Raw genomic sequence first — 57,671 nt, 5'->3', positions numbered from 1 at the left:
CACCATCCTTCAGTTATTACAACCCATGTTTGCCCGCTCTTAATTGCACTAATGGCCTTTTGTAAATCAGGGATAATTTCTATTGTTTTATCCACTCTTTTCATTCTTGCAACATTGAGCCTGGCATATTCTGTAAGACTTGCAGATTGATTGCGCCCTGTGGTTTTTCCTTCTAGTAGTAGTGTGTCTATTAATTTTCGATACGTTAGGTAATCCATTGCTTTTTCTAAATGCTTTCGTTCTAGTTTCATCTGCTGTTTATAATTGTAAAACGAATAGAAAACTTAGGCTTTCAGCAATTTAAAAGCATGCATCCATCGGTTGTGCAGGAAACCGGGAATACACCATAAAATACACAGCGGCTCGATTGCTCTTGCGGCCTCAGCAAAACCCATGTCTTCAGTTTCCCATCCGAAACTATCTAAAATTTCAGTCACATTATGTTTTGCGTCAGCATTATTTCCGCAGATGAACATAGTTGGCGTTCCCCCTTTTAATGCAGGTTTATACATTAGAGCGTTTCCTACACTGTTAAATGCTTTTACAACGAACGCTTCTGGTAAAAGGTGTTGAATTTTTTCTAAAAGAGATTCATTTACATCAGTAAAATATTTTAGTACACCATTTACGGGAGGTTCTGGCGCTATGGGATTTGTTGTGTCGATAACTGTTTTTCCTGAAAAATGCTCTATTCCTGCAAGCCTTACTGCATCTTCAGCTACCGCTCCGGCTATAGCCAGTATTACAATTTCTCCAAATTTTGCTGTTTCATCAAAAGTTCCGATGTGTCCTGCGGGGTTTTCCTCTTTCCATTTTGCAACTTCAACTTTTTCAATGTTACGAGTACCAAGCATTACGTCGTAACCTTCTGTAAGAAATGCTTTTCCCAATACCTGGCCCACTAAGCCCGAGCCAATTACGCCGATTTTCATTAGTTTCGGTTTTAAGGTGTGAGAGAATAATTAGTTTTACACTCAAGTTAATACTTACAATGGCCAATTCAAACTTAAATACAGGAAAAGAAAATATTTCGGCCGCAGAGGTCGAATTTGAAAATAATATAAGACCAAAAGAAATTGAAGATTTTGCGGGCCAGCCACAATTGATAGAAAACCTGAGCATTTTTATAAAAGCGGCAAAATTGCGGGGCGAAGCCTTAGACCATGTTTTATTTCATGGCCCTCCGGGACTGGGGAAAACTACATTGAGCCGAATTGTGGCTAACGAACTTGGAGTAAACATAAAAGAAACCAGCGGACCGGTAATAGAAAAGCCGGGAGATTTAGCAGGCCTGCTTACTAACCTGGAAGCAAATGACGTTCTTTTTATAGATGAGATACATCGGCTGAGTAATGTGGTGGAAGAATATTTATATGCCGCAATGGAAGATTTCAGGCTGGATATAATGATCGACACTGGTCCCAATGCGCGAAGCATACAAATAAACTTAAACCCGTTTACGCTCGTTGGCGCCACTACGCGCAGTGGCTTATTGACTGCTCCTTTGCTATCTCGGTTTGGAATAAAATCTAGGCTTGAATATTATAATGCAGACGTTTTAAAGAAAATTGTAGAAAGAAGCGCAGGCATTTTACATACAGAAATTACCAGTGAAGCAGCTTATGAAATTGCTCGGCGTAGCCGTGGAACACCGCGTATAGCAAATGGTTTATTACGAAGGGTGCGTGATTTTGCACAAGTGTTAAGTAACGGGAAAATTGAAATAGCCATTGCTCAACATGCGCTAAAAGCCTTAAATGTGGATGAACATGGACTTGACGAAATGGATAATCGGATACTATTGGCAATAATCGAAAAGTTCAAGGGCGGACCTGTAGGACTTACAACCATTGCTACAGCAGTTGGCGAAGAACCCGGAACACTGGAAGAAGTATATGAACCTTTTTTAATTCAGGAAGGTTTTATGCAGCGTACGCCAAGAGGCCGCGAAGTAACTATAAAAGCTTATGAACACTTAGGAAAACGAACCCAGCAAAAGCCAGGCGAATTACTGTTCTAATAAACTAACCGATAAACCTCTTAGACTCACCCTTCACTTTGAGCAAGGTGAGTCTAAAAGTGCTGTTTTATATTCTTCTTAAAAAACTAAATCTTGCCAAAGTACCTGCCAACTTGTTATTAATAAATCTACGAGCTTTCTTAACAATAAGATACATGATATAATAGCCTGCGACTATTCCTAATAAAATACCGCCTATTATGCCATATAAAGAAACCTGGCTAAAAGAAAGATTAAAATGAAAAGCTGCATTTGAAAGGGCCAGTAAGATCATACCTACGCAAGCACCAAGAATAGAGGAGATCGTAACTATAATTCTTTTTATTAAAAACATGCTGAATTTTTAGAAGTAATCACAAATCCGATACCATATATTCAAATGGAAAAACCCATGCAATAATGTCATGGGTTTTATTTATTTATAATCTTACTAGCGTGTTTTTCGAGTCTTTAGATTAGCGCTTATGGAGCGACGAGCCTAAATCCATTTCCATGAATATTTACAATTTCTATATTAGAATCATCTTTCAGGTATTTGCGAAGCTTCGCAATATACACATCCATACTGCGGCCGTTAAAATAAGTGTCACTACCCCAGATCTTTTTTAATGCCTGCTCTCGGGGAAGCAAATCATTTTTATGCTCTGCAAGCATTTTAAGCAATTCATTTTCTTTTGGTGATAAAGTTTGCATTATTCCATTATGGCTCAATTCACGCAATTTTGGATTAAAATGATAGCTGCCGAGGTCAAACTCAATATTTTCATTCAACCGGTTTTCTTCTTCATTACGTTTTAAAATTGCTTTAATCTTCAGAAGCAGTACTTCGCTGTCAAAAGGCTTTGTAATGTAATCATCAGCACCTAATTTATAACCCGCAATTATATCTTCCTTCATGGTTTTCGCGCTTAAAAAGAACAAAGGCATGTCAGGGTCAACATCACGTATTTCTTCAGCCAATGTAAAGCCATCCATGTTTGGCATCATTACATCAAGGAGGCATATATCAAATTTTTCCCTTTGAAATGCAGCTAACCCCAGTCTTCCGTCTCTTTCCAAAATAACATCATAATCATTAAGCTCAAGGTAGTTTTTCAATACCATTCCTAAATTGGTATCATCCTCGCACAATAATATTTTATATTTTCTGCCTTCCATAGTATTCTTTTTTTTATTTAAAGATAAAACTAAAAGGAAAAGAAATACAACTTGCTGATATATATTTTTTTACAAAAAATATAATAGTGTTAAGTGAATGAATAATGTAAATACCCTTAACAAAACATTTTAAATAAAGAAAACTTCAAGTTGTTTTTACTTTTTGTGTAAAAATTATGCCATTAAAATTTATAAAATAATCATTCTTCACCACAAAATATTCATTTTGATATTTTTATAGAGAGTTGGTTAATTTTGCCGCTAATATCTTATTCTGACTATGATACTAACGCCCGATAATAAGTTGAAGAAGTTAATTGTGATTGGCGACAAAGTATTGATTCGTCTTTCTAAAACTGCAGATCGTACACAAACAGGACTGTTTCTTCCTCCCGGAGTGCAGGAAAAGGAAAAAGTGCAGCAGGGACAAGTTATTAAAACCGGTCCTGGTTATGCAATTCCTCTTCCGGTAGAAGGTGAATCGTGGAAGAGTGAGGAGGAACAGGTCAAGTATATTCCTTTACAAGTACGGGAAGGAGATCTTGCAATCTTTTTATTAAGTGGCGCCATCGAAATAATGTACGAAGGTGAGAAGTATTATATTGTTCCTCAAAGCGCCATTTTAATGCTGGAGCGTGATGATGAATTTTAAAAGGTTCTAATCCTAAAAAGTTTCAATTAAAGTTAATTCAGATTAATTCTACAACTAATTTGTGGCCAAACATTTACATCGGTGGAAGAATCCTCGGAGCGTTGCATAACTTTTGGCTGCAAACCGTACGACCGTGTTAAATGTAAATGTTAATTACAAAAAAATGCCTTTTAAAAAGTCGGTATTGTAACTTTCCAAAAAATTGATTGCATGGCAGATCAGCAAAAATTTATAGATGCGGTTAAATCAGGCTACACCTTTAAAGGAGAAAGCGTAAAAATTGGTACAGCCATGCTTGATGGTGAGGTTATGCCGGGAGCAGACGTTTTTCTTCCGTTAAAGACAATGAACAGGCATGGTTTGATCTCAGGGGCAACGGGTACAGGTAAGACCAAGACTTTGCAAATGATAAGCGAGGCCCTAAGTAATGCAAGTATCCCGGTTTTGCTGATGGATATAAAGGGTGATTTGAGTGGCATCGCCATGCCGGGAACAATCAATGACAACTTAACTGAGCGTTGTAAGAAGATCGGTATTACCTATAGCCCTGAAAAGTTTCCGGTAGAGTTACTTACAATCAGCAACGAAATAGGTGTAAGACTGCGGGCGACTGTAAGTGAATTTGGTCCTGTATTGCTTTCAAAGATTTTAGGTCTTAATGATACACAAGGTGGTTTGGTTTCTATCATTTTTAAGTATTGTGATGATAATAAACTTCCGTTGCTTGACTTAAAAGATTTCGTAAAAGTTCTGCAGTTTACAGGTAATGAAGGAAGAGCGGAGATTGAGAAAAGCTATGGAAAAATTCCTCCAACAACTACAGGAACTATTTTACGAAAAGTGGTAGAACTGCAGCAGCAGGGAGCAGATATTTTCTTTGGAGAGAAAAGTTTTGAAGTTGAAGATTTAATGCGAATTGGAGATGATGGCAAAGGGATGATAAATGTTTTGCGCGTCACTGATTTGCAAAACCGACCCAAGTTATTCTCAACTTTTATGTTACAGATGCTTGCAGAGTTATATGCAATATGCCCTGAAGAAGGTGATTTGGATAAGCCAAAGCTGGTCTTGTTTATAGATGAAGCACACCTTATATTTCAGGAAGCAAGCGATGCATTGATGCAACAGATTGAGACTGTTATAAAACTGATAAGGTCAAAAGGCATTGGAATATTTTTCGTTACACAAAACCCGATGGATGTACCGGCAAGCGTGCTAAGCCAGCTGGGTATGAAAGTGCAACATGCATTACGGGCTTTTACAGCAGCAGACAGAAAAGTTATAAAGCAAACAGCGGAAAATTATCCCGAAACATCTTTTTATAAAACAGATGAACTGATAACACAAATGGGCATTGGGGAAGCAATGGTAACCTTGTTGAATGAAAAGGGAATACCTACTCCGCTTGTACAGTTAATGGTTGCTCCTCCCCGCAGCCGTATGGATATACTAAGTGATGTGGAAATTGATTCTATTGTTGGTGCAAGTAAGCTTGCAACAAAATATAACAGAATTGTAGACAGTGAAAGTGCTTATGAAATATTAAACGCAAAACTGGAAGAAGCCGCAAAAAAAACAGAGGAGCAGGCTGAAGAAAAAAAGGCTGCAAAGGAAACCAAAACGTCTGCGAGAAAAGAAGAAAGTTTTTTAGATAGTCCGATAGTTAAAAGCGTTAGCCGCACAGCAGCAAATATGATAACAAGAAGCTTGCTGGGAGCGCTGGGGCTGGGTGGGAGAAGCAGAAGAACTAAGAGCTGGTTTTAGTGAAATTACAGCAATTTTTATTGGAGATTTTCATAATCCTAATTAACGTTTGACTATGGCCGTTCTATTTTTCCTTCTTTATTCACCGTAACCTTGCCTTCTGATTGAAGATAATCGAGCACTTTCCATATTTTGTCTTTTTTAAAACCATTTAGTTTTTCCAGAAGAATTTTTATGTCTATAGATTCGGCTTTTAGGACATGTAAAATACTTTCAGTTATTCTTGTAAATTCTTCAGATGATAAATCTATATTTTTTCTTTGAAGACAATTATCGCAAATGCCACAACGCTTCATCTCCGTATCGCCAAAATATTTTCCTATATATTGACTTCTGCAATCGGTAGCAAGAGAGATATACTTTTCCATTGCATCTACCCGTAACTGGTATTGCTGTTTTCGTTTCAGAAAATCTGTATGATTAAAAGCCAGGTGTTGGGCGGGAGCCCGGTTTTCAAGAAAAAATATTTGCGGGGTTTCTTTTTGCGGTTTATAATCAATAATTCCAAATGCCTGTAATTCTTTTAATTGATTGGTAAGTTCTTCCGGTGGCAATTTTGTTAACTTCGTTAAAAGCTTTTCGTTTATTGAAACTTCATTATCAAAAATTCCTTCATAACTGCGCAATAAATATTTAATAAGATTGTCAAGGTGAGGATGTGCATTTTCGAAAGCAAGCAGATCATCTTTATCACAGGTGAAACTAATTTTTGAAGGAAGAAAAACCTGTTCATTAAAAGTAAGATGCCCATCCTGCTCCAAAGCTTTAATAGCATTTATAACAAGAAAAATATCAAGCTTAAAATTTCTTACAAATTCATTCAAATTAAAATCATAATAAATGCCTTCGCCTGCACCTACGGGAATTTGAAGATGGTTTGCTAATGCCTGGTAAACCTTTTTGATCTCACTTACAACAGGATACTTTATATCAGGTAATTTTTTTAGTTCCTCCAACTCAATTTGGGTATATAGTAAAACAGCATAAGATTTTTTACCGTCTCTTCCTGCACGGCCTGCTTCCTGGTAATAATTCTCGAGATTGTCAGGTATGTCCACGTGAACAACTGCTCTTACATCGGGTTTGTCTATGCCCATACCAAAAGCGTTGGTACAAACTATTACCCTTGTTTTATTTTGTATCCAATTTTCCTGCTTCTGGCTGCGATCTTGTTGTAACAGCCCGGCGTGGTAAAAATCAGCAGAAATATTATTTAATTTTAGAAGATTTGAAATTTCTTTTGTTCGTTTCCTGTTACGACAATAAACGATTGCCGACCCGTTTACTTTCTGCAGTATTTCGAGAAGTTTATTAAACTTGCTATCAGCTTTAAAGACACTAAACGAAAGATTCGGTTTTTCGAATGATTGACGGAAAATGATGTTTTCCCTGAATAAAAGCTTATCGCAGATATCTTGCTGTACCAAAGGGGTTGCAGACGCAGTTAGCGCCAAAACAGGAACACCAGGAAATTCTTCCCTGATGGTTGCGATGCGGAGATAAGGAGGCCGGAAATCGTAGCCCCACTGCGATATGCAATGCGCTTCATCTACTGCAATAAGATTAAGCTTAAAAGCGGGCAGGTATTCTTTAAAAAGTGGTGTTTCAAGTCTTTCGGGTGATACATATAAAAACTTGTAGGGTCCAAAAGCTGCGTTTTGTAAGGTTTGCTTTACTTCAAAATAACTCATGCCACTGTGAATTGAAAGGGCCATGACATCCCGCTTTTTCAGATTTTCAACCTGGTCTTTCATAAGTGCAATTAGCGGACTTATTACAAGACATAAACCTTCATTTACCAAAGCCGGAATTTGAAAACAGACAGATTTTCCTCCGCCTGTTGGCAGTAATGCCAACACATCTTTACCTTCCATTACAGCAGTAATAATATCAAGCTGCAATGGGCGGAAGGAGTCATGCCCCCAATATTGCTTTAGTATTACTTGTGGTGAAGACAAAAGGTTGAAATGCGGTATGCTTTAAGTTACCTTATAAACAAATATAACTTTTGTCGGCGCTTGCGAGTAATCATTTTAAAACTTTGTCTACTGATGTTCTTAATTTAAACACATTGAAAGTTGATACTTCAGAAGCGAACAGTTGCTATGAAAAGATACTGTACAAGTGAGTGACACAACAAAAGTTCCACAAAGAACTTGTGTTGTGTCACTAAAGATATTTATAAGATTTTTTAATTGTTATAACTTTTTAGAAATGCCTTTTGCTACTTCTCCAAGCCCTGGGTCCTCTAGTTTCGGGGTATGTAAAGAAATCGGTTTTGAAATACTTTTGCGCATTTTCATATTCAGCAATTCTACAGTAAAAGAGAAAGCCATGGCGAAATAGACATAATTTTTAAGATGAAGGCTTTCTGCATCTTCTCCGGCCCACCCTTCTACTAACAGTACAAAACCTACCATTACCAAAAATGACAAAGCCAGCATTTTCAGGGTTGGATGCCTGCCGATAAAATCTGCAATCTTCTGGCTGAACCTAAACATAATTATCATTGCAATTATGACCGCAATAATCATCACTTCTATGTGTTTGGCAATACCAACAGCAGTTATAATACTATCAAAAGAGAAGACCATATCTACAAGAATGATTTGGCCGATAGCGCTGGCAAAAGATGCTGGCTTGGCAGCAGATCCTTGGGCAAGCTCATCTTCCCCTTCGAGTTTGTGATGTATTTCTTTAACTGTCTTATAAATAAGAAATAGCCCGCCTGCAAGCATGACTAAACTGGCAATGTCAAAGCCTTTTCCAAAAACTTCAAACAATGGTTTGCCTTTTTGCTTTATAAGCCATCCTAAAGCAAGTAATAATAATACACGGACAATTATTCCCGCAACCATCCAAACTCTCCGGGCGTTTAGTTGTTGGTTTTTGGGCATTCTTCCCATGATGATAGAAACAAATATTACATTGTCAATGCCTAATACAATCTCTAAGATTGCCAGGGTTATCAGGCTTATCAAGGCATCTACTGAAAACAAATATTCCATATATTAAAATAAATTTAAGTGGCTGATATATAAGAGAGCTACTTGTTGCTACTCTATGCGAGCGAAGATTTCAATAATCACGCCCGCTTTTTAATCTGCCAATTCTTTGCATATACTTTTAACTATGCCCGGGCCTTCATATATAAAACCTGTCCACAACTGTACAAGCGAGGCTCCTGCGGCCAGTTTTTCCCCGGCATCTTTTCCGTTAAAAACTCCTCCGCTTGCTATTAGTGGAATTGAGCCGTTTGTTTGCCGGTTGATATAATGAACCATTTGAGTGGATTTTTCCTTTAGCGGCATGCCGCTTAATCCTCCTGCTCCTATTTTTTCAAGCGTGTCTTTATCTGTAACCAGTCCTTTACGGCTTATGGTAGTGTTAGTGGCAACCAGGCCGCTAAGTTTTATTTCCTGTGCCAATTCTATAATATCGTCTAACTGACCAACGGTAAGATCTGGGGCGATTTTTAGCAACAAAGGTTTTGTATTTATTCTGCCCTGGTTAATATTTTGCAAGTGACTGAGTATTCTGCGTAAAGAAGCTTTTTCCTGCAATTCCCTCAAGCCAGGCGTATTTGGTGAACTTACATTTACCACAAAATAATCAACACAGTCAAATAATTCGTTCAGGCAAATTTCATAATCTTTCCATGCATCTTCGTTGGCCGTCACTTTATTTTTACCAATATTGCCGCCAACAATAATATTTCTTTTTGATGCCCTTAACCTTGCTGCCACCACTTTTACCCCATCGTTGTTAAAACCCATCCTATTTATAATGGCCTTATCCTTTGGGAGACGAAATAATCTTGGTTTTTCATTACCGGGTTGAGGTAATGGAGTAACAGTTCCAATTTCGACAAACCCAAATCCTATTGTTTCAAGCTCTTTTAAATACAGAGCATTTTTGTCAAATCCGGCTCCCAGGCCCACCGGGTTTTTAAAAGGCAGACCAAACACCTGCTTCTCTAAAGAAGCATCTTGATATTGAAAACTTTTTTCAAGTAATTTTTTAAAAATGTTAACTTTTAATACAGTTTTCATTGCGTTCATAGAAAAATAGTGAACGTCTTCAGCATCAAAATTGAAAAGGATGTCTCGCAACACAGCATACATGTTGCGAAGGTAATGTTGGAAATGATTAAATTTGATGAAAGCAACGAATAATGAAAATTGTATTCACTTTTTCTTTTTTATCAAATTTTAATATGTAGATAAAGTGTTTTTTCATTAAAAAAGTGATGAATGTAAAAAGTCGCGTTTCGATAATTGTTGTTCTAAATTTTCAATCATGCAGGAAGCTTACATTGTTGCAGCTTACCGTACGGCGGTTACAAAAAGTAAAAAAGGTGGTTTTCGCTTTACCCGGCCCGATGATTTAGCCATTGAAGTTATCAAAGGTCTTGTGGCATCAGTGCCACAACTGGAAGCGAGAAGGGTAGATGACGTAATTGTAGGAAATGCAGTGCCTGAAGCGGAACAAGGTTTACAGGTAGGGCGCATTATTGCTGCAAGAGCCTTAGGATATGAGGTGCCGGGAATGACAGTTAACCGGTATTGTGCAAGCGGGCTTGAAACAATAGCGATAGCCACAGCAAAAATTCGTATGGGAATGGCTGATTGTATTATTGCAGGCGGTGTAGAAAGTATGAGCATGGTGCCCACAGCAGGATGGAAGACAGTTCCCGCATTTTCAATTGCATCAGATGAGCCGGATTATTATCTGAATATGGGTTTGACAGCAGAAGCTGTTGCAAAAGAATATTCAATTAGCCGTAAAGATCAGGATGAATACAGTTTTCATTCACATGAAAAAGCTATAATGGCTATTGAAAAAGGCTATTTTAAACCAGGTATTTTGCCAATAACGGTAGATCAGGTTTATCTTAATGAAAAAGGAAAAAAACAAAAGAAAAGCTTTATAGTAGATACAGATGAAGGTCCTCGCCAGGATACAAGCCTGGATGCTTTAGCAAAGCTAAAGCCGGTATTTGCTGCTAACGGAGTAGTAACAGCTGGTAACTCATCCCAAACCAGTGATGGAGCGGCGTTTGTAATAGTAATGAGTGAAAAAATGGTAAAAGAATTGGCGTTAAAGCCAATTGGTCGTTTAGTGGCTTGTGCAAGTGCAGGCGTTCATCCAAGAATTATGGGCATTGGACCGGTAGCTGCAGTGCCAAAAGCTTTGCAGGCAGCAAACATGACAACCGGAGAGATTGACTTAATAGAACTAAATGAAGCATTTGCATCGCAGACTTTGGCTGTAATAAGAAAATTAGATTTACCGGCTGAAAAAGTAAATATAAATGGTGGTGCTATTGCACTTGGACATCCACTAGGTTGTACTGGATGTAAATTAACAATTCAGATTCTACATGATTTAAAGCGTCTTAATAAAAAATATGGCTTGGTAACGGCGTGTGTCGGCGGCGGACAAGGAATTGCAGGAGTAATTGAAAATTTATAAATTTCTACCGAATTTCTTCCTTTTGCGCACGCTTTAAATGAATAAGGATGGGAAAAACTGCTATTAGTAGATTTAAAATGAAGAAATTAACTCATGTTTCTTTCTCATCTTAAAAAAACATTAAATAAAATTAATTTTAAATAAAAAATATGATTCTTAAATAATCTTATATATCTTCGTAACTGCCTTAATGATCTTTACAGTTTCACAATAGTTCTCTGGACGTTTCAAGTAAATGTTTCTCTGTATATTGTTCACTGTGTTCATTATGGATTTTTATTTATTTTCTTTAATTTTTTACAAATGAACATTTACGTTGGGAACCTCAGTTGGACTATGACTGAGCAGGATTTAGCCGATTTATTCACTCCATTCGGCGAAGTAGTATCTTCAAAAATTGTTACTGACAAATTTAACGGTAACCGTAGCAAAGGTTTTGGTTTCGTAGAAATGTCTGATGATGAGGCAGGTCGTACTGCTATCAGCCAATTAAACGAAAGCGACATTATGGGTCGTAAAATTGTTGTTAACGAGTCACAACCACGTCCCAAAGACGGATCTGGCGGTGGATTTAAAAAGAGAAGCTTCGGCGAAGGCGGCGGTGGATTTAATCGTGGCGGAAGCGGCGGCGGTGGCGGTTTCAATCGCAATCGTGGCGGCGGAAGCAGCAGCGGTAGCGGTGGTGGTTACAACCGTTATTAATCCTTTAGAGCAAAAAAACTGTAAAGTCTGGCAATTGCCGGACTTTTTGCTTTTTAATAACTGTCTTGAATTTTATACGATAACTTCAAAAGTTTCACAGGAGTAATAATTTCCATTTCAATATATTTTTCACCTTTTTCTTGTAGCACGTACTAAGTTATTAGTCCATCAAACTCTTATTATTCTACAAAACATCAATTCCTAAAAGCTACCATCAATTCACTTTATAAGCTATTTTTTCATTTTTCTAGTATTATTAACGAAATGAATATTAGCTTATAAAACCATTGTATATAATATACTCATATTACCTTTGCACAAAATTTTTAACCAAGCATGGTTTATTTGACAAGATTAGAACATTTTAACGCAGCCCACAAGCTCTATAACCCAGCTTGGAGCAAGGAAAGAAATGAGGAGGTTTTTGGGGTATGTGCAAATGAAAACTGGCATGGGCATAATTTTGAGTTGTATATAACAATCAAGGGAGAAATTAATCCTGAAACAGGATTTCTATACGATGTTAAAAATTTAAGCAAGCTGATCCAGGAAAAGGTAATTAAGAGACTTGACCATAAAAATCTGAATATGGACGTAGATTTTTTGCAGGGGAAAATGTGTAGCACAGAGGTACTTGCTATGGAAATATGGAAACAACTTGACGGAAATTTGCCGGCTCATGTACAGCTACATTGTGTTAAATTGTATGAGACGCCTCGCATTTATGTTGAATATTTTGGGGATTGATTTTTATAGTTAAATATTTCTCTACTTAAAGTATCTTTTTGAAACTTCGCTTTTATGAATAAAAAAGTAGCCGTATATAGGAAAGAACATTTTAATGCTGCTCACCGGCTTCACAACTCCCAATGGGATGAAAACAAAAATAATTCGGTTTTTGGCAAATGTAATAATCCAAATTTTCACGGCCATAATTATGAGTTGATAGTAAAAGTGGTTGGAGAGCCTGATGCAGAAACAGGGTTCGTTATAGATCTTAAAGTGCTTAGTGAGTTGATCGAAGAGAATGTGCTTAGCCGGTTTGATCATAAAAATCTTAACCTCGATATAGCTGAGTTCCGCAATCTAAATCCTACTGCAGAAAATATTGCTATCGTGATATATAACATATTGCGGGAGAAATTGAACTTGGATTTGGAACTGCAGGTAAAGCTGTATGAAACAGAAAGAAATTTTGTAGAATATCCTGTCTATTAAACAAAAGTTGATAAAAATAGTAAAATAAATATGGCATATATAAGAAGGGAAGAGTATGAAGAGGATGTAACACAAGGCCTCATGAATAATTATCGTGAAACTCTTTCTCTTATTGGCGAAAATCCTGACAGAGAGGGTTTACTAAAAACGCCTGAAAGAATAGCAAAGGCAATGCAGTTTATGACGCAGGGATATCAGCAGGATGCTTTTGCAATTTTAAATTCTGCTAAATTTCATGAAGAGGTAAGTGAGATGATTGTAGTAAAAGATATAGAATTATATAGTATGTGCGAGCACCATATGTTACCTTTTTTTGGAAAAGCCCATATTGCATATATACCCAACGGCTGGATAACCGGTCTTAGTAAAATTGCCCGTGTTGTAGATGTTTTTTCAAGACGTCTGCAGGTACAGGAAAGACTAACTACTCAAATTCTGGATGCGATAGTAGAAACGCTTAATCCACTCGGAGCTGCGGTGGTAATAGAGGCTTCACATTTATGCATGATGATGAGAGGAGTGTCAAAACAAAATTCAGTTACAACAACCTCTGCCTTCCATGGGGAATTTGAAAAAAATACGACAAGAAGTGAATTTTTAAAACTGATTTCTTCAAAACTTCATTAACTGGCGCCTGCTTGTTTTAAATCTTTTTATTATTTTCATCATTGTTAAATTAAAAAAAACTGCCTTTGAAACATACTTACATTTTTCCTGGCCAGGGAAGCCAGTATACTGGAATGGGTAAAAGCTTATACGAAAATAGCCCAACAGCTAAAGAACTTTTTGAGCAAGCAAATCAAATATTAGGTTTCAGAATTTCAGACTTGATGTTTAATGGCTCAGAAGAAGATTTAAAGCAAACAAACGTTACACAACCTGCTGTTTTTTTGCATTCTGTAATTTCTTATTCAACTATTGCCAATCCAAAACCAGATATGGTTGCAGGACATTCTTTAGGTGAATTTTCAGCACTGGTAGCAAACAAAACTTTATCGTTTGAGGATGCATTGAAATTAGTAAGTATTCGTGCAAAAGCAATGCAAAGGGCTTGTGAACTTAGTCCTTCTACAATGGCTGCTATCCTTGGTTTAGACGATGCAAAAGTCGTTACAATTTGCACAGAAATACAGGAAGATACGGGAGAAGTTGTTGTTCCGGCTAATTTTAATTGCCCTGGCCAGCTGGTTATTAGCGGTAGTAAAAAAGGAATTGAAATAGCCTGTGAAAAAATGAAAGCTGCAGGAGCAAAGCGTGCATTGGTGCTGCCGGTGGGAGGAGCTTTTCACAGTCCCCTGATGAAGCCGGCGAAAGAAGAACTCGCATCGGCTATTGAGGCAACAAGGTTTGACGAAGCTATTTGTCCTATTTATCAAAATGTGGTGGCAAAAGCTGTAACAAGTTCAATGGAAATTAAAAGCAACCTAATAAATCAATTAACCGGGCCTGTTCGGTGGACGCAATCTGTACAGGCAATGGTAAGTGATGGTGCCACCCACTTTACAGAAGTCGGTCCCGGAAAAGTTTTACAAGGTTTGATAAGTAAGATTTTTAAGGATGCAATAGTAAATGGAGTTAGCTAATTTTATTAACAGTCAGCTACATTTATAAAAAAGTATCATTAGTTTAAGACGTTTCTATAAACCAAAATACTCTGACGGTAATATGGATTGAATAAACGCAGATGCACAAAGTAATTCAATCCATATTAAACATCTACGCTGCAATTGACCCATTCAGCGTCGAAAGATGCTTTTATTTTTTTGTAAAATTTTATTGCAAGTTCATTCCACTCAAGCACTTGCCAGACTATTCCGTTTAGTTGTTTTTCTTTAGCTTCTTTAAATAATTCATTAAACAGCAGTTGGCCAATTCCTTTACCCCGCATTTTTTCTGTTACCAATAGATCTTCAAGGTACATTCTCTGGCCTTTCCAGGTGCTGTAGCGTATGTAATACAACGCAAATGCCTGTACTACTCCTTCAAATTCGGCTACAAAAGCCCACCATACCGGGTTTTCTCCAAATCCGCTTTTTTCAAAGTGCTCAAGTGTTACAGCGACTTCTTCAGGCGCTCTTTCAAATACTGCCAGTTCCCGTATAAGTTCTAATATTCTTGGGCAATCTTCTTTTAAAGCTCGTCTGATTACAACTTCTTCCATGTAAATTTCTTTAGATATTTGTGTTACCAACAGGTAGGGGCTGGCAGGGTTATGCTTATCTTATAAAGTTGTAAATTTCATATAAATAATTGAAATACATTTATCAATATTAAGAGAAAGTTGAAATAAAAAAGCTACTAATGAAACAGGTGTTTGAGCAGTACGCAGCATACAATGTTTGGGCAAATCAAAGAATGATTGATACTATTTTGTCATTGCCTGAAGAAACTGTGAAAAGAACAGTCGAAAGCAGTTTTAGCAGTCTTTATCTTACACTTTTGCATATGTGGAATGCAGAAAGTGTATGGTGGCAGCGATTAAAGTTAGTTGAAACGGTTCAATCGGCAGGCAATACCCACCTCTCAATACAAGAAATCTCGGCTGGGTTAATGGGGCAATCCTCTCAATGGCCAGCCTGGATAGAAAAAAGTCCTTCTGGTGCGTTGGAGCATGAATTCATTTACCGGGACTCAAAAAGGCGCCAGTTTAAACAACCCGTTTATCAGATGCTATTGCATTTATTTAACCACGGTACTTATCATCGTGGCCAGCTTGTAACAATGCTCAGGCAATTAAACATAACAACAATTCCTGCTACTGATTTTATTGTTTTTACCAGGGGCAAATAGTATTGATGCCAAATGGGTAGATCAAACAGGTGAAGGCAATAACTATGATAAAAAAGCCGCAGAGAAGTTGTCTATGCGGCAATCAACATTATCATTATTAAACTTTAAAAATCAATTTTTCAAAAAATGCTAGCTCTTTCCATCATATGCCCATTTAATTAAAGTGGCACCCCAGGTAAAGCCACCGCCAAATGCAGCAAAAACGAGATTATCTCCTTTTTTTAGTTTGCTTTCCCAGTCCCACAGACAAAGTGGGATAGTGCCCGATGTAGTATTTCCATACCTCATTATATTTAGCATAACCTTTTCTGATGGTATTCCCATTCGGTTAGCTGTAGCATCTATTATTCTCTTGTTAGCCTGGTGAGGAACCAGCCAGGAAATGTCATCACCAGAAAGTTTATTTCTCTCCATTAATTCATAAGCGGCGTCAGCCATTCTAACAACAGCAAATTTAAAAACTGCCTGGCCTTCCTGGAAAATGTAATGCTCTTTAGCCACCACAGTTTCAATAGAGGCAGGTCTTTGTGAACCACCAGCTTTCATGTGTAGATATTTTCCACCTATTCCATCTGTTTTCAGGTTGCTGTCGAGAACCCCAAATCCTTCTTCACCCGGTTCTAATAAAACTGCACCTGCTCCGTCCCCAAATAATATGCAAGTGGTTCGGTCGCTGTAATCAGTTATTGCACTCATTTTATCGGCGCCTACTATCACAACCTTTTTATACCTGCCGCACTCAATGAGAGAGGCGCCCATAGTTAAACCAAATAAAAAACCTGAACAGGCAGCCCCTAAGTCGAAACTGAAAGCATTTTTTGCACCTACTTTTTCACTTATAATGTTTGCCGTGGCCGGAAAAAACATATCAGGTGTAACTGTACAGCAAATGATACAATCAATTTCCAGAGGATCTATTCCTCTTTTTTCAAGAAGGTTTTTTACTGCAGGGGCTCCCAGGTCAGAGGTTGCCTTACCTGCTCCCTTTAGAATTCTTCTCTCCTCTACACCTGTTCTTGTTTTTATCCACTCGTCCGTGGTATCCACCATTCGCTCCAGTTCTTTATTTGTTAACCTGTATTCCGGAACGTAGCCTCCAACACCAGTAATTACTGCGCTTATTTTTTTTGCCATCGCTTGCTTTAGAGTTTATTTCGCGCAAATCAAAAAAAATCAATCCTTTATTCTTCAATAATTTGCGGTGCGAAGTTAAGCGTATCTATCGTTTTTGACTTGAGGGTGTTAAAATAATATTTGAAAATACCGATTGATCTTTTATTTTTGATTGACGGCTAAACCTATTTGATGTGATCGCTTTTGTAAAAGGAAAGTTTATTTTTAAAAACCCGGCCCAGGTAATTGTGGATGTAAATGGTGTAGGGTATGAATGCCAGGTTAGTTTGCATACATACTCTGCAATAAGTAATAAAGAAAATGGGCAATTGTTCACTTATCTTCATATAACTGAAAATAACCAGACGTTATATGGTTTTTTTGAATTGTCAGAAAAAGAATTATTCATACAACTTATAAGTGTTTCAGGAGTTGGTGCAGCAACAGCGCGAATGATGTTGTCTGGTATGAAGCCTGATGAAATCATTAAAGCTATTGTACAAAGCAATGCACGGCTACTTGAATCTATAAAAGGAATTGGCAGAAAGACAGGAGAAAGACTGGTTTTAGAGTTAAAAGATAAATTAAGTAAGAACTTACAAGAGACAGTATTAACTGCTTCAGTAACAAATAAAGTAGAAAATGATGCTTTAAATGCATTAATTTCTTTAGGAATCCCCCGGCAAAACGCAGAAAAAGCAATTAAAAACGTTATAGATGTAAATGAGAGTTCTCTTCAATTGGAGGATCTCGTAAAAAAAGCGCTTAAAAATATTTAGCCTATACAGTTAATTGTACATAAACAGCTATAAGTTTTGATCAGTCCTAATTACCATTTTACTGCTGCAATCACGTTTTTATTTGTTTCTGCATTGTGGGCAACACATACTTATGCTCAGGATACTTCCGCAAGAAAAGCAAATGATACTACACGTTATCCTATTACAGACCGAATAGGAGATCCGTTTACCTATAATTCAAATAATCCTTTCGATTTTTCTGATACCTCATACATAAAGCGGGATATACAATATGATCCTAAAACAAAACAATATTACATTATTGAAAAAATAGGCAATTCTTATTATCGAACGCCTACATATTTATCGCTGGATGAAATGATGCGTTTTAAGGCAAGGCAGGCAGAGTCAGATTATTTCAGAAAGAGAGCCAACACACTTAGTATTTTAAACAGAAAAGTTGAAAGACCTAAGTTGTTTACTTATGATAAATTATTTGACCGCATTTTTGGCGTAGGTCCTAATGGATTGAAGGTAGACATTCGCCCACAGGGAAACGTAGACATACTGGCAGGTTACCAGGGACAAAACATTAAAAATCCCACGCTTCCGGAAAGCGCGCGTAAAAATGGTGGTTTCGACTTTGATATGAACTCTAATATCAATGTTATTGCTAATATAGGAGATAAACTTAAACTACCTATCAACTATAATACCCTTGCAAACTTTGATTTTGAAAATCAATTGAAACTGGATTATAAGGGAATGGATGATGAAATAATAAAATCAGTTGAAGCAGGCAATATCTCTTACAATTCTAAAGGAACATTAATTCCAAGTGCTCAAAGTCTTTTTGGAATAAAAACACAATTACAATTTGGTAAATTGTTTCTAACAGGCGTGCTTGCCACCCAAAAAGCACAACGGCAGACACTTGCACTGCAGGGGGGAGCCGCAGCTTCACAGTTTAATAAAAAACTGGATGATTATGAAGAAAACCGACATTTTTTATTAGGTGACTACTTCAGGGCAAATTATAATAAATCAATGCAGAGTTTACCTGTCGTAAACAGCCAGGTACAGATTATGCGCTTAGAGGTATGGGTTACTAACCGCACTGGTGCAACTACCGATACAAGAGATGTAGTGGGATTTATGGACTTGGGTGAAGGTGCCCCCTACAATACTAGTATTCAGGGTAATGGTGCCGGAAGCTTGCCTTCTAATGATGCAAATAATTTATACAGATCGTTAATAAGCAACCCCAGCATTCGCAACCCTGTTCTAATTAATTCTATATTAAGAGCGCGAAACCTGAACCCTGTAGAAGATTATGAAAAAACCTTTGCACGTAAACTAAGCCCGAATGAGTATTTTTTTAATCCTCAAATAGGTTTTGTTTCACTTAACCAGCAACTGCAGCCTGATGAGGTTTTAGGAGTCGCATATCAATATAGTTATAACGGTAAGATCTACCAGGTGGGGGAGTTTTCGCAGGATGTGACGTTAGATTCGACCCAGGGGGTTCAGAAGGTTTTGCTATTGAAATTGTTAAAAGCAACTTCACAGCGACCGCTACTGCCAATATGGAAATGGATGATGAAAAACGTTTATTCTCTTGATGTTCCGGGCATTCAACAGCAGGATTTTAAACTGAATTTATTATACCAGGAACCCAGCGGAGGCCTTAAGCGCTTTTTGCCTGAATCTTCACCTGCCGTGGAAGGAAGAACACTTCTCAGAATTTTAAATCTCGACCGTTTAAATAATCAAAACGACCCCATGCCAGATGGTGTATTTGATTTTGTAGAAGGTTTTACAGTTTTATCGCAACAGGGAAAAATAATTTTTCCTGTGTTAGAACCGTTTGGCCGAGATCTCGATACACTTGCCTTTGCCGGCCAGCCCTTGGCAATTAAAGAAAAATACGTTTACAAGCAGTTATATGACTCTATTAAAGCTATTGCTCAAACCTATGCTAATTTAAATCGTTATGTTATGCAGGGTTCCGGGAAAGGAAGTTCTTCTTCTGAAATATCTTTGGGTGCTTTTAATGTTCCCCCAGGTTCGGTTACTGTAACCTCTGGCGGACAGATTTTAAAAGAAGGCTTCGACTACAGTATTGATTATAACCTGGGAACAGTTAAAATTTTAAATGGGGCTATTTTAAACAGCGGGGTTCCGGTAAGCGTACAATTTGAAAACAATGCGGGATTTGGGACTCAGCAAAGAAGTTTTACAGGTTTACGTGCAGATTACCTTGCAAATAAAAAATTATCATTAGGAGCGAGTATGGTACGTCTTTCTGAAAGGCCCTACTTTACAAAAATGAATTATGGTGAGGACCCTATCAGAAACACAATGTATGGAGTTGACTTTAATTACAGAACCGAATCACAAAGCCTAACTCGTCTTCTTAATAAGCTTCCCTTTTTTAACAGCACCGCTATTTCTACCGTTAATGCTTATGGTGAGGCCGCTCTATTAAAACCCGGTCATCCTTCCCAGATTGGTTCGGGTAACCAGGGGTTGATATATGTTGACGATTTTGAGGGAACACGCAATAGCATTGACCTTCGTTTTCCTTTTATCTCGTGGGCGTTGGCCAGTACGCCACAGGGCAATGATTTGTTTCCCGAAGCAGCTTTAACTGATAGTATTGATTATAATAGAAACAGGGCAAAGCTGGCCTGGTATAATATAGAACCAATATTACAGGATAGAAACAGTGTGAATAATCCTATCAGGAAAAATGTAGCGGAATTAAGCGATCCTCGTGTAAGGGCAGTATTTAACCAGGAACTTTTTCCACAACGGACAAATAATCTTGGCGAGAATCAACTGGTTACTTTTGATCTTTCGTATTACCCTACTGACATCGGACCATATAACTATGACAACAGCCCCGACCAGGTTGATGCAAATGGCAAGCTGAAGAATCCTGCCCAACGTTGGGGAGGTATTATGCGTTCTATTGATCAAACTGATTTTGAAACAAGTAATGTAGAATTTGTAGAATTCTGGGTACAGGATCCCTTCATAAAAAAACCTAACAGCACGGGCGGTAAATTATATTTAAACCTGGGTTCTATAAGTGAAGACATTTTAAAAGACGGAAGACGTTTTTATGAGAATGGATTAAATTCTCCAAATCAGCCATCTGCTGTTGATAATACCTCAACCTGGGGAAAAACTCCTGTTAATCCTATACAGGTTACCCAGGCGTTTAGCAATGACCCCGCCGACAGACCTTACCAGGATGTTGGTCTCGACGGACTTGACAATGCTGGAGAAGCGGTTAAGCGCAGTGACTACCTAAATAAGGTATTAAATAATTTTGGACCGACTTCACCACTTTACGTACGGGCAAAACAAGATCCATCAAACGATGATTACCGCTGGTATCGTGATAATTCTTACGATGCTACAAATACGGGCATCCTTGGGCGGTACAAGAATTACAATAATCCACAGGGGAATTCCCCTATCTCTACGGGCAATTCTCAATTTAGTCCTGCAGCTACTTTGTATCCTGATAATGAAGACTTAAACCGTGATAATACATTAAATGAAACGGAAGAATATTATCAATATGGCATCGACCTAAAACCCGGAATGGATGTTGGCAATACCAAATACATAACGGACAGGCAAAGAATACCCATAAGATATGCAGACGGAAGCTCTGGCTCAGAAAACTGGTACCTGTTTCGTGTCCCTATAAAAGATTATGAGAAGAAAGTAGGAAATATTCCTGATTTTAAATCCATACGCTTTGTTCGTATGTTTCTTACCGGTTTTGAGGATTCTGTCGTTTTAAGGTTCGCACGGTTAGACCTTGTACGCAACCAATGGAGAACATTTGCTTTTAACCTCGACACTACAGGCAATTACGTGCAGGTGCCACCAAGCGGTAACACTACATTCAATGTGCTTGCTGTAAACCTTGAGGAGAATAGTAAGCGCCAGCCTGTTAACTATTTGATTCCTCCGGGCATAGAAAGAGTGCAGCAGTTAAGTAATAACGGTATCAATCTGCTTCAGAATGAACAGGCAATGAGTTATCAAATCCGTAACCTCCAAACAAAGGATATAAGAGCCGCTTTTAAAACAATGAATCTTGATATGCGGCAGTATGGACGATTAAATATGTTTGTGCATGCAGAAAGCGTGGTAGGAAGTCAGCCGATCCGGGATAATCAATTAAATGCCGTAATTCGTATTGGAAATGATTTTTTGAATAATTATTATGAGATAAAAATTCCGTTAAAGGTCACTAAACCTGGTAACTACTCAAATACAGATGCAGATCAGCGAAAAGTGTGGCCGGATAGTAATAACCTTGATTTCGACATACAAGACCTTGTTCAGCTAAAGATGCGCAGAAATAGTAATAGGCCGGATATAAGCAGTTATTACCAGGAAACCATTGGTAACAGGAAGTACGCAATAAAGGGAAATCCCAATCTTGGGGAAGTACAGGCTTTTTTGATCGGGGTTGAAAATACAGAACTTTCTGACGGAGTTCCTGCAGATGCAGAAGTTTGGATTAATGAACTTCGGCTGTCAAAATTAAATGAGAAAGGCGGTTATGCTGCTACCGGAAGAGTAGACGTTGCCCTTGCAGACCTTGGTACAGTTGCATTATCAGCAAATACCTATACTACAGGTTTTGGAACGCTCGAGCAACGGGTAAATGAACGCGCACGCGAAAACTTTATGCAGTACGATGCGGCGGCAAATCTTGAACTAGGAAGATTATTGCCTAAAAAATTCAATATTTCTATTCCGCTTTATGCAAGTATTAACCAGACAATACGTACTCCTGAGTACGACCCATATGATCTTGATATCAGGCTACAAGATAAATTGAAAGGCTTTTCAGGAAAAGAAAGAAGTGCTATCAAAAAAGCTGCTCTTGACAAAACAACTATCAAAACTGTTAATTTCACCAATGTAAGAGTAGCACCTACCGGTAAAACAAGACTTTGGAGCATTAGTAATTTCGATATTAGCTATTCATTTATTAAGTATGAGCAGGTCAGTCCGCTTATTAATAAAAATGATGTAATAAAACATCGTGGAGGCTTTGGCTATACCTACAATAATCAACCTGTTTTTTGGGAACCGTTTAAAAAATTCATTAAATCAAAATCAGCCTGGTATGCTTTAGTCCGTGATTTTAATTTAAATCCACAGCCTTCTTTATTAAGTTTCCGTGCAGATATTAACCGGCAATTTGGTGAGTTTGTACCGCGAATTGTAAACACCTTTGATAATAAGGTGGAAAGAGTAGACACTACTTATGACAAGTTTTTTACTTTTGACAGGTATTATAATTTGCGATGGGATCTGTCCAGATCTTTCAATCTGGATTTCTCTGCGGTAAATAATGCACGTGTTGACGAGCCTGAGGGAAGAATAGATACTAAGGCAAAAAAAGACACAATTATTAGAAATTTCTTTAGTGGAGGAAGAAATACATTGTATCAGCAAAGGGCGATAGCTAGCTATACTCTTCCATTGGCTAAATTGCCACTAACAGATTGGGTAACTGCCCGTTTTAGTTATACCACAACTTACAACTGGATTGGTGCAAGCAGGCTTGCGCTTAATCTTGGCAATACCATAGAAAACAGCCAGGAAAATAATGTAAATGGAGAATTTGATTTTGTACGATTATACGCGAAAAGCCGTTTTTTAAGAGCATTAGACCAGGTTCCTGACAGCACAAACAGAAATGTAAAACCTTCAGCAGACAGTACGGCAAATGCAAAACCCACGTCTTCTCTTCCGTCTAAGGAAGATGTGATAAAAGGATTGTCGGGCAAAGCTAAAAGAGTTGCGCTTCGTAAATGGAGAAAACAGCGTCGGGAAGAACGGCGGGCTGCACGTTTGCTTAGAGCCAATGAGCCGGTGGAAATGTCAGGAATTGCAAGAGCAGGCGGCCGTGTGTTAACCATGGTTAAAAGGGCTTCTGTTAACTATGGCGAAAACTATCGCAGTCGCATTCCTGGTTATACAGACAGTCCCAGGGCTCTCGGGCAAAACTGGAACAGCATGGCCCCCGGTCTTGACTTTGTTTTTGGAAAACAACCCGATACAAACTGGCTAAATGCAAAAGCAGCAAAGGGTTTAATAACACGCGATACTACATTGAATTTCATGTTCCGGCAAAGCATTGATCAAAAACTTAGCTTAACTGCTCAACTTGAGCCCGTCCGGGAATTTACCGTCGACCTAAACCTGGATAAAACTTATACGAAGGATTATAGTGAATTGTTTAAAGTTGTGACTGACAACGGTGATTTTCAACACCTAAGCCCACTGGCTACCGGCGGCTTTAATGTTTCTTATATTTCTTTTAAGACATTATTTACTAAAAATAAACCGACTGAAATTTCTACAACTTTTAGAAAATTTGAAGCCTACCGTCTCATTCTATCCGAACGTTTGGCAAAAAGCAATCCGTATCAAAAGGGAGACAGAAGTCAGGACGGATACTTTGTGGGTTATAACCGATATGCGCAGGATGTTTTAATCCCCGCTTTTATTGCAGCTTATTCCGGTCAGGATCCCAAAACTGTTGGCTTAATTAAACAGTCTAATCCAACTATTAAATCAAATCCTTTTAGTAATATTAAGCCAAAACCCAACTGGAGAGTTACTTATACAGGCTTAACCAGGATTCCTGCTCTTGCAACTACTTTTAGTGCTATCAGCATTACACACGCATATAATGCCAGTCTGGGTATGAATAGTTTCAACAGCGCTTTACTGTATCAGGATCCTTACAGGTATAGTGCTCCCGGCTTTATAGATTCGGTGTCAGGAAACTTTATTCCATATTTCCTTGTTCCAAACATTACCATCCAGGAGGCGTTTAGTCCTTTGATTGGTGTAGATATAACTACAGTAAGTCAGTTGACGGCCAGCTTTCAATATAAAAAGAGCAGGCAATTAAGCTTAAGCCTTATAGACTACCAGCTAAGTGAAGTAAATAGCACAGAGTGGACTTTCGGAGGCGGCCTCAGGAAACGCGGGTTTAACCTACCGTTCAAAGTCCCTTTTACAAAAAAGAAAAAACTCGACAACGATGTGAACTTCCGTCTAGACTTAAGCGTGAGAGACGATGCCACCAGCAATAGCCGGTTAGACCAGGATAATGCGTTTAGCACAGGCGGCCAAAAAGTAGTAAGCATTCAACCTTCAATAGACTATGTCTTAAATAACCGTGTTAATATTAAATTTTATTTTGACCAGCGAAAAGTGGTGCCTTATATATCAACTTCTGCACCTATTACAAATACCAGGGCTGGTGTTCAAATAAGAATTTCTTTAGCGCAATAATCATTTTTCTTTCAACGTACAAGAGCCCGCTTTGCGGGCTCTTGCCTTATGTAAAAATTTGTAAATAAGTTTGTAGATGTTGAAAATGTGGTTCATTTATGTTGTCAGCTTTTAGCCTCTTCAGATATCAGGTTTAGCAAAAGATGCGGTTAAAATTCCTGTTCAGCTAATTTCATTCGGTATTTTTGTTGGCAATTGTTATTTTGTACAAGTGTGCGACGCAAGGATGTTTGGAGGCGCGATAAAGCGTACTTCAAAAAAATAAAAACAGCTGATTAAGAAAGTATGTGTGGGATCGCAGGAATATTATCACCGGATGCAAGAATTGTGAGCAGGGGCCGATTGCAACTAATGACCAATGCAATACAGCACAGGGGTCCTGATGGTGAGGGATTCTGGTTAAATAGTGAAGGAACTGTTGGCTTTGGGCACAGACGTTTATCAATAATTGATTTGAGTGAAGCGGGTGCGCAACCAATGCATTACCTCGATAGGTATACGATTACCTATAATGGCGAAATATACAATTACCTCGAAATAAAGGCCAATTTGATTAAGAAAGGGTTCAGTTTCATTTCTCATAGTGATACTGAAGTCATTCTTGCTGCCTATGCCTGTTATGGCAAAGATTGTTTGCAGTATTTCGACGGCATGTTTGCGTTTGCTATTTGGGATAAGCGGCAGCAGGCATTGTTTTGCGCTCGTGACCGTTTCGGGGAAAAGCCTTTTTATTATCACTATTCTCAAACGAATAATGATTTTGTTTTTGCCAGTGAAATGAAATCTTTGTGGGCGGCCGGAGTACATAAAAAAATGGATAATGAGATGCTGCTGAACTATTTGACGTTGGGCTGGGTTCAAAGTCCTGTCAACAAGCAGCAGACTTTTTTTGAAGACATTGTTTCCCTTCCTCCATCCCATTACCTGTTTTATAAATTAGAAGAAGGCGGAGAGCCATATATAGAATTGAAAAGTTATTGGGATATTGATAAAGAGACTACAATAGAAGATCGTTCTGTTGATTTTATAAAACAAAATTTTATTGATTTATTTACTAATTCAATAAAGTATCGACTAAGAAGTGACGTATCAATTGGTTCAAGTATAAGCGGCGGTCTGGATAGTTCTTCCATTGTTGCTACAGTAAACAAGCTTTTGGGCGTCTCTTCAAAACAGAAAACTTTTTCGGCTGTCTTTCCAGGATTCGAAAAAGATGAATCAAGGCAAATTGAGGAGATAGTTAAACTTTTAAAAATTGAAAACTATAAAGTAACTCCTGCGGCAGATGATTTCATTAAGGATTTCAACAAATTGGTATATCACCAGGAAGAGCCTTTTCAGTCGTCAAGTATCTACGCCCAATATAAAGTGTATGAACTGGCAAAGCAAAAAGGTGTAACGGTTATATTAGATGGGCAGGGAGCAGATGAAACAATGGGCGGTTATTCAAAATATTACCACTGGTACTGGCAGGAAGAAATAGCTGGCGGCAGATGGAAAGAGGCAAAGCAAGAAATTGAAGCAGCAAAACGAAACGGTCAACATGTTAAGTGGGGCTGGAAGAATTATATAGCCGCTTTTCTACCACAGCTTGCGGCCAACCAGTTACGGAATAACTATCGCAAAAAGCAGTCAAACCATCCTGATATTACTTATGATTTCTTTTCATATAATTATGATAAGACAATATTTTTTAGGTCTGCTGTAACCAGCTTGAATGATATTTTATATTTTAATACAATGCAGTTTGGATTGGAAGAGTTATTGCGGTATGCCGACCGAAACTCAATGGCTCACTCGAGGGAAGTAAGGCTTCCATTTCTGAGTCATCAACTGGTTCAGTTTATTTTTAGTGTGCCTTCATTGTTTAAGATCAAAGAGGGTTTTACAAAGCATTTATTAAGGATAAGCATGAATGATTTCTTGCCGGCAACAATAGTGTGGCGAAAAGATAAAATAGGCTTTGAGCCACCGCAAAAACAATGGATGCAACATAAAAAAGTTGAAGAGTTGATTTATGAAAGCCGGAAGAAGTTAGTAAATAAAGGAATTTTGAAGCAAGAGATTTTACAGAAAAAGATTCGCCCTCAATCTGCTCACGAGGCTGATAATTTTGATTGGCGTTATTTATGTGTAGCACAATGTATGTAATTTGTATTGCACTAAATGCTACATCTTTGCAGCCTCTTTATAAAAAAAGTGTAACAATAAATTTTTATGAAACTTGCTACAAAAATTATTCATGCAGGAGCTGAGCCGGACCCTTCTACCGGAGCTATCATGACGCCCATATATCAAACTTCTACTTATGTTCAGGCGGCACCGGGGCAAAATAAAGGATATGAATACGCACGTTCTCAAAACCCAACACGAACAGCATTGGAGACTGCGCTCGCTGTGCTTGAAAATGCAAAATTCGGGTTAAGCTTTAGCAGTGGAGTGGCAGCGACAGATGCAGTTATTAAACTGTTGGCACCGGGTGATGAAGTAATTGCAAGTAATGATTTGTATGGTGGTTCCTATCGGCTATTTTCAAAGATTTTTCAAAAATTTGGTATTAAGTTTCATTATATAAATATGCACGATGCCAATCACGTTAGCGATTATATAAATGAAAATACGAAGCTTATATGGCTCGAAACGCCAACCAACCCTTTGATGAATATAACAGATATTGGGGCAGTTACAGAAATTGCGAAATCTAAAAATATATTGGTTTGTGTTGATAATACTTTTGCCTCGCCATATCTTCAAAATCCATTAGACTTTGGCGCCGATATGGTCATGCATTCAGCCACAAAATATCTTGGCGGTCACAGCGACGTCATTCATGGTTGCCTGATGATGAACGACCAGGAGCTGCGGGATAAGTTATATTTCATTCAAAAAAGCTGTGGAGCAGTACCTGGTCCGCAGGATTGTTTTCTTGTTCTTAGAGGTATAAAAACGTTGCACGTACGCATGCAGCGCCATTGCGAAAATGGCGAAAAAGTTGCTTATTTTCTTCGAAATCATTCAAAGGTCGAAAGAGTATACTGGTGCGGATTTGAAGATTTTCCTAATTACGAAATTGCTAAAAGGCAAATGCGTGGTTTTGGAGGAATGATGAGTTTTACTTTAAAGGACGACAGCACCGAAGCTGCATTTAAGGTATTGACTACAACGAAAATTTTTGCTTTGGCAGAGAGCCTGGGAGGCATAGAATCTCTTATTAATCACCCCGCAAGTATGACTCATGCTTCTATACCTAGGGAAGAAAGAATAAAAAATGGTTTATCAGACTCATTAATCCGGTTAAGTGTTGGTATAGAAGACGCAGATGACCTGATAGAAGACTTAAACCAGGCGATTGGATAATTGCCGAAAAAGAATAATTTGTATTAAAGCCGGTAATATTGCTGGCTTTAATACAGACTTAAAAAGTCTTAAAATAACGATTCACTACTTTTGCCTTTGTGAATGACCAGCTTAAAGACTTCCTCGACAGTAAAGTTGAGCAATATAATACACTAGCTTTTATCAAAGACGATCCAATATGTATTCCTCATCTTTTTACAAAGAAGCAAGACATAGAAATTTCCGCCTTATTTGCATCGATATTTGCCTGGGGCAACCGCACTATCATTATAAAAAAGTGCAAAGAACTTTTGCAAAGAATGGATGATGCGCCTTACGATTTTATACTAAACCATCACGATTCTGATTTAAAAAGATTATTGGGATTTAAACATCGGACTTTTAATGATACTGATCTTTTATACTTTATTCACTTCCTGCATTATCATTATAACTCAAACACATCGTTAGAAACAGCTTTTATAAACGGAATGACACAGGAGGATGAAACAACAGAAAATGCGCTGAATTATTTTTTTAAGTACTTTTTTTCTTTAGAAGATGCGCCGGCAAGAACAAAAAAACACATTGCTACGCCGGCTAAAAAAAGCACTTGTAAAAGATTAAATATGTTTCTGAGATGGATGGTGAGAAGAGACAATAAAGGAGTAGATTTTGGTATTTGGAAAAATGTTTCTCCTTCGCAGCTTGTTTGTCCCATTGATGTACATGTTGCCCGTGTTGCTTACCGTTTTAATCTTCTGCATCGAAATCAGGTTGACTGGTATGCTGGCATCGAACTTACAAATTACCTTCGTAAATTAGATGCTACTGATCCCGTTAAGTATGATTATGCTCTATTTGGCTTAGGTGTTATAGAAAAGTTTTAGTTAGCAAAAGGCTGCAAATGCATAAAAAAGAAATGATGGCAGAAAATGAAATAATTAAAGAAGTGGTGAACGAACTTCAAAAATTTCAATTCGAAATTTCTGCTGAAGTCGTTTCAATGAATGCATTTAAAAAACTGCTTTCTGACCACATTAATTATTTAATTACAAATGATTTTTCACGTCTTATTTCTGTTTTATATCGGCTAGACATTTCAGAAAAAAAATTAAAGGAACTATTAAAAAATTCAATAAATACATCTGCTGGAGATATCATTGCAGAAATGATAATAGAAAGACAGGCAGAAAAAATTAGAGCAAGAAAACTTTTTTCTGGTGATGATGGTGATTGTGATGAGGAAAAGTGGTAAAAAAGTTTTCTATAGCTGAAATATCAAATACAAAACATTTTTTTCTTACCCATTTATGATAGAGTTACCAGGAAACATAAAAAACAGTAGTATACTAACATCGGATATGCTTGAATTGCTATCTGGTATCGAAGAGCTTCCTGTGGTAGATCCTTCTTTTGACGATAATACACTCAAAAATATTTTTCAATATTATTCTCTCACGCCGGAAGAAATGGAAATTGAATTACATAGATATGCGGCAGAATTGTTGAAACAAAGAAAAGTTTATGAAGCATGGCAAGTTCTGCTTTCTTTATAGTAATATTCTTTTGTACTGCTAATCGTTCAACATCTAAAGCTTCTTTACATTGTTAAATCCCTAATTTTGCGCTTCTTCAAAATATTTTAATTATTATGAATCAGCATTTAAGTGAGCAGGAGCTAGTGAGGCGAGAAAAATTAGCAGAATTACAAAAATTAGGAATTGATCCTTATCCTGCCCCTCTGTATCCCGTTAATACTACTTCCGTACATATAAAAGAAAATTATAAGGGAGAAGAAAATAAAGCAGATTTTGCTGATGTGTGTATTGCAGGCCGTTTAATGAGCATACGCGATATGGGTAAAGCTGCTTTTGCCGTTATACAAGATAGCGCAGGCAAAATACAGATATATCTAAAACGCGATGAGATTTGTCCAGATGAAGACAAAACGCTGTACGACCAGGTCTGGAAGAAATTGCTCGATATAGGTGATATTATTGGAGTAAAAGGATACGTATTTACGACAAAGACCGGAGAAACTTCGATACATGTTAAGGAGTTTACTTTGCTAACAAAATCTTTAAAACCACTTCCGGTAGTAAAAGAAGCGGAAGGCCACACTTTTGATGCTGTTACTGACCCTGAATTTCGTTACAGGCAGCGTTACGCTGATTTGATTGTCAATCCTCACGTAAAGGAAGTATTCGTTAAGCGTACAAAACTTATGAATGCCATACGTGCGTTTCTTAATGAAAGAGGCGCCCTTGAAGTTGATACGCCTGTTTTGCAAAGCATTCCTGGTGGTGCGGCTGCCAAGCCTTTTATTACGCATCACAATGCATTGGATGTTCCTTTTTATATGCGTATCGCAAACGAGCTTTATTTAAAGCGTTTAATAGTAGGTGGATTTGATTGGGTATATGAATTTAGCCGCAACTTCAGAAACGAAGGGATGGACAGAACACACAATCCAGAATTTACCGTTTTGGAGTTTTATACTGCTTATAAAGATTACGAGTGGATGATGAATATTACCGAGCAGCTAATGGAAAAGATAGCCGTTGCTGTAAATGGTACTACAAAAGCAATGGTAGGCGATATAGAAATTGACTTTAAGGCGCCCTATCCTCGTGTAAGTATTTACGATGCGATTAAAGAACATACGGGCATTGACGTGAGTGAAATGGATGAAAACGGCTTAAGAGATGTTTGCAGGCAACTGCATATTCACACCGAGCCAAGCATGGGAAAGGGCAAGCTGATTGATGAATTGTTTAGTGAAAAAGGCGAGGAGCATTATAATCAACCTACGTTTATTATAGATTATCCTGTTGAGATGAGCCCGCTTACAAAAAAGCATCGTAGCAAAGCTGGGCTTGTTGAGCGTTTTGAATTATTGGTAAATGGAAAAGAAATTGCCAATGCATATACAGAATTAAATGACCCTATAGACCAGCGAGAACGTTTTGAAGACCAGGTAAAACTGATGGAAAGAGGAGATGATGAAGCAATGTTTATAGATTATGATTTTTTGCGTGCATTAGAGTATGGAATGCCACCAACATCTGGTATTGGTATAGGAATAGACAGGTTATGTATGCTATTGACAAATCAGCCATCAATACAAGATGTCTTGTTGTTCCCTCAAATGCGGCCTGAAAAAATGGATGAAGCAAAAACTGAAGAATAAACTTAAACCAAGTTTTAAAAATTAAGCTAAATCTTTAAAGAAGATTGAAAAAGATAAAATTTTTTCAGTCTTCTTTTTTGAAGCTTAATTTTAAAAAAGGCGTTTTAATAAGGGCTTGAAAACTTGGAATAAATAAAATGTTATTACACAAATAAATCCTGGTAAAGTTTTCCTCCTTCTGTTACAGCATATTTACTTAAATCGGTTATTCCCTCCGAAGCTAAAACTTCTTCATCAATAAAAGTGTTTCCGGTACATTCGGTTGATGGTTTTCTCAAAATGTAATAAGCCGCATCAGCTATTATTTCCGGCTTGCGACTCATTTTTATAAGTGCGTCTCCACCTAAAAGATTTTTAACAGCCGCAGTTGCTATGGTTGTTTTAGGCCACAAAGAATTGGCGGCTATATTGTATTTTTTTAATTCTGCTGCCAGTCCCAACGCTATCATTGTCATGTTGTATTTGCTTATGGTATATGCAACATGAGAGGCAAACCATTTTGGGTTTAGATTAATTGGCGGAGATAAATTTAAGATATGAGAATTTGTTCCTTTTTTTAAATAAGGAATACAAGACTTGCTGACAAAAAAAGTTCCTCTTACATTTATATCGTGCATCAGGTCAAATCGTTTGGTATCTGTTTGCTCCGTTGGTGTTAATGATATAGCTGAGGCATTATTCACTAATATATCAATGCCGCCAAATTTTTCGACCGCCTCATTCACTGCATTTTGTATCTGTATTTCATCGCGTATATCGCATTGCACTGGTAAAGCTTTACCGCCTGCTGCTTCTACTTCAGCAGCGGCAGTATAAATAGTTCCGCCAAGTTTTGGATTTTCTTCTGTGCTTTTTGCCGCAATAACAATGTTAGCACCGTCAGCAGCAAGTCGCAATGCAATAGCTTTTCCAATGCCCCGGCTTGCGCCGGTTATAAAAGCAGTTCTGTTTTGAAAGGACATGGCAAACAATTTATACTGTAATTTAAAGTAACAATTAATGCCTTAAAAAGTTTTAAGTAAATTAGATGAATGAAAACATAAGTAAATCAGCAGGAAAAGGAATGCATGTTGAATAATTTGAACAAATAATCCGATTACTAACAATGGCCAGCAGATTTTTAACCAGGCTTTTAATAACTACTGTTGCTGCACTTTTAGCATCTTACTTACTTTCAGGAGTGCATATAAATAGTATTGGCACTGCTTTCATTCTTGCACTTGTATTAGCTTTTCTTAATAATGTCATTAAGCCTATTCTTATTTTTCTCACTCTTCCCATTACTATTATCACATTAGGTTTATTTCTTATTGTTATAAATGTCCTTATTATAAAATGGGCTTCCGATCTGGTACCCGGATTTCGCGTCGACGGATGGTGGCCGGCACTTTTATTTAGCTTATTAGTTTCAATTGTTACTTCTTTAATTGAAGGTTTGACAGGCGGTGATGGAAAATAATAAAGATTGCACTATGTTTTTTGACCGTAAAAATATTCCACCACAATTGCTGTGGCAATTGTACAAAAATCTATTACTATCAAGACTTATCGAAGAAAAAATGCTGGTGCTGTTACGCCAGGGTAAAATAAGTAAATGGTTTAGCGGCATAGGTCAGGAAGCTATTTCTGTTGGCGCAACCCTTGCGATGCAGAACGACGAATGGATTATGCCCTTGCATAGAAACCTGGGCGTTTTTACTTCGCGCAACATGCCTTTGCACAAATTGTTTATGCAATGGCAAGGCAACAAAAATGGCTATAGTAAAGGCCGGGAAAGAAGTTTTCATTTCGGTTCTAAAGAACATTTTATCTGCGGAATGATATCACATTTAGGTCCACAACTTGCCATTGCAGACGGAGTTGCTTTAGCGTATAAATTGAAAAAAGAAAAAAAGGTATCGCTTGCTTTTACAGGAGATGGCGGCACAAGTGAAGGTGATTTTCATGAGGCATTGAACGTTGCGGCAGTATGGGATCTTCCGGTAATTTTCGTAATAGAAAATAATGGTTATGCGTTAAGTACCCCTGTTCACGAGCAATACAGATGCGACGGTCTGGTAGACAAAGCAAGGAGTTATGGAATGGAAGGTGTAAGAATAGAGGGAAACAATGTTTTGGAGGTCTATGACACTATTCACGGAGTAAGGGAATATTGCATCAGAAAACAAAAGCCCTACCTGGTAGAATGTATGACCTTTAGAATGAGGGGCCACGAGGAAGCAAGTGGAATAAAGTATGTACCTGAAAAACTTTTTGAAGAATGGGCCGAAAAAGACCCGATAAAAAGATATGAAGAATATCTTTTGTCACAACAACTGTTTCTGCCCGATGAGATTGAGAATGTAAAAACGGAAATTAGAAAATATATAGAGAAAGAATTATCAATAGGTTTTCATGCAACAGCAATGGCTGTAGATACCAGCGAGGAGTTACATGATGTATTCTATTCATCTTTACCAAAAAAAACAAAATCTTCTGTTCATAAGCATATTCGCAAATCTGAAACTTCTTCCGGTTCCCATGTTGTACGTGATATTCGTTTTGTGGATGCCATACGCGAAGGTTTGCAGCAATCGATGCGGAACAATGATAACCTTGTCTTGATGGGACAAGATATTGCAGACTATGGAGGAGTTTTTAAAGTAACCGAAGATTTTGTAAATGAATTTGGAAAAGAAAGAGTGCGAAATACACCTTTATGCGAAAGTGCAATTGTTGGTGCAGCATTGGGTCTAAGCCTCGAAGGATTTAAGAGCGTCATGGAAATGCAGTTTGCAGATTTTGTTTCTGTTGGCTTTAACCAGGTAGTAAATAACCTTGCAAAAATTCATTACCGGTGGGGACAAAACGCTGACGTTGTCATTCGAATGCCTACAGGAGGAACTGTAAATGCAGGGCCGTTTCATAGCCAAAGTAATGAGGCGTGGTTTATACATACGCCGGGACTGAAAGTAGTTTATCCTTCAACTCCGGCTGATGCCAAAGGGTTAATAATTGCTGCTATCAATGACCCAAATCCTGTCATATTTTTTGAACATAAGGCGTTATACAGAAAAATAACCGGTGACGTAGATGAAGTATATTTTGAAACCGAAATAGGTAAAGCTCGGCAGGTGTGCGAAGGAAATGATATTTCTATAATCACTTACGGGCTTGGAGTTCATTGGGCTCTTGATTATGCTGCACAACATTCCGAAGTTTCCTTCGATGTTCTTGATCTCAGAACTTTATTACCTCTTGATTACGATGCCATAAAGGCTTCTGTCAACCATACTGGAAAAGTGCTTGTACTGCATGAAGATACATTAACAGGTGGCGTAGGCGGCGAAATAAGTGCATGGATTTGTGAACACTGTTTTGAGCTATTAGATGCTCCGGTAATGCGATGTGCTTCATTAGATACACCTGTTCCTTTTAATGCGGAGTTAGAAAAAAATTTTATGGCCGACAGCCGCTTGCATAGTTACATTCAAAAGCTGTTGAATTATTAAGGAAGATTATTTGCAAAAGTTTTTTTGAAATGAGAAAGGTGAATGTAAAGCCCTGAAATCTAATAGAAATTGAGTTGTTTTTTGAGTGAGCTGCATAAGCTTAAATTATAAATTCAATAAGATTTTACTAAGCTTTTTATTTTTTTACATTTATTCCGAATTTTTTTTTCTTAAAATAGTTTCAGTTTTTGATAAATATTAGTAGGATTCTTTATTGTTAAATTAATAACTTGCCGCATCAATATTTTTTTCTTTATTTAAAATGTAGATATGCCTGCCATTTCTTCACATTACGTTTGCATAACCGATAGTAGTATACATTCTGAAACGAAAAATGTCTTAATCAAAATTGAAATTTACAATAATACTAAGTGCTTTAGAAATATTGTAAAGCGATAATATAAGTTGAATAATTTCCTTTTGATATTTTTTGAAGATAAGTAATTAAAAAAAATCCATTTCTATAGAAATAAGCTATAATTCTTACTCTTCAGTATCCAATACGTTTGATCTTGAAACTGGCAAAAAACTCTCTATAATATTTTAATTATTATGACGCTGAAACAAATGAAGCATGTGGTTAATTTTTTTGAATGCAATTTCAAAACAGTATCTTTTGCAAGATTATCTATTTTGTGTATTATGTGTGCGGTAAGCTTTCAAAAGCTTTTTGCTCAAAATACCTTGCCTCTTGCAGATCTCTCTTTTTTTCAAAGCCCTGGTCCGTCCTGGAAACTTGCTGGCGATGTTACAGGTTCTATTACTCAAAAAGAAGTCTTAAACACTACACCAGGAACAGGTGTTTTGGTAAATCTTCCAAGTAAAAGTAGTCCCGGCAAAGATCTTATTTCAAATCTTCAACATGGAGATATGGATTTGGAATTGGATTATATGATGGCTTTGGGATCTAATTCCGGAATTTATATGCAGGGACGTTACGAAATTCAATTGCTTGATAGCTGGGGAGTTATTAATCCAAAAGCTGGTGATAACGGAGGCATTTACGAGCGGTGGAATGAAAGCAAGCCAGAAGGGCAGAAAGGTTATGAGGGGCATGCGCCCAGGCAAAATGCCAGCCGTGCGCCGGGATTATGGCAACACATAAAAATCTCTTTTCAGGCTCCGCAATTTAATGCACAGGGCAAGAAAACTGATAATGCTAAAATATTACGGGTGGAATTAAATGGAGTTCCCATCCAGGAAAATGTAGAAATGTCAGGACCTACCCGCGGAGCTATGGGTACTGATGAAGTAGCAAAAGGTCCGTTGCGCTTTCAGGGTGATCACGGTCCGGTTGCTTTCAGAAACGTGAAAATAACTACTTACGATAAGCCTCGCCCGGAGCTTTTGAATTTGAAGTATTCGATTTATAAAGGTAAATATGAAGCAGAGCCTGATTACAAAAACTTGCCACCTGAAGCTAAAGGAACATCAGTTATTCTTTCTTCAAATGTAAACAACATTCAGAATGAATTCCTGATACGGTATACAGGTACAATGAGGGTAAAGGAAGCAGGCGAATATAATTTTAACTTAAGTACCCCGGGTGGCAAGGGATTATTAAAAATAAAAGATCAAACGGTAATACCGGTAGGAGGGCAGGGGAGAGCAACCGGTAAGGTTACATTACCAGCCGGAGATTTTCCTTTTGAGTTGTTGTATTCTAAGTTTGTTGATTTTGCTAAACCTGCACTTGGCTTAGCCGTTGCCGGTCCTGGCATCCGCGAATACGTGATAAGTGATGCAAACGTTGCATCAGGAGAAGCAATTGATCCTATTTTAATTAATGCCCCTGTAAATACTATACTGAGAAGTTTTGTTGATATTGATACATTTAAGGTAACACATGCAGTAAATGTAGGCAGTACTCAGCAGGTTCATTATACATATGACATGGATAAAGGAATGATTGTACAGGTTTGGCGTGGAGGCTTTTTAGATGCGACTCCTATGTGGCATTCAAGAGGCGATGGATCAAGTCGCCCGGTAGGAATGGTACAGCGATTTGGTAAACCTTTGCTTGCATTAGAAAAACTTATTTCTTCTAATGCAGCCTGGTCTGCAGATACTTCAGGCACCGGTTACCGTCCAAAAGGCTATGTTTTAGATGATAGCGACAGACCGGCATTTCGTTACATCATTTACAATACAATGGTAAATGATGTAACCCGTGTTTTGCCGAATAGCCAGGGAATCCATCGGGAAATATCACTGCAAACTGCTACGCCTAATCTATACGTGCGTCTCGCAGAAGCAAATAATATTGAAACTGTTTCTGATGGATTGTATCTTTTAAATGACAAGACATATTACATTAGAATTGATGACGGGGGCAATGCAAAGCCGGTCATTCGCAATGCAAACGGGCACAAAGAAATAATTATTCCCATTCAAAATAAAGTAAGTTATTCTATCCTTTTTTAAATTAACAGCAGATATGATTTATTCATTGAAAAATAGTTTTTACAGAAATAGTCTTGCTTTTATGCTGATTACGGTTGCCATAACAGGCTTTACTGTAAAAGGATGGTCGCAGTCAGAGTCAGCAAAAGAAGAAGATTATTTTAAAATAATGAGAGTGCCGGCGCCTGAAGGTGTAATACTGGAAGTTGGCGGACTTTGTACATTACCCAATGGAGACCTGGCTGCAACTACCCGCCGGGGTGATGTGTTTATTGTTGAAAATCCTACCAGCCAGCATCCCTTCTTTAGAAAGTTTGCAACGGGTATGCACGAGGTGCTTGGCGTAGCTTATAAAGACGGAGCATTGTATTGTGCCCAACGCGGAGAACTTACCAAACTGGTAGATTCTAATATGGATGGCAAAGCCGATGTTTATGAAACGGTTTATGCATGGCCTATAACAGGCAACTATCATGAGTACAGCTATGGACCTAAAATAGCTGCTGATGGCTCTTTCTTTGTAACCCTAAATTGTACCTGTCCTCCGGCATGGTGGCATATGCGAAGCCTTGCACCTTGGAGAGGTTGGGCACTGCGTATACAGGAAGATGGAAGCATGGAGCCATGGGCAGCAGGCATGCGTTCACCTTGTGGTATTAGTATGATTGATGACCAATTATTTTACACTGATAACCAGGGAGACTGGGTGGGGTCAGGCAGTGTCATGCCTATAAGAAAAGGAGCCTTTATGGGTCATCCTGCAAGTTTAGTGTGGGCTAATATGCCTAACTCGCCAGTAAAAGTGAGGCAGGAGGACATATTTTCAAAAAATCCTCCTCCGCCAATAGAATTTGATAAGGATGGCCAGGAGATAAAACCGCAGAATAGTGAAACTAAAAAATTTGTAACAGAATTTGAAATGAAAAAAGATGTTCCTGATTTGCAGTTGCCAGCGGTTTGGTTGCCACATGGCATTTTAGGTATTTCTAACTCAGAAATTGTAAAAATACCTGAAGGAACATTCGGACCATTTGCAGGCCAGTTGCTCGTCGGAGATCAGGGACAAAGTATGATTGACCGCGTATTTATGGAAAAAGTGAATGGAGAATATCAAGGCGCTTCCTTTGCATTCAGAAGTGGTTTCCAATCCGGTATTGTCCGTTTAACCTGGGCAAAAGATGGTTCTTTGTTTGCAGGAGAAACTAACCGCGGTTGGGGATCGGCGGGAGAAGCGACAGAGGGTATTCAGAGGTTAGTATGGAACAACCGCATACCGTTTGAAATGAGAGCTGTAAGGGCAATGCCTGATGGTTTTGAAATTGAATTTACAAAGCCGGTTAATGAAAAATATGCCGAAGATTTATCATCCTATTCTGTTGAGAGCTACATATATAAATACCAGGGAGTTTATGGTAGTCCTCCTGTAAATACGCAAAAATGTATTGTAAAAGGAGTGAAGGTGTCAGACGATGGAATGAAAGCCAGGATAATTGTAGATAATCTTCGCAGGTATTACATTCATACCATTACTTTAAACGGAATACAGGATCAGGAAAATTCAAATTCACTTGTGCATCCTGTAGCCTATTATACTTTAAACAATATTCCTGAAGGTGCTAAACTTGCACTGGCACAAGTAAGTACTAAAAACTCAGGCAAGGGAAAAATTTCTGCTACGACATCAAAAAGGGAAGCATCTGCAAAAGGGAATGCAGCTTCGGCAGATGAAGATAAAGCTGACGCCGGTATAAAAAAATCGTCAGCCAAAGCAGCAACACAAGCGAAAGCGCCCACTTACGACGATGTTAAAAACCTGCTTCAAAAAAATACTTGCCTTGCCTGTCATAACGCCAATACAAGACAGGTAGGACCGGCTTATAAAGATGTGGCCAAAAGAAAGTATACAGTTGCACAAATTATTCAGCTAATTCACAATCCAAAACCTGAGCATTGGCCTGATTATTCAACTCCAATGCCTCCAATGCCGCAGGTTCCAAATGAAGAAGCACGTAAAATTGCGGAATGGATAAAATCATTGGAAAAATCAAAATAACTATTTTGCGTATCGTTAACTATCATACCGTTTAAAGGAATTGGAATATTAATAAAAGAGATTACCTAATATTGAATTTTTAAAAATAAAAAGTACATGAGAAAAATTGCGATTTTATCAGTTTCTTTAATCTGCGCTTCATTTATAACTAATGCACAGACACCTGAAAAGATGAGGCCTGAAGAAACTGAATTTTATTTGCCCATTCCTCCGGTAATCACACCGGGTGCCGCGTACGGTGATGCTCCTTCTGATGCGATTGTTTTATTTGATGGTACAAACCTCAATCAATGGATATCCTCTAAAGACTCTACTGCTGCTAAATGGACTGTTGCTGATCATGCAATGACTGTAAATAAAGCAACCGGAGATATTCAGACAAAAAGAACATTTACTGATTATCAACTGCATATCGAATATCGGATACCTGCTAATATAACCGGGTCAGGACAAGCGCGCGGTAACAGTGGGATCTTCCTCGCAGCTCTTCCATGGGGTGCAGGCGGATATGAGTTGCAAGTGCTGGATAATTATAAAAATCCTACTTACGTAAATGGGCAGGCGGGTAGTATTTATAAACAGTCTGTTCCTTTGGTTAACGCATGTCGTAAACCAGGTGAATGGCAGACCTATGATGTTATCTGGACTGCTCCTCAATTTAATTCTCATGGAGTTTTAAAATCCCTTGCACGGGTTACTGTTTTTCACAATGGAATTCTTGTACAAAACAATACTAACGTTTTAGGAGATACTCCATATATCGGGCAACCTTCCTATCGCAAGCATGGACCAGCCCCAATTAAATTACAAGCCCACGGCGATAAAAGCGAGCCTATAAGTTATCGTAACATTTGGGTAAGGCCTTTGTAAAGTAACAGCTGAATTTTTTCTTTTTATGAAGGACGAGCCATGATTGGTTCGTCCATTTTATTTATTATTATTTCGCAATTTCATTTGTGAAATGTATGTATGGAAAACATTGCGGCATGTGCGTGTCATAAACGCCGTGCTTGCTTAGTACCCAGGCCGGATGTGGTTGTACTTCCTGTCCCGAAGGAGTCATTTTTTGGAACCTCCCTAAAAAAATTCGCCATATGTCTCCTTCTTTCGGCGGCAGCGATTTTCCATTGGCCAGCCACTTCATGCTTTTCCACGGTATGGCAATTTCAAGTGTCCATCCTTTATCAACATGCCCCGGATCATTAATTTTTCCATCTACTTTAACTGCTGTTTTTAATCCCGGCATATCATAATCCAGAAAGGCCCATCTTAGTCCTCTTGGATTTCTGCCCCACCAGAAAGATTCACCAGATCGGTCATAATCTCCGCCAAATGTCATTGCCTTTTCTTTAAATACATCAAATTCAGCTACATCAAACCTGCAGCCTTTTTTATAAGCATCTTTCCATATAAAAAATACTTCATAAACGGTGTTTAATGCATTCACTTCAAGTTCGTAGTAACAGTCTCCGCCGTCGATAAAAACTTCAAGGTCATTTTCCAGAAATACAATAGAATCTCTTTCTTTTTGAGTAGCAGCCACAAACGGTTCTTCTGCCCAAAAAGCGATGTACAAGTTTTCATCGTCCCATAAAGCTGCCGACCGTGTATCAAATAAACCTGGTTCACCTGTTACCATATCTACAAATCTCCCAGACTTTTCACAGTTGCTCCATTCTGGTTTATTGAGGTCTCCATTAATTTCAATTCCCTTTTCAATTTTACGACACCAATAGTTCGTAATCCCGTTCTCGTTACCGCTGTTTGGGGTTTTTTCGTTCATCTTTTTATTTTTCTGGCTTGTTTCATTAAAAGTAGCATATCCTTACTAATATCTAAAGTGTTACGGAGACAAATGAAAACAGGATGCTGAAATAATTTAAGTTTCCCTACAGATGATCCGTCACAATTCGTGACACATAACAATATTAATAGCGAATAACTGCAGATTATGCTGATTATTCCATTCGTATTGTTCACGCCTCTTTAGCGGTTTGGGCTTTCCCTGCTATATTTGCATTTTGCAAAAAAGTAGTGTAAATGACAATTAGCTATAATTGGTTAAGCGAATACCTTCCTGAAAGAATTGAACCACAAGAGCTTTCAAAAATTTTAACTTCAATAGGGTTAGAAGTTGAAAGCCTTGAACAATTTGAAAGTATTAAAGGTGGTTTACAAGGCGTAGTTATTGGGCAGGTTGTTGACTGCCAACAACATCCCAATGCGGATAAACTGAAACTTACAAGGGTAAATATTGGTAATGGCGGACCGTTGAAAGTTGTTTGTGGAGCTCCAAATGTTGCTGTGGGACAAAAAGTTTTGGTAGCAACTATTGGTACAACAATTTATCCTGTTGATGGCCAACCGCTTACTATGAAAGCTGCAAAAATAAGAGGTGAAGAAAGCCAGGGGATGATTTGCGCTGAGGATGAAATTGGACTGGGTACAAGTCACGAGGGAATACTGGTTTTACCTGATAATGTTGTGGTCGGTATGAAGGCAGCCGAGTATTTTAAACCATATACAGACTGGATTTTTGAAATTGGATTAACGCCAAACAGAATGGATGCAATGAGTCATTTTGGGGTGGCGAAAGATGTGTGTGCTTACCTCTCCCATCACACATTAAAAGATGTAAAAGCCAAAAGTCCTTTTCCACATAGTTTTAAAGCAGACAATAATAATTACCCAATAAAAGTAATTATTGAAAATAGGGAAGATTGTAAGCGCTACTCAGGGTTAACAATAACGGGGCTGACGGTTAAAGAAAGCCCTAAGTGGTTAAGCGATAAATTAATTGCCATAGGTCAAAGGCCTATTAATAACATTGTAGATATTACCAATTATGTTTTGCATGAGACGGGACAGCCCTTGCATGCATTTGATGCAGACGCTATAAAAGGAGGCGTGGTTATAGTAAAAGACCTGCCGCAGGACGAAATATTTATAACGCTTGATGAAAAGGAAAGAAAGCTGGACAGTACAGATTTAATGATTTGCAATGCAGAAGAAGGCATGTGTATTGCCGGAGTTTTCGGTGGTGCAAAAAGCGGTGTAAAGCAGGAAACAAAAAGTATTTTTCTTGAAAGCGCCTGGTTCAATCCTACAAGCATTCGAAAAACATCTTTCCGGCATGGATTGAGAACCGAAGCGGCTGCAAGATTTGAAAAAGGTGTAGACATTTCAAATGTTGTCGATGTTTTAAAACGTGCGGCCTTACTAATTAAAGAAGTGGCAGGCGGAGAAATTTCGTCTGATGTTATTGATGTTTATCCTTCGCCAGAGGAGAAGACAAAAATTACTATAAGGTACAGTTACCTAAAAAAATTAAGTGGAAAAAATTACCAGGCCGATACTGTAAAAAGGATACTGACAAGTCTTGGTTTTGACATTATAAAGGAAACGCAAGATGAATTAACGGTTGCAGTCCCCTTTAGCAAACATGATATTAGTTTGCCTGCCGACATTGTTGAAGAAATTCTAAGAATAGATGGTCTTGATAATGTAGAGATATCTGGTATGATGACAATATCTCCATCTTCTGATGAAAACATTTTAAAAGAAAATCTGAAGGAGAAAGTCGCAGGCTACCTCACTGGTCTCGGTTTTAGCGAAATTGTTACCAATTCCATCACAAACAGTCAGTATTATAGTGCAGAAACTTTGTCCGGTACGGTAAAAATGATTAACAGCTTAAGTTCTGATTTAGATGTAATGCGTCCGTCAATGATTGAAACCGGATTGGAAACGGTAGCTTATAATTTAAACAGGAAAAACAAGGATCTCGCTTTTTTCGAATTCGGGAAAACTTATCATTCCACCGGAGTGGGCAATTATACTGAGAAGGAGCATCTTGCATTGTATCTTACCGGCGAAAGTAAACCTGCTTCATGGAAATCCAAATCTGCAAACGGTGATTTTTACCTTGCGAAGGGTATTGCTGATGGCTTAATAAAATTGTGTGGATTAGAGTCTCCTCCATTTATAGCAACACACGAAACGGGATTTTTAACTTCGATATCAGCAAAAATTGGAGATAAATCATTAGTAACTGTTGGCGAAATTTCTTCCGATAAACTAAAAATGTTCGATGTAAAGCAGCCTGTGCTTTATATTGATTTTGATTGGATTTTGCTGCTTCAGTCAGTGGCTTCTAAAAAAATTACTTATACAGAAGTATCAAAATTCCCTGCTGTACAGAGAGACCTTGCGATAGTTGTAAATAAAAATATCACTTTTAATGGTTTGGAACAGGTAGTTGAAAAGTTGAAAATATCTAAATTACAGAATGTCCAATTGTTTGACATTTTTGAAAGTGAAAAGTTAGGAACGAATAAAAAGTCGATGGCGCTGAGTTTCACTTTTATAGATGAGGAAAAAACGATGACAGATAAAGAGATTGATGCTATGATGAACCGGCTGATTAAAGGTTTTGAAACAGAGTTAGGTGCCGAGATAAGAAAATAATTCTCTAATTTGATTGCAATGAATGCTATAGATGAGCAAATACAACGAATTGAAGATAAGGTGCTGCTATTGCTGAAAGAATACACGTCTGCTCAAAAAGAGATTCAGCGTCTGCAGAAAGAAAACAACAGGGTAAATGAATTATTGCAATCATACAATAATGAGACTAAAAAGCTCAATCAGAAGGAAGATTTGTTGAAAGTGAGCGTAGAAAATCTTACAGATCAGTCAAAAAAAGACCTCGAAAAAAGAATAGACTCGTATTTAAAGGATATTGACAAATGTCTTGCACTTCTTCATTCTTAAAAAATATGTCACAGCAACTTATTCCCATAAATATAATAGTCGCAGACCGTAGTTACCGGTTAAGAATAGAACCTGAAGACGAGGAGATGGTAAGAAAAACTATTAAAAAGCTCAACGAAAAAATTGTAGATTATAAAACAAACTTTGCGGGAAAAGATATGCAGGATTACGTATCTATGGTTTTGCTATGGTACGCCACCGAACAACAAAAACCTACGCCAACAGAGATTTATAATACCAGCAGTCAGGAAAAGCTAAATAAAATAGAGGAGTTGTTAAATAAGACACTTTCTGCAAAATGAGCTGCTTTTACTAACGTAGTTGCATGTCGAACGAATATTATTCCTTTAGGTAAAACTAAATAAAGAATTTACCACCTTTTTAATTTTTTAATTCCCCGGGATATTTTCCTTGTTATTGAGAATAAATAGTTCATTTGAATTGATCCAAATACTGATCTATTTGGAAAAGCTTCATGCACGGAGAAAACTCCAAATTTTCTAAATTCAATTCACCATTGGGTTACCTACTATAGTCACTACTCTAAACCTGCGTTTATCGTTGATAAATAATTATCTTCGCACACTTATAACTTGTCCACCTATTAATTTGGAGGATTAAAGAATATGAATTAACTTTTAAAAACAAAATAAAGCATGGATTCGATAGTAATTACCATTATAATAGGCATGGTAGGAATAATTGCCGGAATTATAGCGGGAAAGTTCATTTTTGCAAAAGACACTAAAAAACAGATTGAAGACGCAGAGCAACAAGCCCGAAGAATTATTTCTGATGCACAAACGCAAGCTGAAACGCTTAAGAAAGAAAAAATAGTTGAAGCGAAAGAAAAATTCGTTCAATTAAAAGGCGAGCACGACAAAGAAGTATTTGAAAGAAACCGAAAAATAAGTGATGTAGAAAACCGAATAAAACAGAAAGAGGTTTCTTTAAATCAGAAAGAGGTAAATTTAGACAAACAATTAAAAGATAATGAGGCAATAAAAGAAAATTTAAACCGTCAACTGGATGTTGTAAGTCAAAAAAGAACAGAATTAGAAAAACACCAGGAAGAACATATTCGACGGCTTGAAAAAATTGCTGCTCTCACAGCTGATGAAGCAAGAAATCAATTAATCGAGAGCCTTAAGCAGGAAGCCCAAAGCCGCGCATTGAGCCTGCAGCAAGATATAATAGACGATGCTAGGCAAAAAGCTAATAAAGAGGCTCGCAAAATTATTATTCAAACAATTCAACGGACGGCTGCCGAACAGGCTATTGAAAATGCTGTAAGTGTATTCAATCTTGAAACAGATGAAATTAAAGGCCAGATTATCGGGCGTGAAGGAAGAAATATCAGGGCAATAGAGGCTGCCACAGGGGTAGATTTAATAGTAGATGATACTCCCGAAGCAATTGTTCTTTCATCGTTTGATCCGCTACGCAGAGAGATTGCCCGCCTGAGTTTGCAACGTCTTATTTCTGACGGTCGTATTCACCCTGCAAGAATAGAAGAGGTTGTTGAAAAAACCCGCAAACAACTGGAAGAGCAGATTATGGAAATCGGTGAACGTACTGTAATAGAACTGGGTATACATGGTCTGCATAAAGAACTGGTACGCATTGTAGGAAAAATGCGGTTTAGGTCATCTTACGGGCAAAACTTATTGATGCATAGCCGGGAAGTGGCAAATTTGTGCGGGCTAATGGCGAGTGAGTTAGGTTTAAACCCCAAACTTGCCAAGCGTGCAGGATTGTTGCATGACATAGGCAAAGTTCCTGATGAAGAAACTGAACTGAGTCACGCATTGTTGGGAGCTAAACTTGCAGAAAAGTATGGGGAAAATCCGGCGGTGGTAAATGCAATTGGCGCCCACCACGATGAAATGGAAATGCAATATGTTATTTCTCCTGTCATCCAGGCATGTGATGCTATAAGTGGTGCCCGTCCAGGAGCGCGTAGGGAAATAATGCAGCAATACCTTCAAAGAATAAAAGAACTCGAAACCCTAGCACTTACTTACCAGGGGGTTGAAAAAGCGTATGCCGTACAAGCAGGACGTGAGCTGAGAGTAATTGTAGAAGCCGATAAGGTTACAGATATTGATAGTGATAAGTTAAGTTTTGAGATTGCTCAAAAAATTCAAACAGATATGACTTACCCGGGGCAAATAAAAGTGACAGTAATAAGAGAAAAAAGAGCAGTTAACATAGCAAGATAATTATTTTAGAGTTCGTGATGAGACAGCCGCCCTTTTTTGGCGGCTGTTTTATTTAATATTACTGTCCATGCAACCAATTTGCCGGATAAAGGAGTCTTAGATTGTAAGGTTCTTTTTAAAACTATTCCAATTCCTGTAAAAAGCATGTCAATTACCTGATCAACCATTTGTATTTTTTCAAAATCAGAAGCAATTGTTTTATGAAATCATTTGTATCGTACCCGTTGCATTGCCAGAAAAGGTTATTGAATGAAATGGATAATAAGCACCAGAAAAACAGTTCAGGAGCTTCTAATATGCCAGGTAAAAAAGTAGGTACGGTAGAAGGAACAATAGTGAAATGTGGTACTGAGGCAGAAGGTTTTTCGAGGATAGCTATTTTTCGGAAATTAGTAGAAGCTCAATCTAATAAAAAGGTACTGGTTTTTGAAAAAGTTGCAAATGATTCCTGCTCCCACGACAGTAAAAGCAGCTTTATTTTGATGCAGAGGTCGGGAATAAATATCGATTATATTGTCAAGACCCTATTAAAAGGGGTGAATGAAAAAATCAGTTTTGTTGCCGGTAACCTCAATAATTCAATTCCAAAATATCTGATTGATAATCCTGAGCTAAAGATTTCTTTCCTTAATATTGATTTAAATGGTTATGAAGCAACTTTAACCACGCTCCAATTTTTTTATCCCCGTTTAGTTAATGGCGGTATTCTTATTTTTGACAATTATTATAAAAAAAGAGGAAATTATAACGCTTTCAATGATTATTTTGCATCTGCCGGCATCATAATTAATGATTGTTCTGGTAATAATGATTTTGTGATATCATGTGTAGAATAAAAGAAAAGCCTAAAAACTTTTTATATTAAAACTTTCCCCTTACCTTCGCAATCCGAAAAAATATTTGATATGAACGCTGTAGCTTTCGTGCATGAGCAGTTGACTGCTAAAAAAGAGGTCCCTAAATTTAAAGCAGGTGATAACATTACTGTTAATTATAAAATTATAGAAGGTAATAAAGAGAGAATTCAGTCTTTTAAAGGTGATGTAATTAAGAGGCAGGGGCAAGGCGCAACTGCTACTTTTACAGTACGTAAAATTTCTGACGGAGTAGGTGTAGAAAGGCTATTTCCTATAAATTCTCCAAATATTGATTCTATCATTCTCAATAAAGTAGGTAAGGTTCGCAGAGCTAAACTATTCTATCTTCGTGAGAGAAGTGGTAAGAGCGCAAGGATTAAAGAGAAGAGATATTAATTGAGAAATGTAAATAATATTATAATTTATACGGAAACTGGTGGTTTCCGTTTTTTATTTATAGCCTTTTCAAATCTTTACACGTATTTTACAGCTTCATTTTGAATTATACCAATAATATACACTTATTTTTGTAGTCTAAATTACACGCAATGTTTAATAACTTATTCATCGGAATGCCAGGCGGAAGTGAATGGATTTTAATTGTTCTTGCCGTATTAATTTTATTTGGTGGAAGAAAAATTCCAGAATTTATGCGCGGGCTTGGAAAAGGAATCCGTGAGTTTAATGATGCAAAGGATAATGTGAAGAAAGAAATTGAAGAAGGAATGAACGAGAAGGAAGTAAAAAAAGCTTCTGAGACTTCAACTATTCAGCAACCGTAATCTTCTTTTAATCATTAGTAGTTTTGCTTGATTTTCTTTCTGTCAAAGAATACCATACCTCATTAATAAACGGCCAGCACACTTGTGTGGAGGCCGTTTCGTTTTGTCTTGAAAAAATTTCTGCTACAGCTCATCTCAATGCCTGGCTTGAAGTTTTTGAAGCTGAAGCACTTGAAAGAGCAGATGAACTTGATAAAGCAAGACAAAATGGCCAACCTTTGGGCAAACTCCACGGAGTTATTGTAGGCCTTAAAGATGTTATCTGTTTCAAAGATCATAAAGTCTCTGCTTCTTCCCGAATTCTCGAAGGTTTTACTTCCGTGTATCATGCCACCGCAACTAAACGACTTCTTGACGAAGGCGCTATTATCTTGGGCCGACAAAATTGTGACGAGTTTGCAATGGGAAGCAGTAATGAAAATTCTGCTTTTGGTCCGGTAAAAAATGCAATAGACGAAGAAAGAGTACCAGGTGGGTCATCTGGGGGCTCGGCAGTGGCAGTACAGACCGGAAGTTGTATGATAAGCCTTGGCAGTGATACAGGTGGATCAGTGAGGCAGCCTGCTGATTTTTGTGGAATAATTGGTCTAAAACCTTCCTACGGTTGTATTTCGAGGTATGGGCTAATTGCTTATGCTTCGTCTTTTGATCAAATTGGAATTTTTGGAAAAAGTATTGAAGATGTTCGTTTAGTGCTCGATGTAATTGCAGGACCTGATGAATTTGACAGCACTGCATCTCAAAAACCTGCGATTACTGTCGTCGACACATCGAAGGAACAGAAATATAGGATATGTTATTTTAAAAATGCCTTAGAACATCCAAGCCTTGATCCGGTTATTGCAGCATCAATACAAGAACTTTTGCAAACAGCGGCTACGGTTGGGATAGAGATAGAAGGAATTGATTTTGAACTGCTTGATTATATTGTTCCCACTTATTATGTTCTTACTACTGCCGAAGCAAGCAGTAATCTTTCGCGTTATGACGGTATTAAATTTGGCTATAGAAATAAGCAAAAAAATATAGATCTCACAGATCTTTATAAACTTTCACGAAGTGAAGGCTTTGGCCCGGAAGTTAAAAGACGTATTCTTCTTGGAACTTTTGTCTTAAGTGAAGGTTACTATGATGCTTACTTTACTAAGGCCCAGCAAGTAAGAAGATTGCTTGTAGAAAAAACAAAATTAATATTTGAGCAATTTGATGCTATTATTTTACCGACGGTGCCCACTCCTGCTTATAGATTAGGGGAAAAGAAAGATCCGATCGAAATTTTTCTTGCGGACATCTACACGGTTTATGCAAATCTTGCCGGAATTCCTGCAATATCCCTTCCATTATTTAAAAATGAACAGGGCTTACCTTTTGGCGTACAAGTTATGTCTTCTCAACATAATGAAAAGCTCCTGCTCCGCCTATCAGAGTTGCTGATGAAAATAGAAACTCCCGCCGCTACTTCTGTTGATTAACTTTAAAATTCGCACTTTTTATAAAAGCCAGAACAATAGATTTTATCACTGTAAGGCTATAATAGAAATGTTGAACAGGACTCTGTTCAACATTTCTATTTCTTTTGGCCTTTTATGTACCTATGTAGGGATTGTTAAAACAATTACGTCTTAGACTATTCCAATTAATAATCGTCGTCATCTTCACTAAATTTCTTCGATGACGAACCGGAACCGAAAAGATCTCTAAACTCATCGTCCATTTTATAATCGTCGTCACTGTTTTTAGAGTTCTTGCCTAACGAAGATTTTTTAGAGGATTTCGGTAAATCGAATTCGTTAAAGTCCGGATCCCAGTCTTCGTCTTCTTCACCTTTGCTCAGGTTATCGTCATCCTCTTCAATCTCGTCAACAATATCATCGTCGTCAACAGAGCTTTTTGATGCCAATGACTTTCTAGGTGTTTCGTCCGCGTCTGTAAGGTCAAAATCATCTTCCTGAATAGCTTTTTTTGGTTTAGCTGAAGATTTTTTTATTCCCGTAGATTTTGACGAAACTTCTTTTTTAGGAGTATTTTCTTTATTTGATTTAGCGGGCATTTTGTACTAGGTTTTAGTATGTAAAATTTCGAACTGTTTTTTTATAAACCAAAAAATTTTTCATAAAAAAACTTCAACAAATGTTCTTTATAACCTTACAATTTGTTCGCGTCCTGGTCCGTTTGAGATGTACTTAACATCTGCTTTTACAAAGTCGTTGATAAAATGTACATACTCCCTCATCGTAGAAGGAAGATTGCTACTGTCTTTGGCGGAAGTAGTGTCCGTATTCCATCCTTTGAATGATTTCAATACAGGTTCAATCTTAATTTTAGAAATCTGGAAAGGAATTTCTTTCTTCTCTTCCCCGTTTACAAGATAGGAAGTACACATTTTCAATTCCTCAAATGAGTCTAATACATCTGCTTTGGTCATTACCATTTTTGTCACGCCATTTATCATGCAAGCATATTGCAACGCAACAAGGTCGATCCAGCCGCAGCGTCTGGGCCTGCCGGTAGTAGCACCAAATTCATTACCTATTTTACGCAATTCCTCTCCTGTTTCATCAAATAATTCTGTAGGAAAAGGCCCACTGCCAACTCTTGTACAGTATGCTTTGGTTACGCCAATTACTTCATTTATTTTCTGGGGAGCAACTCCTAAACCGGTACATACTCCTGCAGAAATAGTGTTGGATGACGTGACATACGGAAAGGTCCCAAAATCAATATCAAGCATGCTGCCCTGGGCACCTTCTGCAAGTATTTTTTTCCCTTCTGTAATTTTATTATTTAAAAAATATTCTCCATTTACGATATTTAACGAACGAAGAAACTCGATCGCATCAAAAAACTCGTCTTCCCATTCAGAAATATCTTCATTAAAATGAAAATTATCTAAAAGCCGCTGATGCTTTAATCGAAGTTTAATATAATTGGTGGTAAAAGTCTTGTCTAAAATATCGCCGACCCTAATTGCATTCCGGCCTGTTTTATCCATGTATGCCGGACCGATGCCCTTTAGTGTACTGCCTATTTTTTCTGTTCCTTTCGAAGTCTCAGAAGCTTTATCTAAAGCACGGTGGGTAGGAACAATAATGTTTGTTCTCTCAGATATATAAAGATTTTTTTTGACGTCAATACCAAAAGAAGCGACTAAATCACACTCTTTTTTAAGAATAACAGGATCAAGCACCACACCTCCTCCAATAAGGTTAATAGTGTTTTGATGAAAAATGCCAGAAGGAATTTGGTGCAAAACCACCTTTTTATCTTCTACATATAGAGTATGACCTGCATTTGGACCGCCCTGAAAGCGGGCAACAATGTCGTAATCAGGAGCAAAAAAATCAACTATTTTTCCTTTTCCTTCATCACCCCATTGCAAACCAAGAATTACATCAACCATTTTAAAGTTTATTTTTCGTGTTTTGCAAAAATAGTGGAAGTCGTTTATTATCGGGTACTAATTGCAATAATGGCAAAAGAATAATAAAATTGCCTAAAACTGTTTTACCATTGTTTTAGTCTGTGCTTGCCTGTCACACTAGAAGCCATCTATAATTTAATTATTTGCTACGGCATTGCTTGACCATTCCTTTACATTATCACAAGCCTGAAAATCTTTGTCAATCATAATGTAATAATTGGGAATGTGTGATTTGAACCATTTTTCAAGAACAGCATTCTTTTTTTCTTCTAATGCCCGCTGGGCAATTTTACTATAATCATCTTTAAGGCTTTCGCGGTGCGGTTCTGTTCGTGATTGAAGATAAATTAATCGAACTGCTTTTTTGCCTCTTTCATCAGTATATGCTATTGGCTGGGAGTATTCACCAACTTTCAGATTTTTAATAGCTAAAACCATGTCTTTATCCAGTTCATCAATTGTAACAAAGCTAGAACCGTCACGACCTTGTTTTGTTCCCCCGCTAAACTTACTTCCTTCATCTTCGCTGTACCTGTTAACTGCTTCGCCAAAACTGAGCGTACCTGCAAGTAATTTTGATCTTACTGAGTCTAGCTTTTCTAGTGATTCTTTTACCTCCGTATCTGTTACAGGAGGTATTCTGAGAATGTGACGTATTACTGCATCATCACCTGATCTGCTAACCATTTGAATAATGTGCAGACCAAACTTTGTCTTAATAACCTGGGATACCTGTCCTTCTTTTAACTTAAATGCCGCAGAAATAAAAGCAGGATCCCAAAATTTATCGTTACGGTTTATATTGTATTGTCCGCCCGACTCTTTACTCCCGGGATCTTCGGTATAAGATTTAGCTAGTTGTTCAAACTTTTTAGAACCGTCTTCTACCTGCTTTTTCCACTCATTCAATTCACGGGTTACGTAGCTCTCGACCTCACGGTTAGCCTTAGGATACACTACGATTTCACTAATCCCAAGTTCACTTTCGTAAAAAGGAAGACTATCTTTTGGTATCTTATCAAAATAAGCGCGAACCTCGGTAGGAGTCATTTTTACATTTTCTACTATCTTCTTTCTCATCTGGTCTGCTAAACTCCTTTCTCTGAATGGCTGCCTAAAATCTTCTTTTAACTGGTAAACTGATTTACCTGCCACTTCTTCCAAAACTTCTTTTGAACCATACTGCATAACAAAACCCCGTATCTGGTTGTCGAGCGAGGCTTCCAGGTCGTCTTCGTTTACAGGCAAGGAGTCTTTTTCGGCTTGCAAGACCAGCGCCTTTTCAATTAATGCTCTTTCTACCAATACACATTCAGGATTTGGAGGCAAAGGAGTACCTTGGCGCTGTGCATCTTGAATAGAATTATAAATATCTGAACGTAAAATAATTTTGTCACCTACTTGTGCTACAATTTTATCTGCTATTACTTTTTTCGGCTGAGCATAAATTGCGGCACTAAAACCGATTGTACAAGCAAAAAGAAATGATATAATTTTCATATTAATAGTAATGTATCAAAAATAGGTTTTTGTTGATACGGTTGGATTAAGAGACAAAAGTTTTTAACAAACTATTGGTGATAGTCTCAAAATAAAACCAGAGAAATCTCAATTTAAAGTGTAAGATTCTGAAGTTGTATTAAAATAATTCGGCGTAGCTGGGAAAGGAAATAAGGTATTGACAATTAATGGAAGAGAATTGCTTTTCTTTTAAATCTTTATTTTTGTCCGTTACTATTAATGGAAACTGCTGCTGGTATTGCTTACCAAATGTTTTTAGGGCAAGTGTCTCCATACTTATTATTAATAGGAAAGCCAATAATAAGTTCGTGAGTATTTTTTGTATATAATTTTAACCGGGAAGTAGTTGAAGCATCATACGAATAGGCAATATTAAAAGTATTTGACACAAATATTCCAGCCATTGCTGCAAATCCTCCCAGTTCGTCGCTAACTCTGCCACTTGCACCTATCCAAACTTTGTCCTGGAACTGTAGCTTTATATTAACATGTGTTTGCACAGGAAATGGTTTTATAAACTGTAGCATAACAGAAGGTAAAGCGGAGATATCATCACTTAAAAAAAAACGGTATCCTGCTGTTGCAAGAAATTGGGGTTCGTAATAACTTCCGTAATTACTGTTAGCTTTAAACTTGGCTTTACCTGGTATAATATTTAAAACTGAAACACCCGCAAAATAATCTGAAGAGTATAACCATAAGCCTGCACCAACTTCCGGCTTTATTTTTTTTAATTCTGTACTGGTATAACCTATAGCAGGATCATTTGGGTCTAGAGTTGCCCATTCAATTTTACTTCTGTCAAGACTAACCTGGGTCATTCCCGCAAGGAAGCCGGCAGATAAACTTGTTTTAGGTGTTAACCCTTTATGATAAGCTAAAGTTGCATAAGCAGAAAATCTACTGATATAACCTGTTTTGTCATTCATCAGAATTAAGCCCGCGCCATGATGAGCCTCAGGGGCAGTGTAACTTTCCCAATAAGCTTTGCCCCGTGGATTTTCTCCAGGTACCTGAAACGAAGTTGCAGTGGTGCGATAATCTTTTTTACCAATTGGTCCGTGAGCAGAAACATACATAGTAACAGGTGCTCCATTAATTCCTGTCCATTGATTGCGGTAACTCAGTTTTACATCTGTATAATTTTCTATTCCTGTAATGGCAGGATTTAAAATATAGTTATTGAGGATATATTGGGTAAAATATGGTTTTTGTTGTGCGAATGCATGCATCACTCCCGACATCATCAACATCACAAATATTAATTTCATAATATTTTTCTTTTATGCCTTCTACTTTACAACAGTTACGTAGCCTGTGAATGGTCTGCGTCCATTACCAGCCTCAATAACATAATAATATGTACCAAATGGTAATGATTTTCCATTCATAGTTCCATCCCATGGCTTAGCATATCCAAAGCTTTCGAATACTAACTGTCCATACCTGTTAAAAACCTGAACATGGTTTGCAGGATAATTACTCAGATTTGGTATTGACCATGTGTCATTGATTCCATCATTATTAGGGGTAAAAGTGTTTGGTATCTTAAAGGGCTTAAGCACTTTAACAAATACCTGGTCTTCATTTACACATCCGTTTATATCAGTAACTTTTAGTGTATATTGTATATCCTCCACACCTGTTACTAACGGATTTTTTATCATATTATTGTTCAGATATTTGTTAGGGGTCCATAAATATTTAAGATTTGTACCAGTTACATCAGGTTCTAAAGAAGTAGAGTTGGATTCAAGAATATATTGGTCGGGGCCCGCTTTTACAACAGGTGCAGGTGTGATAGTTATAATCATGTTATCAGATACACTTTGGCACTTTCCATTGCCGGTTGTTGTAAGCGCCAGTATTACTTTACCATTTCTTATATCCCTTTCTCCGGGAATATATGTTGTACTTAAATATCTATTAGAAGGACTAAATGTGCCGGTTCCGGAAGTGCTCCAAACTCCTCCGGTAGCAGTGGTTACTTGTCCGTTTAAAGTTACGTTTGCATTATTTGCACAAACACTTTGGTAACCACCAGCGTTGACAGTAGGTGCATTTGTAATTGTAACTACTAATGATGAAAGCGAAACGCGACAGCCATTATTGTTTGTTGAGGTTAAAGTCAGCGTTGCACTTCCGGTTGTAGTATCTAAAGTACCAGGGAGGTAGGTTGAAGATAAACTTGTATCGGACGGCAAGAATTTTCCCGTTCCACTTGTGCTCCAAATTCCTGTGCTACTTCCTCCTGATACTGTTCCTCCTATATGTATCAACGCATTATTCGCACAAACAGTTTGATTATTTCCTGCGCTCGCAGTTGCCAATTGTTTGATGACTGCTATTGTGTTTGCTGAATCACTTGTACAACCTTTTACAGTGGCTGTTACACTGTAAGTTCCTTCGTCAGATTTTGAAACATTACTGATTACCGGATTTTTGGAAGTTGATGTAAAACTGTTAGGACCAGTCCAAAAATATGTTGCCCCGGTAATCGTTGATACGAAAAAATTCAAGTCGGTTGCTTCGCAAACAGGGCCGCTATTAGTTACTGTTGGAGCAGCAGGTGTTTGATTTACAATAACACCAATTGATGAAGAAGTTGTACTTGGACAGCCGGCAGCAGTTATAGAAACCTTGTAAGTGCCACCGTTAGCTAATACAGCATTCGGTATGTTTGGATTTTGTGATGATGAAGTAAATCCATCAGGGCCAGTCCATGAATAATCTGCACCCGTAATTTCTGTTGCTGTTAATTGAATTGCTCCTCCTGAACAAACCGGTGAGTTGCTCGATAATTTAGGAGGTGTAGGATTAGCATTAATAATTACAGTAGCAGAATCAGCCAAACCTGTACAGCCGGCAATAGTTGCTGATACATAATACTTACCTGCGTTAGTAAACGTAGCATTTGCTATTGTTGGATTTTGTGTTGCTGATGTAAAACCATTTGGACCAATCCAGTTATAGGTCGCTTGCGCAATATCAGAAGCTGTTAAGTTTACTGTGCGTCCGTCACAAATCGGCGTGTTGTTTCCTGCAATTGGGGCTTCAGGAACATGTTTAATAGTGGCATTAGTGGATGCGGCAGCACTTGTACAACCGTTTACAGTTACTGTTACACTATATGTTCCCTCCCCTGCTGTTGTAATATTACTGATTACCGGATTTTGGGATGATGATCTGAAACCATTTGGGCCTATCCAATTATAGGTTGCTCCGGCAACAGTTGAAGCGAATAGTCTCAAACTGCTTCCCGCGCAAACAGGTCCGTTATTGCTCGCATTTGCCGCATCGGGTGTTTGGTTTACCGTCACTACAATAGTTCCTGAGCTTATGTTTGAACATCCCACCGAGCTTACAGAAACATTATATGTCCCAGCATTTGCAATGGCAGCACGTTCTATTATTAAATTTTGTACACCTGCTTTAAATCCATTTGGTCCTGTCCAACTATAAGTTGCACCCTTAGTTTCGGATGTTGTTAATAGCAGATCACCTCCTGAGCAAACCGGTGAATTGCTTGATACTATTGGAGTTTTTGGATTTTCATTAACAATAACAGTCGAAGAATCTGCTAATCCTGTACATCCTGCAACTGTCGCTTTTACAAAATATTTGCCTGAATTAATTGATGTAGCAGCAGATATGGTTGGATTTTGTGCGTGGGCTATAAATCCGTTAGGTCCGATCCAGTTGTAACTAGCGCCAGCAATGTTTGAAGCTGTTAATTGTAAGATTCCGCCTTCACATAATGGACCGTTATTAGTAATTTTTGGAGTAGTCGGAGTTGCATTTATTACAACAGTACTTATCCCTGGATCACTTGAACAACCATTAACGGTAACCGTGACTGAATAGGTTCCTGCATGAGCTAAAGTACTATTTGGTATGAAGAGGTTTTGCAAAGTTGAACTAAAACTGTTAGGCCCTGTCCAGCTAAACTTTCCACCTTCTATGGCTGCTGTTGTTAGAGTTAAATCAGTTCCTGTACAGATTGGTGAGTTGCTTTGTATCGAAGGTGTTTTAGGCTTAGGATTTACGGTAACGGTGTAAGAAAACCGAGTTCCCTGACAGCCATTAGCAAAAGGTGTAATGATATAGGTTACTATGATGGGCTCATTCGTAGTATTGATTAATACTTCTGTTATGGGGTTGGTGCTTTGTCCTGTTACTGACGAATTGCTGATGCCTGGTACTGTAGTCCTGCTCCAGTTATAAGTCGTACCGTTTACGCTGCTTGTAATGACATAGTTCTGTCTTGTATCACTGCATACAGTAGCTGCTGCGGGACTTGTAATCGTAGGTGTTGGATTTACGGTAACAGTGTAGGCAAACGGAATTCCCTGACAACCATTGGCAGTCGGTGCAATAGTATAAGTTACTTTAACCGGAACATTGGTGGTATTGGTTAAAAGTTCTGTTATGCGATTATTGCTTTGGCTAGTTATAGCAGTATTGCTGATACCTGTTATAGAAGCCCTGCTCCAGGAGTAGGCAGTACCGCTGACTGCTGAAGTGATGGTATAGTTCTGGGCGGTGTTATTACAGATAGTGGCTGTTGCTGCACTGGTCACGGTAGCGGTAGGGTTCACGGTAATGGTAAAGGTGGTAGGTGTACCCGTACAGGAAGC

General features: G+C 37.9%; 48 protein-coding genes (1 of these 48 running past the window's edge). 31 read left to right on the top strand and 17 right to left on the bottom strand.

Annotation, left to right across the window (positions count from 1 at the left end):
- Positions 1-251: the 5' portion of a thioredoxin family protein gene (locus tag B154_RS0109310; RefSeq protein WP_018613681.1), read on the bottom strand. It extends 349 nt beyond the left edge of the window; only the first 251 of its 600 coding nucleotides appear in the window; the start codon lies at positions 249-251; the stop codon falls past the left edge of the window.
- Between the two features lie 33 nt (positions 252-284).
- The gene (locus tag B154_RS0109305; protein ID WP_018613678.1) at positions 285-932 is read right to left on the bottom strand and encodes an NADPH-dependent F420 reductase; all 648 of its coding nucleotides are present in this window, start codon (positions 930-932) and stop codon (positions 285-287) included.
- A 59-nt stretch (positions 933-991) separates the two neighbouring features.
- On the opposite strand from B154_RS0109305, the gene ruvB reads away from it, so the two are divergent.
- Complete coding sequence (ruvB, locus tag B154_RS0109300; RefSeq protein ID WP_018613676.1) at positions 992-2,020, top strand: Holliday junction branch migration DNA helicase RuvB; 1,029 nt, start codon at positions 992-994, stop codon at positions 2,018-2,020.
- 67 nt (positions 2,021-2,087) lie between these two features.
- Here ruvB and B154_RS0109295 read toward each other — a convergent pair whose 3' ends face one another.
- Both B154_RS0109295 and B154_RS0109290 read right to left on the bottom strand, forming a co-directional pair.
- Positions 2,088-2,354 carry a hypothetical protein gene (locus tag B154_RS0109295; protein WP_018613674.1) on the bottom strand — a complete coding sequence of 89 codons (267 nt, stop codon included), beginning with the start codon at positions 2,352-2,354 and terminating at the stop codon, positions 2,088-2,090.
- Positions 2,355-2,482: 128 nt separating this feature from the next.
- Entirely contained in the window at positions 2,483-3,178 is a 696-nt protein-coding gene (locus B154_RS0109290; RefSeq protein WP_018613672.1) for a response regulator transcription factor, read from the bottom strand.
- A gap of 280 nt (positions 3,179-3,458) precedes the next feature.
- On the opposite strand from B154_RS0109290, the gene B154_RS0109285 reads away from it, so the two are divergent.
- Positions 3,459-3,830 carry a co-chaperone GroES gene (locus B154_RS0109285; protein ID WP_018613670.1) on the top strand — a complete coding sequence of 124 codons (372 nt, stop codon included), beginning with the start codon at positions 3,459-3,461 and terminating at the stop codon, positions 3,828-3,830.
- A gap of 210 nt (positions 3,831-4,040) precedes the next feature.
- Positions 4,041-5,594, top strand: coding sequence for a helicase HerA-like domain-containing protein (locus tag B154_RS0109280; RefSeq protein ID WP_018613668.1), 1,554 nt, complete (start codon positions 4,041-4,043; stop codon positions 5,592-5,594).
- A gap of 53 nt (positions 5,595-5,647) precedes the next feature.
- On the opposite strand, the gene B154_RS0109275 is transcribed toward B154_RS0109280, so the two are convergent.
- The 3 genes from B154_RS0109275 to B154_RS0109265 all read right to left on the bottom strand — a co-directional run bounded on the left by B154_RS0109275 (position 5,648) and on the right by B154_RS0109265 (position 9,718).
- Entirely contained in the window at positions 5,648-7,552 is a 1,905-nt protein-coding gene (locus B154_RS0109275; RefSeq protein ID WP_026260073.1) for a RecQ family ATP-dependent DNA helicase, read from the bottom strand.
- A gap of 240 nt (positions 7,553-7,792) precedes the next feature.
- Positions 7,793-8,602 (bottom strand): TerC family protein, encoded by an 810-nt coding sequence (locus B154_RS28115; RefSeq protein WP_018613664.1) that lies wholly within the window; start codon positions 8,600-8,602, stop codon positions 7,793-7,795.
- A gap of 90 nt (positions 8,603-8,692) precedes the next feature.
- Positions 8,693-9,718 carry a quinone-dependent dihydroorotate dehydrogenase gene (locus B154_RS0109265; protein ID WP_018613663.1) on the bottom strand — a complete coding sequence of 342 codons (1,026 nt, stop codon included), beginning with the start codon at positions 9,716-9,718 and terminating at the stop codon, positions 8,693-8,695.
- Between the two features lie 175 nt (positions 9,719-9,893).
- On the opposite strand from B154_RS0109265, the gene B154_RS0109260 reads away from it, so the two are divergent.
- The 6 genes from B154_RS0109260 (at position 9,894) to fabD (ending at position 14,572) form a co-directional block, all read left to right on the top strand.
- Positions 9,894-11,069 carry a thiolase family protein gene (locus B154_RS0109260; protein WP_018613662.1) on the top strand — a complete coding sequence of 392 codons (1,176 nt, stop codon included), beginning with the start codon at positions 9,894-9,896 and terminating at the stop codon, positions 11,067-11,069.
- 303 nt (positions 11,070-11,372) lie between these two features.
- A complete protein-coding gene (locus B154_RS0109255; protein WP_026260072.1) occupies positions 11,373-11,771 on the top strand; it encodes an RNA recognition motif domain-containing protein in 399 nt (132 codons plus the stop codon).
- Positions 11,772-12,107: 336 nt separating this feature from the next.
- Entirely contained in the window at positions 12,108-12,518 is a 411-nt protein-coding gene (locus B154_RS0109250; RefSeq protein WP_018613659.1) for a 6-pyruvoyl trahydropterin synthase family protein, read from the top strand.
- A gap of 54 nt (positions 12,519-12,572) precedes the next feature.
- Positions 12,573-12,989 carry a 6-pyruvoyl trahydropterin synthase family protein gene (locus tag B154_RS0109245; protein ID WP_018613657.1) on the top strand — a complete coding sequence of 139 codons (417 nt, stop codon included), beginning with the start codon at positions 12,573-12,575 and terminating at the stop codon, positions 12,987-12,989.
- Positions 12,990-13,019: 30 nt separating this feature from the next.
- Positions 13,020-13,616, top strand: a complete 597-nt coding sequence (gene folE, locus B154_RS0109240) for a GTP cyclohydrolase I FolE (protein ID WP_018613655.1) — start codon at positions 13,020-13,022, stop codon at positions 13,614-13,616.
- 65 nt (positions 13,617-13,681) lie between these two features.
- Positions 13,682-14,572 (top strand): ACP S-malonyltransferase, encoded by an 891-nt coding sequence (gene fabD / locus B154_RS0109235; RefSeq protein WP_018613653.1) that lies wholly within the window; start codon positions 13,682-13,684, stop codon positions 14,570-14,572.
- Positions 14,573-14,697: 125 nt separating this feature from the next.
- Here the strand turns inward: fabD and B154_RS0109230 are convergent, their stop codons facing one another.
- The gene (locus B154_RS0109230) at positions 14,698-15,150 is read right to left on the bottom strand and encodes a GNAT family N-acetyltransferase (protein WP_018613651.1); all 453 of its coding nucleotides are present in this window, start codon (positions 15,148-15,150) and stop codon (positions 14,698-14,700) included.
- 140 nt (positions 15,151-15,290) lie between these two features.
- On the opposite strand from B154_RS0109230, the gene B154_RS0109225 reads away from it, so the two are divergent.
- Entirely contained in the window at positions 15,291-15,779 is a 489-nt protein-coding gene (locus B154_RS0109225) for a DinB family protein (protein ID WP_018613649.1), read from the top strand.
- Positions 15,780-15,908: 129 nt separating this feature from the next.
- Here B154_RS0109225 and B154_RS0109215 read toward each other — a convergent pair whose 3' ends face one another.
- Positions 15,909-16,913 carry a beta-ketoacyl-ACP synthase III gene (locus B154_RS0109215; RefSeq protein WP_018613645.1) on the bottom strand — a complete coding sequence of 335 codons (1,005 nt, stop codon included), beginning with the start codon at positions 16,911-16,913 and terminating at the stop codon, positions 15,909-15,911.
- Between the two features lie 173 nt (positions 16,914-17,086).
- Between B154_RS0109215 and ruvA the strand changes: the two genes are divergently transcribed.
- The 8 genes from ruvA to lysS all read left to right on the top strand — a co-directional run bounded on the left by ruvA (position 17,087) and on the right by lysS (position 31,511).
- On the top strand, positions 17,087-17,671 hold the full coding sequence (gene ruvA / locus B154_RS0109210) for a Holliday junction branch migration protein RuvA (RefSeq protein WP_018613643.1): 585 nt from the start codon (positions 17,087-17,089) through the stop codon (positions 17,669-17,671).
- A 36-nt stretch (positions 17,672-17,707) separates the two neighbouring features.
- Complete coding sequence (gene sov, locus B154_RS0109205) at positions 17,708-24,982, top strand: T9SS outer membrane translocon Sov/SprA (protein ID WP_018613641.1); 7,275 nt, start codon at positions 17,708-17,710, stop codon at positions 24,980-24,982.
- 285 nt (positions 24,983-25,267) lie between these two features.
- The gene (gene asnB / locus B154_RS0109200) at positions 25,268-27,133 is read left to right on the top strand and encodes an asparagine synthase (glutamine-hydrolyzing) (RefSeq protein ID WP_018613639.1); all 1,866 of its coding nucleotides are present in this window, start codon (positions 25,268-25,270) and stop codon (positions 27,131-27,133) included.
- Between the two features lie 66 nt (positions 27,134-27,199).
- On the top strand, positions 27,200-28,339 hold the full coding sequence (locus B154_RS0109195; RefSeq protein WP_018613638.1) for a cystathionine gamma-synthase: 1,140 nt from the start codon (positions 27,200-27,202) through the stop codon (positions 28,337-28,339).
- 98 nt (positions 28,340-28,437) lie between these two features.
- A complete protein-coding gene (locus B154_RS0109190) occupies positions 28,438-29,208 on the top strand; it encodes a TIGR02757 family protein (RefSeq protein ID WP_018613637.1) in 771 nt (256 codons plus the stop codon).
- Between the two features lie 17 nt (positions 29,209-29,225).
- Complete coding sequence (locus B154_RS30635; protein ID WP_018613635.1) at positions 29,226-29,576, top strand: hypothetical protein; 351 nt, start codon at positions 29,226-29,228, stop codon at positions 29,574-29,576.
- A 55-nt stretch (positions 29,577-29,631) separates the two neighbouring features.
- Positions 29,632-29,877 (top strand): hypothetical protein, encoded by a 246-nt coding sequence (locus B154_RS0109180; protein ID WP_018613633.1) that lies wholly within the window; start codon positions 29,632-29,634, stop codon positions 29,875-29,877.
- Between the two features lie 95 nt (positions 29,878-29,972).
- The gene (gene lysS, locus B154_RS0109175; RefSeq protein ID WP_018613630.1) at positions 29,973-31,511 is read left to right on the top strand and encodes a lysine--tRNA ligase; all 1,539 of its coding nucleotides are present in this window, start codon (positions 29,973-29,975) and stop codon (positions 31,509-31,511) included.
- Positions 31,512-31,654: 143 nt separating this feature from the next.
- On the opposite strand, the gene B154_RS0109170 is transcribed toward lysS, so the two are convergent.
- The gene (locus tag B154_RS0109170; protein WP_018613629.1) at positions 31,655-32,473 is read right to left on the bottom strand and encodes an SDR family oxidoreductase; all 819 of its coding nucleotides are present in this window, start codon (positions 32,471-32,473) and stop codon (positions 31,655-31,657) included.
- Between the two features lie 143 nt (positions 32,474-32,616).
- Between B154_RS0109170 and B154_RS0109165 the strand changes: the two genes are divergently transcribed.
- From B154_RS0109165 to B154_RS0109145, 5 genes are all read left to right on the top strand, one after another.
- Positions 32,617-32,970 carry a phage holin family protein gene (locus tag B154_RS0109165; RefSeq protein ID WP_018613627.1) on the top strand — a complete coding sequence of 118 codons (354 nt, stop codon included), beginning with the start codon at positions 32,617-32,619 and terminating at the stop codon, positions 32,968-32,970.
- Positions 32,960-35,002: an alpha-ketoacid dehydrogenase subunit alpha/beta gene (locus B154_RS0109160; protein WP_018613624.1), complete on the top strand. Its 2,043-nt coding sequence runs from the start codon at positions 32,960-32,962 to the stop codon at positions 35,000-35,002. The genes B154_RS0109165 and B154_RS0109160 overlap by 11 nt, the downstream gene beginning before the upstream one ends.
- Before the next feature lie 552 nt (positions 35,003-35,554).
- Positions 35,555-37,426, top strand: a complete 1,872-nt coding sequence (locus tag B154_RS0109155) for a 3-keto-disaccharide hydrolase (protein WP_018613622.1) — start codon at positions 35,555-35,557, stop codon at positions 37,424-37,426.
- A 13-nt stretch (positions 37,427-37,439) separates the two neighbouring features.
- Positions 37,440-39,458, top strand: coding sequence for a c-type cytochrome (locus B154_RS0109150; protein WP_018613621.1), 2,019 nt, complete (start codon positions 37,440-37,442; stop codon positions 39,456-39,458).
- A 96-nt stretch (positions 39,459-39,554) separates the two neighbouring features.
- Positions 39,555-40,328, top strand: coding sequence for a 3-keto-disaccharide hydrolase (locus tag B154_RS0109145; RefSeq protein ID WP_018613619.1), 774 nt, complete (start codon positions 39,555-39,557; stop codon positions 40,326-40,328).
- Between the two features lie 67 nt (positions 40,329-40,395).
- On the opposite strand, the gene B154_RS28105 is transcribed toward B154_RS0109145, so the two are convergent.
- Positions 40,396-41,241, bottom strand: coding sequence for a carbohydrate-binding family 9-like protein (locus B154_RS28105; RefSeq protein ID WP_018613617.1), 846 nt, complete (start codon positions 41,239-41,241; stop codon positions 40,396-40,398).
- Between the two features lie 257 nt (positions 41,242-41,498).
- Between B154_RS28105 and pheT the strand changes: the two genes are divergently transcribed.
- From pheT to rny, 4 genes are all read left to right on the top strand, one after another.
- Positions 41,499-43,925: a phenylalanine--tRNA ligase subunit beta gene (pheT, locus tag B154_RS0109135; RefSeq protein ID WP_018613616.1), complete on the top strand. Its 2,427-nt coding sequence runs from the start codon at positions 41,499-41,501 to the stop codon at positions 43,923-43,925.
- A gap of 18 nt (positions 43,926-43,943) precedes the next feature.
- On the top strand, positions 43,944-44,231 hold the full coding sequence (locus B154_RS0109130; protein WP_018613615.1) for a hypothetical protein: 288 nt from the start codon (positions 43,944-43,946) through the stop codon (positions 44,229-44,231).
- Positions 44,232-44,236: 5 nt separating this feature from the next.
- On the top strand, positions 44,237-44,533 hold the full coding sequence (locus B154_RS0109125) for a cell division protein ZapA (RefSeq protein ID WP_018613614.1): 297 nt from the start codon (positions 44,237-44,239) through the stop codon (positions 44,531-44,533).
- A gap of 354 nt (positions 44,534-44,887) precedes the next feature.
- Positions 44,888-46,453, top strand: a complete 1,566-nt coding sequence (gene rny, locus B154_RS0109120) for a ribonuclease Y (RefSeq protein ID WP_018613612.1) — start codon at positions 44,888-44,890, stop codon at positions 46,451-46,453.
- Positions 46,454-46,458: 5 nt separating this feature from the next.
- Here rny and B154_RS32275 read toward each other — a convergent pair whose 3' ends face one another.
- Positions 46,459-46,620: a hypothetical protein gene (locus tag B154_RS32275; RefSeq protein WP_018613610.1), complete on the bottom strand. Its 162-nt coding sequence runs from the start codon at positions 46,618-46,620 to the stop codon at positions 46,459-46,461.
- 33 nt (positions 46,621-46,653) lie between these two features.
- On the opposite strand from B154_RS32275, the gene B154_RS0109110 reads away from it, so the two are divergent.
- From B154_RS0109110 to gatA, 4 genes are all read left to right on the top strand, one after another.
- The gene (locus B154_RS0109110) at positions 46,654-47,289 is read left to right on the top strand and encodes a TylF/MycF/NovP-related O-methyltransferase (RefSeq protein ID WP_018613608.1); all 636 of its coding nucleotides are present in this window, start codon (positions 46,654-46,656) and stop codon (positions 47,287-47,289) included.
- 69 nt (positions 47,290-47,358) lie between these two features.
- The gene (gene rplS / locus B154_RS0109105; protein ID WP_018613607.1) at positions 47,359-47,706 is read left to right on the top strand and encodes a 50S ribosomal protein L19; all 348 of its coding nucleotides are present in this window, start codon (positions 47,359-47,361) and stop codon (positions 47,704-47,706) included.
- A gap of 152 nt (positions 47,707-47,858) precedes the next feature.
- Entirely contained in the window at positions 47,859-48,092 is a 234-nt protein-coding gene (locus tag B154_RS0109100; RefSeq protein ID WP_026260071.1) for a Sec-independent protein translocase subunit TatA/TatB, read from the top strand.
- 23 nt (positions 48,093-48,115) lie between these two features.
- Positions 48,116-49,564: an Asp-tRNA(Asn)/Glu-tRNA(Gln) amidotransferase subunit GatA gene (gene gatA / locus B154_RS0109095; protein WP_018613605.1), complete on the top strand. Its 1,449-nt coding sequence runs from the start codon at positions 48,116-48,118 to the stop codon at positions 49,562-49,564.
- Positions 49,565-49,728: 164 nt separating this feature from the next.
- On the opposite strand, the gene B154_RS0109090 is transcribed toward gatA, so the two are convergent.
- The 5 genes from B154_RS0109090 to B154_RS0109070 form a co-directional block, all read right to left on the bottom strand.
- On the bottom strand, positions 49,729-50,142 hold the full coding sequence (locus B154_RS0109090) for a hypothetical protein (RefSeq protein ID WP_018613604.1): 414 nt from the start codon (positions 50,140-50,142) through the stop codon (positions 49,729-49,731).
- A gap of 87 nt (positions 50,143-50,229) precedes the next feature.
- The gene (locus B154_RS0109085) at positions 50,230-51,492 is read right to left on the bottom strand and encodes an adenylosuccinate synthase (protein ID WP_018613603.1); all 1,263 of its coding nucleotides are present in this window, start codon (positions 51,490-51,492) and stop codon (positions 50,230-50,232) included.
- 156 nt (positions 51,493-51,648) lie between these two features.
- The gene (locus B154_RS0109080; RefSeq protein ID WP_018613601.1) at positions 51,649-53,013 is read right to left on the bottom strand and encodes a peptidylprolyl isomerase; all 1,365 of its coding nucleotides are present in this window, start codon (positions 53,011-53,013) and stop codon (positions 51,649-51,651) included.
- A 263-nt stretch (positions 53,014-53,276) separates the two neighbouring features.
- Positions 53,277-54,305, bottom strand: a complete 1,029-nt coding sequence (locus B154_RS0109075; protein WP_026260070.1) for a PorP/SprF family type IX secretion system membrane protein — start codon at positions 54,303-54,305, stop codon at positions 53,277-53,279.
- 21 nt (positions 54,306-54,326) lie between these two features.
- A partial coding sequence (locus B154_RS0109070) for a T9SS C-terminal target domain-containing protein (RefSeq protein WP_018613597.1) occupies positions 54,327-57,671 on the bottom strand: 3,345 nt, incomplete at its 5' end.

Source organism: Segetibacter koreensis DSM 18137, assembly GCF_000374045.1.
Lineage (GTDB): Bacteria > Bacteroidota > Bacteroidia > Chitinophagales > Chitinophagaceae > Segetibacter > Segetibacter koreensis.
Note: the sequence above shows the minus strand (reverse complement) of the source record. Positions and strands in the feature narration are given on the sequence as shown.

What these genes read in the sequence shown, in the direction of transcription:
- B154_RS0109290 (WP_018613672.1), bottom strand. Translation starts at nt 3,178, where the DNA reads ATGGAAGGCAGAAAATATAAAATATTATTGTGCGAGGATGATACCAAT.
- B154_RS0109225 (WP_018613649.1), top strand. Translation starts at nt 15,291, where the DNA reads ATGAAACAGGTGTTTGAGCAGTACGCAGCATACAATGTTTGGGCAAAT.
- B154_RS0109110 (WP_018613608.1), top strand. Translation starts at nt 46,654, where the DNA reads ATGAAATCATTTGTATCGTACCCGTTGCATTGCCAGAAAAGGTTATTG.
- B154_RS0109080 (WP_018613601.1), bottom strand. Translation starts at nt 53,013, where the DNA reads ATGAAAATTATATCATTTCTTTTTGCTTGTACAATCGGTTTTAGTGCC.
- B154_RS28105 (WP_018613617.1), bottom strand. Translation starts at nt 41,241, where the DNA reads ATGAACGAAAAAACCCCAAACAGCGGTAACGAGAACGGGATTACGAAC.
- B154_RS28115 (WP_018613664.1), bottom strand. Translation starts at nt 8,602, where the DNA reads ATGGAATATTTGTTTTCAGTAGATGCCTTGATAAGCCTGATAACCCTG.
- B154_RS0109090 (WP_018613604.1), bottom strand. Translation starts at nt 50,142, where the DNA reads ATGCCCGCTAAATCAAATAAAGAAAATACTCCTAAAAAAGAAGTTTCG.
- lysS (WP_018613630.1), top strand. Translation starts at nt 29,973, where the DNA reads ATGAATCAGCATTTAAGTGAGCAGGAGCTAGTGAGGCGAGAAAAATTA.
- B154_RS0109280 (WP_018613668.1), top strand. Translation starts at nt 4,041, where the DNA reads ATGGCAGATCAGCAAAAATTTATAGATGCGGTTAAATCAGGCTACACC.
- B154_RS0109170 (WP_018613629.1), bottom strand. Translation starts at nt 32,473, where the DNA reads ATGTCCTTTCAAAACAGAACTGCTTTTATAACCGGCGCAAGCCGGGGC.
- B154_RS0109100 (WP_026260071.1), top strand. Translation starts at nt 47,859, where the DNA reads ATGTTTAATAACTTATTCATCGGAATGCCAGGCGGAAGTGAATGGATT.
- B154_RS0109250 (WP_018613659.1), top strand. Translation starts at nt 12,108, where the DNA reads ATGGTTTATTTGACAAGATTAGAACATTTTAACGCAGCCCACAAGCTC.
- B154_RS30635 (WP_018613635.1), top strand. Translation starts at nt 29,226, where the DNA reads ATGCATAAAAAAGAAATGATGGCAGAAAATGAAATAATTAAAGAAGTG.
- B154_RS0109265 (WP_018613663.1), bottom strand. Translation starts at nt 9,718, where the DNA reads ATGTATGCTGTGTTGCGAGACATCCTTTTCAATTTTGATGCTGAAGAC.
- B154_RS0109245 (WP_018613657.1), top strand. Translation starts at nt 12,573, where the DNA reads ATGAATAAAAAAGTAGCCGTATATAGGAAAGAACATTTTAATGCTGCT.
- folE (WP_018613655.1), top strand. Translation starts at nt 13,020, where the DNA reads ATGGCATATATAAGAAGGGAAGAGTATGAAGAGGATGTAACACAAGGC.
- B154_RS0109085 (WP_018613603.1), bottom strand. Translation starts at nt 51,492, where the DNA reads ATGGTTGATGTAATTCTTGGTTTGCAATGGGGTGATGAAGGAAAAGGA.
- B154_RS32275 (WP_018613610.1), bottom strand. Translation starts at nt 46,620, where the DNA reads ATGGTTGATCAGGTAATTGACATGCTTTTTACAGGAATTGGAATAGTT.
- B154_RS0109150 (WP_018613621.1), top strand. Translation starts at nt 37,440, where the DNA reads ATGATTTATTCATTGAAAAATAGTTTTTACAGAAATAGTCTTGCTTTT.
- B154_RS0109155 (WP_018613622.1), top strand. Translation starts at nt 35,555, where the DNA reads ATGACGCTGAAACAAATGAAGCATGTGGTTAATTTTTTTGAATGCAAT.
- B154_RS0109295 (WP_018613674.1), bottom strand. Translation starts at nt 2,354, where the DNA reads ATGTTTTTAATAAAAAGAATTATAGTTACGATCTCCTCTATTCTTGGT.
- B154_RS0109195 (WP_018613638.1), top strand. Translation starts at nt 27,200, where the DNA reads ATGAAACTTGCTACAAAAATTATTCATGCAGGAGCTGAGCCGGACCCT.
- B154_RS0109260 (WP_018613662.1), top strand. Translation starts at nt 9,894, where the DNA reads ATGCAGGAAGCTTACATTGTTGCAGCTTACCGTACGGCGGTTACAAAA.
- rplS (WP_018613607.1), top strand. Translation starts at nt 47,359, where the DNA reads ATGAACGCTGTAGCTTTCGTGCATGAGCAGTTGACTGCTAAAAAAGAG.
- asnB (WP_018613639.1), top strand. Translation starts at nt 25,268, where the DNA reads ATGTGTGGGATCGCAGGAATATTATCACCGGATGCAAGAATTGTGAGC.
- B154_RS0109125 (WP_018613614.1), top strand. Translation starts at nt 44,237, where the DNA reads ATGTCACAGCAACTTATTCCCATAAATATAATAGTCGCAGACCGTAGT.
- B154_RS0109160 (WP_018613624.1), top strand. Translation starts at nt 32,960, where the DNA reads ATGGAAAATAATAAAGATTGCACTATGTTTTTTGACCGTAAAAATATT.
- B154_RS0109255 (WP_026260072.1), top strand. Translation starts at nt 11,373, where the DNA reads ATGAACATTTACGTTGGGAACCTCAGTTGGACTATGACTGAGCAGGAT.
- B154_RS0109230 (WP_018613651.1), bottom strand. Translation starts at nt 15,150, where the DNA reads ATGGAAGAAGTTGTAATCAGACGAGCTTTAAAAGAAGATTGCCCAAGA.
- B154_RS0109285 (WP_018613670.1), top strand. Translation starts at nt 3,459, where the DNA reads ATGATACTAACGCCCGATAATAAGTTGAAGAAGTTAATTGTGATTGGC.
- pheT (WP_018613616.1), top strand. Translation starts at nt 41,499, where the DNA reads ATGACAATTAGCTATAATTGGTTAAGCGAATACCTTCCTGAAAGAATT.
- rny (WP_018613612.1), top strand. Translation starts at nt 44,888, where the DNA reads ATGGATTCGATAGTAATTACCATTATAATAGGCATGGTAGGAATAATT.
- B154_RS0109180 (WP_018613633.1), top strand. Translation starts at nt 29,632, where the DNA reads ATGATAGAGTTACCAGGAAACATAAAAAACAGTAGTATACTAACATCG.
- B154_RS0109075 (WP_026260070.1), bottom strand. Translation starts at nt 54,305, where the DNA reads ATGAAATTAATATTTGTGATGTTGATGATGTCGGGAGTGATGCATGCA.
- B154_RS0109215 (WP_018613645.1), bottom strand. Translation starts at nt 16,913, where the DNA reads ATGGCAAAAAAAATAAGCGCAGTAATTACTGGTGTTGGAGGCTACGTT.
- B154_RS0109165 (WP_018613627.1), top strand. Translation starts at nt 32,617, where the DNA reads ATGGCCAGCAGATTTTTAACCAGGCTTTTAATAACTACTGTTGCTGCA.
- B154_RS0109130 (WP_018613615.1), top strand. Translation starts at nt 43,944, where the DNA reads ATGAATGCTATAGATGAGCAAATACAACGAATTGAAGATAAGGTGCTG.
- B154_RS0109305 (WP_018613678.1), bottom strand. Translation starts at nt 932, where the DNA reads ATGAAAATCGGCGTAATTGGCTCGGGCTTAGTGGGCCAGGTATTGGGA.
- ruvB (WP_018613676.1), top strand. Translation starts at nt 992, where the DNA reads ATGGCCAATTCAAACTTAAATACAGGAAAAGAAAATATTTCGGCCGCA.
- B154_RS0109145 (WP_018613619.1), top strand. Translation starts at nt 39,555, where the DNA reads ATGAGAAAAATTGCGATTTTATCAGTTTCTTTAATCTGCGCTTCATTT.